We start from the raw sequence: 57671 nt of genomic DNA, 5'->3' as shown, positions 1-57671 counted from the left end.
GCTGTGGGCATCGCCATGGAGCCCGCCACAATGGATGAAAAAGAATAAGCATTATGCCGCTGCCATGATACCCACTAAAGAAATGATAAAAAAATACGAGGAACGTGGCATAAAACTTACCGGCATGGATTTTTCAAATGCCGAGAACGGCCTGAAACCCGACCAGGTGGGTAAAGAAGGTACCGACATGTTTATACAGGACGATCGATATTTTAAAACCTACGCTCAATACTTTGGCAAATTTGTTGACGCCTACAGGCAGCAGGGCATTAAAATAGGCATGGTGATGCCGCAAAATGAGTTTAACTCGGCACAGGTATTTCCCAGCTGTACCTGGACGGCTCATGGCCTGGCTAAATTTGTAAGCTATCTTGGGCCTCAAATGCAGCAGCGTGGCGTAAACATCTTTTTCGGAACGGTTGAACGTGCCAACGAGAAACTGACAGACACCCTGCTAACCAGCCCCGAAAGCGCTAAGTACATTAAAGGAGTGGGTTTCCAGTGGGCTGGTAAAGGCGCCATTGCAGGTATTCATCAACGATATCCAAACCTTGCCTTGTACCAAAGCGAGCAGGAATGCGGCGATGGCCAAAACGACTGGAAATACTGCTGTTATACATGGGATTTAATGAAACATTATTTTAACAGCGGCGCCAGCGCTTACATGTATTGGAACATAGCCTTAAAAGAGGGCGGCATTAGCCACTGGGGCTGGCGGCAAAACTCACTGGTGAGTGTAGATACTACCAATCGCACCTATAAGTTCAATTACGAATATTACCTGCTTAAGCACCTGAGCCATTACGTGAAACCCGGCGCAAAGCTATTGGCGGCAAGCGGTACATTTAACAATTTGCTGGCCTTTAAAAATCCCGATAACAGCATAGTTATAGTTATACAAAACGATGGCGAAGCCGATAAGGTGGTTAATATAAAGCTGGGTAATAAAACAATCAGCCCGTTATTAAAAGCAGATTCGTTTAATACCTTTTTATTGGCGGGCAGCAAGTAAAAATGGATATGAATACGTTGTAATAGATCTTCGCAGATAGCACAATGGCTGAAAAATGTAAAAGCCGGCTTATAATACGCCTGCATTGCTGGCTTACACTGATAAAGAGTAGGTTAAACCAGAGTACTGTCATTGGTATACATTACTTTATTTATATTTGCGCGCTAACCTGAACCTGATTACCGGCCGGGGTTTACCGCAATTAATTAAACTAATGCATCTCCTGATACCCAAATTATGATAGATATCAACGACTATATTAACCAAGGTAACCTTGAACAGCATTGCTTTGATATTTTTGACGAGGAACGCGCACGGGAAGTGGTAGCTTTAAGCCAGGAACATCCCGGGATTAGGCAGGAGCTGGAAAAAATTGAAGATACGATTGAAAAACTTGCCGAAAACGGGGCCATCACTCCTCCGGAAAGGCTTAGGAACAGCATATTGGCAGCGTTGGGTTTCCCGGGCGACGCCATCGATATAGAAAATTTGCCTGCGACCGACGAATACTCCAGTTATACTGCATGGCTCAGCGCAGTTGAACACCTTTTACCGGCCGAACCCTTTGATGATTTTTTTGCGCACCTGCTGCGCCAGGATGAGCATATTGTCCAAACCCTGGTAGTAACTAAACTAAATGTGCCCGAAGAGGTACACGAAGAAGTGGCAGAAAGCTTTTTTATATTGAAAGGGCAATGCGCCTGTACCGTTGGCGATAAAGTATTTACGCTTAATCCCGGCGATCACCTGGAAATTCCGTTACATGTTAATCATGATATAAAGATACTGTCTCCGTACGTTATTGCCATTTTGCAGCACCGCTTTGCCTGATCTTGACTATAATGGAAACAACTCTTTCAGAAAAAGAACTCATTGGTGCTATGCAGAAACGCGACCCTTCGAGCGTTGGCGCCTTATATGATAGTTATGCAGCAACCCTGTTTAAAATTATTTGCTGCCATATCAGCGACAGGCAAATAGCAGAGGAAATACTGACAGATACAATATTAGAGATCTGGGCCAACATCCAATATTATCACCAACAGGATAAACGCCTGCTAATCTGGATGGCCGGGATAGCCCGGAACCGTGCCTCAAGGTCGCAAATAGCTTAAAGTCCATTTTTAAGCCTATGAAGGCAACGGGTGTGACCAGGCAGGTGCTGTTGGTATACACATACCATGAACTGCACCTGAAAAAAATGGCCGAACCGGCGTTGTTACCAATACCATGTAATATCAAAACGTCACTTTTATGTTATCATACTAAATTATTCGGCTATTAAATTATAATGGGGTTTGACATTCGGCCAAAAACTTTAGATTTGCCGTACTAAACGAAAAAACCAATGAGTGTTCTGGTAAATAAAGATTCAAAAGTTATTGTACAAGGTTTCACCGGTAAAGAGGGCAGCTACCATGCCGAGCAAATGATTGCTTATGGTACCCAGCTTGTTGGTGGTGTTACACCTGGCAAAGGCGGTCAAAGCCACCTGGACAGGCCTGTTTTTAACACAGTTAAAGACGCGGTTGATCAAACCGGCGCCGATGTATCTATCATTTTTGTACCCCCTGCCTTTGGCGCGGATGCTATTATGGAAGCTGCCGAGGCCGGTATTAAAGTTATTGTTTGTATTACCGAAGGTATCCCTACAAAAGATATGATTGCGGTAAAAGAATATTTAACCGATAAGGACGCGCGCCTTATTGGCCCCAACTGCCCAGGCATTATAACTGCCGACGAAAGTAAAATTGGTATTATGCCTGGTTTTATCTTCAAAAAAGGTAATGTAGGCGTAGTTTCAAAATCGGGTACGTTAACCTACGAGGCGGTTGACCAGGTGGTTAAAGCTGGTTTAGGTATCACTACTGCCATAGGTATTGGTGGCGACCCTATCATAGGTACCCCAACCAAAGAAGCTGTTGAATTACTGATGAATGATCCGGATACACACGGCATTATCATGATTGGCGAAATTGGTGGTGGTATGGAAGCTGATGCAGCCCGTTGGATTAAAGAATTTGGTACTAAACCTGTTGTAGGTTTTATTGCCGGCCAAACCGCGCCTCCGGGCCGCAGGATGGGCCACGCAGGTGCAATTGTTGGCGGTGCCGACGATACAGCTGCTGCCAAAATGAAAATTATGGCCGAATGCGGTATCCGCGTAGTAGAATCGCCTGCCGAAATTGGCGCTGCTATGGCCGAAGAATTGGCAAAGTTATAGCCCCCCTAACCCCTGAAGGGGGAATTGGAAAAGCATATTTAAATCCTGGTCATTTTTGGCCGGGATTTTTTATTTTATATCGTACTCTATTCTGAAAATCATCAAATTCTGAGAATTCTGATTCGGACAGTGCTGAAAAATCGCTATTTTTAAAACATCAGCTTTAAAACATCACCCATGATCAAAAAAAATCTGTTTTGGTTACTTTTATTTTCATGCTGCACCGCAGCTTCTGCCCAAACCTATAAGCCCGCCGCCTTTACCGATCCCGACAGGCTGAAAAAGATAGAAGCCACTTACCCGGTGATAGACCAGATATATAAAAAGTATGCCGAAGACAATCATTGGCCCGGTGTTGCCTATGGTATTATTGTGGATGGTAAACTGGTGCATACCGTGGGCCTTGGCTATACCGATGTGCCAAATAAAATACCGGCCACGCCAAAATCGGCTTTCCGCATTGCCTCCATGACTAAAAGCCTTACGGCCATGGCTATTTTAAAACTTCGCGATGAGGGCAGGCTCAAGCTGGATAATCCGGCTTACCTGTATATTCCCGAAATGAAGGTTACCAAATACCTTACTAAGGATGCTACGCCCATAACCATACGCCACCTGCTTACCCATGCTGCCGGGTATCCGGAGGATAACCCCTGGGGCGACAGGCAACTGGGCGTAAGTGATGCCGAACTGGTGGCCATATACAAAAAAGGTGTTTCGTTTTCCAATAACCCCGGGCAGGGGTATGAGTATAGCAACCTTGGTTTTGCCACACTGGGTTACATCATCAAAAAAGTATCGGGCAAAACCTATGAGACTTATATTACCGACAATATCCTGAAACCACTGGGTATGACGCATACCTACTGGGAATACACTAAAGTACCTAAAGAACAGCTGGCCCTTGGCTACCGCTGGCTGGATGATAAATGGGTTGAGCAGCCCTTGCTGCACGATGGGGCTTACGGTGCCATGGGCGGCCTTATTACCACTATTGAAGATTTTAGTATTTATATGGCCCTGCACCTGGATGCCTGGCCGCCAAGAGATGATGCCGAAACCGGCCCTGTTAAACGCAGTTCTATCCGCGAGATGCAATACCCCTGGGATGTAAACTATTTAACGGCCAATGCCAAAACAACCACAGGCCGCCCTTGCCCCAATGTGAGCGCCTACGCTTACGGGTTACGCTGGGCGAAGGACTGCGACAACCGGGTTTATATTGGCCATACCGGCGGTTTGCCGGGCTTTGGCAGCCAATGGAACATTATGCCCGATTACGGTATCGGCGTGGTGTCGTTCGCTAATTTAACCTACGCCAGGGCGGGCTACCCCAATACCATGGTGTTGGATACTATAATGGCCCTAACCGGCATAAAACCCCGACAGTTGCCGGCTTCGTTAATTTTGGAGCAACGCAAAAACGACCTGCTGAAAGTTATTGCCGATTGGAGTAAAGCCAAAGAAAGCGGCATTTTTGCTGATAACTTTTTTATGGACTACTTTCCTGATAAATTAAAAGTTGCAGCCGCGGCCGCCTTTGCCAAAGCCGGGAAAACTGTGAGTATTGGCGATGTAATACCGGAAAACCAGTTGCGCGGCTATTTTATAATTAAGGGAGAGAATGCCAATATTAAAGTAAGCTTTACGCTCACGCCCGAAAATCCTCCGCTGATACAGGAGTATCATTTGGATGTGGTAATGCAGTAGTGTTAAGTCAAAAGTACTAAGTCGTAAGTCTGAATTTGTTTTTTCGCTCTTTTGACTTAGAACTTAAGACTTTGAGCTAAAGAATATCCGTCAATTTATCGTTGATACGACAGTTGTTTATCCGGGTCAGGATACTCCGTTTACTTTAAACCAGATGATGGTTTCGGTAGTTAAATTTATTTTCAGGTTAAAATAGCAGCTTCCTCCGTCCATCACCCTTACTATATTTTTTCGCCAGTAACTTTTGTCATTATCGGGGCGCCAGTCATCCAGTTTACAAAAGCAATTTACCCAAACTTCTTTTTCGCCCTTGGCATTAGTAGCCGCCACAATTTGTTTATAGTAACCGGATGGCGATTTGATCTTGGGGTCATAAGCAACCGAACCGGGGTACTTTTTTGTATTGGCCAGGTTTTGCTTGTAAATTTTTTCGCTATCGGCATTGTATTGACTAATCGCCTCGCTAATCAAAAGGTTTGCTTTTTCTATCTCATCAGGCGTGAGCACTACAGGTTTTGCATCTTCATCAAAATACCTGCCCGCCAGGTTTTTCTCCAGGTTTAAAATAGCCAGCTTTGATGTATCAACCTGCTGCGCCTGCATATGAACCGAATGTGGTAAAGCCAAATGTTGCTTTGGTTTACCAACTGTTAAAACAAATGTTAATAATAGCAGGTATGGATTCATAGCAACAAGATAACCTTAATTTTTGGTATTTATTGTGCAAGTCAACCCAGTGTAAACATCAACTTCAAAAACATTCAATCGCCCTTAATTATCGTATCTTTATATAACAGAAGGGGGTGAGCAACAATCAATAATTCACTCCATCAATAATTCAGTAATTAAGATGGAATATAACAAATTAACGCCCGAAGAAGAATATATCATACTGCATAAAGGCACCGAAAGGCCTTTTACAGGCTCGTTGTTAAACAACCATGCGCAAGGTTTATATGTTTGTAAACGCTGTGATACACCGTTATACACTTCTGAGTCAAAATTTGAATCGCATTGTGGCTGGCCAAGTTTTGATGATGAAATTCCGGGTGCCGTAAAAAGGGTGCCCGATGCAGATGGTCGCCGGGTTGAGATTGTATGCGCCAATTGTGGGGCCCACCTGGGTCACGTTTTTGAGGGCGAATACCTAACCCCGAAGAATACTCGCCATTGTGTAAATTCGGTATCAATGAAATTTGTCGCGGCTGAGTAACTTTCTTAAAACTTTTAGGAATACCCCGTTTGGTTTTTACCCTGCGGGGTATTTTGTTTTTCCACATTTGGTTTTTTGAATCGCTTTTTCAGCTCAATTTCGAGATTGTTATCGGCCCTTAGCAAAAGCGTTATTTATTTTTCAATAACTGTCTGTGTTAAGTAAAGTAATTTGTAATGTTAAATTATTGGTTTGGCCCTGTTTTTACACTATGCATTAGCTGGGTTCATTTTAATTAGCTGTAATCAAGTCTATTAATTTTCTTTCAACAACCGGGCGGTAAAAATAAATCGACAAAGTGTTAATAACTCGGGCGTTTGTTAAAAACTATCATTAACAGCATTCCACCTCAAACATTAACTTTGTTCTACAAGGTAATAAAAAGGTATTCAACAGACAGTCGGATGTATTCATCATCCAGCAATGCAAACACTTAGCTGTCAGGAATTTACATACTAAAAAATGTGATTGGCCAAGCCTGATCGCAGGAAAAAAGAGCTTTATTTTTAATAAGGCCGGGGTTGGTGTCTGATGTCACTAAAGGAAGAATAAAACGGAAAAAAACAGATACCAAATGATACAGGAAGACGAAATTTTACTGAGAGAGAACAAAGACAGGTTTGTGATACTGCCTATCAAGTATCCGGCTATTTGGGAAATGTATAAAAAAGCTGAAGCCAGTTTCTGGACGGCCGAGGAGATCGATCTTTCGGACGATATGAAGCACTGGGAGAACCTGAATCCGGGCGAGAAGCATTTCATTTCGCACATACTGGCTTTCTTTGCCGCCAGTGATGGTATTGTGAACGAAAACCTGGCCGTAAATTTCATGAGCGAAGTGCAATTGCCCGAAGCCCGTTGTTTTTATGGCTTCCAGATCATGATGGAAAATATCCACTCAGAAACGTATGCCCTGTTAATTGATACTTACATAAAAGACCCGGCCGAAAAAGACCGCCTGTTTCATGCTATTGATACCATACCATGTGTAACCAAAAAAGCCGAGTGGGCGCTGCGCTGGATAAACAACGGCAACTTTGCCGAGCGCTTGGTTGCTTTTGCGGCGGTTGAAGGTATCTTTTTTTCGGGTAGCTTTTGCTCTATCTTCTGGCTTAAAAAACGCGGCCTTATGCCGGGTTTAACTTTCAGCAATGAATTAATTTCACGTGATGAAGGCTCGCACTGCGAATTTGCCTGTTTATTATACAAAATGCTTAACAAGCGCTTAAGCGCCGAAGCCGTTACCAAGATTATTACCGATGCGGTTGAAATAGAAAAAGAATTTGTTACCGATGCACTGCCTGTTAACCTGATTGGTATGAACGCCAAAATGATGGGCCAGTACATTGAATTTGTTGCCGATAGGTGGCTTGGAGAACTGGGCTATGAAAAACATTACGGAGCCAGCAATCCTTTCGACTTTATGGAGATGATATCGCTGCAGGGCAAAACCAACTTCTTTGAAAAACGGGTTGGCGACTACCAGAAAAGCGGCGTATTAAACAACGCCGAAAGTAAAGCATTTTCGCTTGACGAAGATTTCTAATAAGATTTGAGATGTGGGATTTGAGACGTGAGAAAGGGAAATCAAATCAGGCAATAGTACTAACATCTACACTAAATAACATAATACAAAACCAACAGTTGGCGAAAGTTTCCCCCCTTCCTTACGCCGACTACTTAATAATTAAAAGAAAATGCTTGTAGTAAAAAGAGACGGTAGAAAAGAGTCGGTAAAATTCGACAAGATCACGGCACGTATTGAAAAACTGTGCTATGGGTTCAACCTGGTTGACCCAATTGATGTGGCAAAAAAGGTAATTGAAGGTTTGTTTGACGGTGTAACAACGTCAGAACTTGATAACCTTGCTGCCGAGACTGCTGCATCGTTAACAACGAAGCATCCTGATTATGCTTTGCTGGCATCGCGTATTGCAGTGTCAAATCTTCATAAGAACACTATCAAGTCGTTCTCTGAAACTATGCGCATCCTGTACAACTATGTGGATAGCAAAACCGGCAAAAACGCCTCGCTAATTGCTGACGATGTTTGGGAAGTGATTGAAAAAAATGCCGAGCTGTTAGATAGCACCATCATTTACGACCGCGACTTTGGTTTTGATTATTTTGGTTTTAAAACCCTTGAAAAATCGTACCTGTTAAAAGTAGATGGTAAAATTGTTGAACGCCCGCAACACCTGTTTATGCGTGTATCTGTTGGTATCCACAAAGAGGATATAGAGAGCGCTATCAAAACTTACCACCTGATGAGCGAGCGCTGGTTTACACACGCTACGCCTACTTTGTTTAATGCAGGTACTCCAAAACCGCAAATGTCGTCGTGCTTTTTATTAACCATGAAAGATGATAGCATTGATGGTATTTACGATACTTTAAAACAAACGGCAAAAATATCACAAAGCGCAGGTGGTATTGGTCTAAGCATTCACAATGTGCGTGCTACAGGTTCATACATCAGCGGTACAAACGGCACCAGCAATGGTATTATCCCAATGCTGCGCGTATTTAACGATACTGCCCGTTATGTTGATCAGGGCGGCGGCAAACGTAAAGGTGCTTTCGCTATTTATTTAGAGCCATGGCATGCAGATATCTTTGAATTTTTAGACCTGCGTAAAAACCACGGTAAAGAAGAAATGCGTGCCCGCGATTTGTTTTACGCCCTTTGGGTATCTGACCTGTTTATGCAACGCGTTGAGGCTAATGAAGAGTGGAGTTTATTTTGCCCGCATGAAGCACCAGGCCTGGCCGATTGCTTTGGCGATGAGTTTGTTGCCCTTTATACTAAATACGAAAAAGAAGGCCGCGCGCGCCGTACCATCAAAGCACAGGAGTTGTGGTTTGCCGTATTGGATGCCCAGGTTGAAACCGGTACACCATACCTGTTGTATAAAGATGCCGCCAACAGCAAATCAAACCAGCAAAATTTAGGTACTATCAAAAGTTCAAACCTTTGTACCGAAATTATGGAGTATACCGATGCTAACGAGATTGCCGTTTGTAACCTGGCTTCATTGGCATTGCCACGCTACATTAACAATGGCACGTTTGATCATAACAAGCTATACGATGTTACTTACCAGGCTACTTTAAACCTGAACAAGATTATCGATTATAACTACTACCCGGTTAAGGAAGCCGAATACTCAAACCTGCGTCACCGCCCTATTGGTTTAGGTGTACAGGGTTTGGCAGATACTTTCATCCAGCTGCGTATGCCGTTTGAAAGCGATGAGGCTAAACAATTGAACAAAGAGATTTTTGAAACCATTTACTTTGCTGCCATGACGGCTTCAAAAGACCTGGCTATCAAAGATGGCGCTTACGAAACCTTCCAGGGCTCGCCATTATCAAAAGGTAAATTCCAGTTTGATTTATGGAACGTATCGCCTGCCAGCAACCGTTGGGATTGGGAAAACCTGCGCCTTGATGTAATGAACCATGGTGTGCGTAACTCACTGTTAGTAGCGCCGATGCCAACAGCATCAACATCACAAATATTGGGTAACAATGAGTGCTTTGAGCCATATACCTCAAACATTTACACTCGCCGTGTATTAAGTGGTGAGTTTATTGTGGTAAACAAATACCTGCTGCGCGATTTGGTTAACCTTGGCTTGTGGACACCTGCTATGAAAGATAAGATCATCACCGCAAACGGATCTGTTCAGGATATTGCTGAAATACCATCAGCTATTAAAGAACTGTACAAAACAGTTTGGGAAATTAAGATGCGTAACATCATCGATATGGCTGCCGATAGGGGTGCTTATGTTTGCCAGTCGCAATCATTAAACCTGTTCATCAATGCGCCAAACGCTTCAAAGCTAACTTCAATGCACTTCTACGCATGGAAAAAAGGCTTAAAAACAGGTATGTATTACCTGCGTACACAAGCTGCTTCGCAAGCCGTTAAATTCACCGTTGAAAACCAGGGCGGATCAAACATGGAGCCGGTTATCCCAGACCATGTAGACCAAATGGCCGACAACGTACCAGAAGGCCCAAGCTGCTCAATGGAAGAAGGTTGCGTTACTTGTTCGGCATAATAGTCCGAAAGTAAAGAAGTCGGAAAGTCCGAAAGATAAAGAAGGTCGGTAGTTTAATAGCTACCGGCCTTTTACATTATAATGATTTGCAAAGCTTTTATTTGCCAGCAAACTTGTCGACCTTTGGCGAAATCAACTTTCGGACTTTGCGGACTTTCCCGACTTCCGGACTAATAAGCATGCACCCCAAACACGAAATCATCCGTTGCGAACGCTGTGAAGCGCCTTTTGAATGTAAAGCCAATTCATTCACCAAGTGCCAGTGCAGTACCGTGCAGCTTACTTTGAACGAGGTTCAGTATGTGAGTGAACTGTATGAGGGCTGTTTATGTGCTAACTGCCTGTTGCTTGTTCAGCAGGAGTACAGGGTAGGGATGGGTATAGAATAGTAGCCGCATTAAAAATCATCAGGCCTCTCCATAATTAAAAACAATATCTTAGCGCCAACAGCACAAATAATCCCGCTGTTAAACATGGCCGCTATCAGCATCAAACAAAAACCACATATACAGCAGGTTGATTATATCCGGGCGATAGCCGCGCTGGCGGTAACGCTGTACCACTTGGGCGGTAAAACCCTGCCTGTTTTAAATTATGGCTGGCTGGGTGTTTATATGTTTTTCCTGTTATCCGGCTTTATCATTTGCTGGGCTATTCCCGAAAATTATAGCTGGAAACTGGGAGGCCGCTTTATTCTCAAGCGGGTTATCCGTATCGAGCCGCCATACATCATCTCGATAGTGCTGGCCATCATCATGAATTTTTTTTGGGTGGCACATTACCGCCCGGATTGGGTTAACGCGGTTTGTCACCTGGCTTACCTGAATAGCTTTTTAGGCCAGCCCTACCTAAGCCCGGTTTACTGGACCCTGGGCATCGAGTTTCAGTTTTACCTCTTCGTGGCGCTGTGCTTTCCGTTGTTTACCGGCAGGTGGGGGCAATGGCTGTTATTGCTGTTAAGTATTTTACCCATATTTTTACACGTACCCGGTACTACTTTAATCAACAGCTTCCCGGTATTCGCGCTGGGTATTTTTTATTATTTATACCGGGTTAAAGGAAAAGCTTTGAGTAATGTGCTTGTTTTTGGCGGTCTGATTACTGCATGCAGCGTGTACCTGGTTGGTGTATCGCAAACCTGCGCTGCATTATTTGCTTTGGGTTTATTGTTGTTGCCTTTAAAAACTAATTCGGTTATCAGCTTTCTTTCTAAAATTTCATTTTCGCTATATCTCACCCATGATATTATAGGGAGCAACCTGGTGGTTTACCTTGGTATGCTATTGCCTAAAACGTTGTTTTTTAAAGGTGTAGAATTTTTGACAGGCATTGGCATGAGTGTTTTATTTGCCTGGTTGTTTTATTTACTGGTTGAAAAGCCTTGTTTAAAATTATCCAAACGGGTGAATTACAACCTATCATTAAAGGTTATCTCATGATAGTGTAACATGTACATGACAATTTGCATTTTATCAAAAAAATAAAGGATTAGCGTGTAACATTTGAAGTATTTTCGCCTCCAATTACGAAAATACGCACAAATGAAACGTTTTTACTTTTTTATAGCTCTAATTTGTTTTGCCATCTCGGCCAAAGCGCAGTTTGGGGTTGGTGGTGGTGGCCCCACAATTGTTGGCCGCATTTCTGGTACTGTTATCGATTCAGTTACCAAACAGCCTATGGATTATACGTCTGTCGGGCTGTATCGCAGTGGCGGTAAATCGCCTATCAATGGTGTCTTAACAGATTCAAAAGGTGGTTTTAAGATAGACAATGTAAAGCCCGGAAGCTACAAACTGGTGATTTCTTTTCTTGGCTATCCAACAAAAACAATCGACCCGGTTGTAACTACCGCTGCAAAGCCCGATGCTAAAATGAACAACATTTTCCTGTCGCCGGGTTCTAAAACGCTGGCAACTGTTAATGTTGTTGGCCAGGCGCCTATAGTGGAAAACAAGATTGACAAGATTGTTTATAATGCCGAAAAAGACCTGACATCTGCAGGCGGTAATGCTACCGATGTATTGCAAAAAGTGCCTTTGGTAAACGTTGATATTAACGGCAACGTTTCTATCCGCGGCGATCAGAATGTTAAAGTTTTGATTAACGGTAAGCCATCGGGCGCAACATCGGCCAGCTTATCGGATGTGCTGAAAACCATCCCTGCCGATCAGATCAAAAGCATCGAGGTGGTAACATCTCCGTCTGCAAAGTATGATGCAGAAGGTTCCGGTGGTATCATCAACATTATTACCAAGCAAAAAAATGTATCGGGCATCAGCGGCTCGGTAAGTGGTGGTGTGGGTACGCGTCAGAACAATGGTAACGTTAACCTTAACTACAACAAAAACAGGTTTAGCCTGGGTATCAACGCAGGTGGTAACTTAACATGGCCGCAGGTATCAACAACTACGTTTGATCAGCAGTTTAAAGGTGCCGATGGTAGCATTACCCGTCATAACTTTAATAATTCAACCAGCCGTATCAAAAGGCACGGCGCTATAGGCTCGGTAACTATGGGTTACGAAGTTAACGCGTTTAATAGCTTTAACAGTACCTTCAGGCTTAATGATGGTGGTTTTAGTACCGATGGTAGCGGCGTTAATAATATACAAGCGGGCAGCATTTTAACCCAATACACAAGTTCCACCCAATCGCATAACCACTTTGGCGGTTTTGACTGGAATTTGGATTACACCCACAAGTTTAAAAAAGAAGGCGAAGAGTTTACGCTTTCGGGCCAGTGGAGCCATAGTATTATTACTACCAACTACAACAACTTATTTACGGCGGTTAACCCAAGCCAGATTGGTGATAATAATGGTAAAAACAACGAATATACTTTCCAGGCCGATTATACATTGCCTGTAAATAAAGTAGTAAAAGTTGAGGCCGGCGGTAAAACCATACAACGCCGCATAAACAGTAACTACGATATATTTGATACCGATAACAGCGGCAACAATGCAGTGCGCGATTCATTGAACTCGAACCTGTACGATTATAACCAGAATGTATACGCCGGTTATGCGGTATTAACTTTCACTTTACCAAAAAGCTATTCGTTATTGGTAGGTGGCCGTGTTGAAAATACCAGGATAAAAGGCGATCCGCAGAACCCTTACCAGGATCCGGAAAAAGTTGGCGACCTGTACCAGAATTTAAGCCCTTTTACTACCAGCTATACAACTTATGTACCAAGCTTAACTATCCAGAAACAACTGGGCAGCCAAACGCTTAAATTGTCATACAGCAAACGTATACAAAGGCCAAGCCTGCAGTTTTTAAATCCGTTTATTAACCGCAGCTCGATACAAAGCCAATCAGTTGGTAACGTGAATCTGGCGCCGGAAGTATCACAAACAGTTGAGCTGAATATTAACAAATTTGTTAAGTCGTCGGTAATCAACTTCTCGGTTTACTATAAAAATACCAACAACATGATTGAAGGTATTGCTGATACACTAACCGAAACTATTCAGCACCAGGTAGTACACGCTACCCGTACTGCTTACCAGAATATTGGTAAAAACAATTCGTTCGGTGCAAGTTTCTTCGGATCAATAAACCCGATAAAACCTTTAACCATCCGCGCCAGCATCAACGGTTATACTTATAACCCAACCATTTTTGATGCTTATAAAGATAAAGCGTCGGCAACCGGCTTGTATTTCCAATACTCTGCTTTCGGTAGTGCATCATATCAGTTTCCGCACAACTTTTTGGCCGAACTGTTTGGCTTTACCAACTCGGCCCGCCGTACCATTCAGGGTACCAGCCCGGCATTTGGTATTTATGCTTTTGGTTTAAAGAAACAGTTTATGGATAAAAAACTGGCTATCGGCTTTAACACCGTACAGCCATTTGCCCGCGACAAACACTTCGATCAAAATATAAGCAGCGACTCGTTTTCTTTAAAGAGTTCAACCGCATTCCCTTTCCGTTCGTTCGGTATCACATTTAGCTACAGCTTTGGTAAGCTAAGCTTCAGCAACCCGCAACAACAGAAAAAAGGTGTAAACAATGATGACCTTAAACAAGGTGATCAGGGTGGCAACGGCGGTGGTACACCATCTGGAGGAAGATAAGACTTTTAGAATCAAGAGTCAAGAATCAAGACTTTTTGAAAATAGCAGGGCCGGGAGAGTTGATCTCCTGGCCCTTTTTGTTGTAACCCAATCAGTTTAATCTGCCTTTGCCAATTGCTATTATCCCTGTTTTCAGGTATTGTTTAAAGTATTTGTCGTGCTTAAATTTATAGCAAGATAAATAGATATCTTAAGCCAAATCTTATCAAATATGCCTTACGGAAATATACTTACTGTTTATGGTGCAGATGATATGGGACTTACTTTAACAAGAGTTAGGGCCATTTTGCATCCCTTTCAATTTGAAAATATTGAAACCACTTTTTTTATTGCCATCGAGTTTCAAAACCAGGCTGTTCTTATCAGGAATGAGCTTATAGCTGCTAATATTGTTTTTTCGCTATATTATATTGATGATTCAAGCGGTGATGGATTTGCCGGAAATGGAATTGACGGAAAAATTAATACGATCAGAACAATTCTTTCGGTATGAAAAAGCAACTCATTGGCACTCTTGGTTTGCTTTTTAGCATCGCCGGCGTATGTAATGCGCAAAAAAATATCCATCAAGCCTATTATCCTGTGGGCGATGATCCCAATATCGGGTGGTTCAGTACCATGGCATCGGCCAAAAAGTACGAAACAATTTTGTTTGAAGCCAACCCTATAGTAAGGTATAGCGTGTTTAATAACATATACAAACTTGGCGACAGAGCAGATAATCATTTTCAGGCCTGGTATTTATCATACCGGCCACAGTTAAGAATGTATACAGAAAATTCATTGCCGGTACGAACACCCTCATACCGGATACTGGCCGGAACACAACAAGTATGTAGAATTCATGACGCCGATTTATTAACGTTTTCGCTCGAAAGCGGTCATTACTCCAACGGGCAGGACGGTGGTGCCTTTACCGATAAATATGCCGATGGCTCGCCTGAAAGCGAGGCTGTGTACAAAACCATAACACCACAAACAAACCTATCGTCGATACTGAACCGGAAAAGCGCAAATTTTTCAACCGACCTTACCGAGTTTATTGTTAATTATCGCAGGAACATTCTTGCCGCCGGCCCTAACACTGACAACATAGCAATCAGAACTTACTCATACAAGTTTGGCGGTACCTTTTACCATGACCGTTTCTTTGGTGTTTTTGATGCCGGTGGTTATTCTGACGAGGATATTAAGATATACGGTAAAGTAAGGTTATTAGCCGGATTTCAATACGTTGAAAAAGTGAAATGGGGGAGATGGTCGTTTACCGGGAACCTCGAACGGATATTTAATGCACATCAAAGTGTTGAGCCCTGGCGTTTAGAAACAATTGCCACGGCGTACCCTATACGGGCCACGCCCGACCTTGGTTTTTTTGTTACGTTTATTGCCGGGCACGATAATTACAATTATCGATTTGTCGATTCGGGGCACCAGTTTGGTTTAGGGATTTCATGGAATCTTTTCCCGCCCATTAAACTTAAAAATGTATTTGGGCAGTGATAATTAAATACGTCGAGCTTACAGCAAAAATAGAAACCCAGAGCATAAAGTCAGGTATAACCGCTAATTAAGGGCCGATTTATTAGTGACTATGTCTTGATTCTTGACTCTTAACTCTTGATTCTACTCCGCCTCTACATTAATACCTATCTGCTTCAATAACAGCGATGCATTAAAGGTTTTGCACTCGCCGTGTTTTATCTTGTAGTCAAACAGCATTTCGCCGTCTTTTACCTGGATATCGAAGTAGAAGTTGCGTACATAATCGGGATATTTATCTTCAAGCCGGGCTATCTGCAAATCGTGGGTGGCCACCATACCCACCGCATTTTTGCGGATCAGTTGTTCGATAACCGCTTTTGAACCCAGATATTTATCAACAGAATTGGTGCCGCGCAGCATTTCATCTATCAGGAAAAATATTTTGGGCTCGTTTTCTACCGCGGCCAGCAACATTTGCAGGCGGTCAAGCTCGGCTTTGAAGGTTGATGTGCTTTCGTTTAGAGAATCTTTAATGCGCATGTAGCTAATCATGGTAATAACTGATACCCGCATACTTTTAGCGCACACAGGAGCGCCGCAAAGCGCCAGCACGGTATTGATGCCTATGGTGCGCAAAAAGGTGCTCTTGCCCGCCATATTTGAGCCAGTGATGATATCTATTTTATGAGTGTCCTCCAGTTCATAATTATTTTTTATACGTTTTGCAGCGTCAATAAGCGGGTGGGCGAGTGATTGGGCTATGAGCGTATAGCCTGGTTTGTCGTCAATTTGTGGATATGCCCAGTCGGGGTAATTGATGGCGAGGCTTGCCAGGCTGATAAGCGCTTCAAATTCAGCAATAACATCAAAAGCAGCTTCCAGGCTCTCGTTATTCTGGCGTTTCCAGTTTTCAATGGCTATTACCTGCCGTATATCCCACAAAAAAAACAGGTTAAGCACAAAGCCAACAACCATATTGAGGTGATAATTAAGCTTGTTGATCAGGTTGGCCAGCTCTTTTATTTTATTGGAGGTTTGGTTGGTTTTTAATAATGCGGCAAGCGATGCGTTATAACTGGCCTGCCAGGGCTCGTCTTCCGCGTGTTTAAATACATCAGCATATTTAGCCAGGGTATCGCCAATTTTACCAGCAATCATATCGGCTTTGCTGATGTACACTGCCTTTGAAAACACGATGCCCATGTTGGCAATACCTATTATAATTGCGGCCAGCCTGGCATAAGGGATAAACCAGGCCAGTATCAGCATACCGGTAAACAAATACGGGGCAATTTTAGTGTAGGTGGCAAGCCATTTTTCGCCGGGCATATCAAGCGGCAGATGCAGATATTTGAAAAGGTTTTTAAGTTGATTAACATCCTGCTGAATGGCAAATACCAATAGGGTTTGCACCGAAAGTTTCCAGTTGTTTTTACCGGCTATTTCTTTAACAGCTTCCTGGCGTTGCAAAATGGTGGCTTTGGTTGCCGGTTTATCAAACCATTGGGCAAGTTTATTATTGCCTGTAGATGTTGCTGTGCGGTTAACCAACTGGTACAGGGAGGCGTTGCCGAAAATATCCAGGTCGGAGGTGTAAAAATGTTTCTCGTTACCAAAGCGGGCGCCATCGTTGTACATATTGGCGTGGCTTTGGATGCTGGCTATCTCGTTCAGGTTTACTTTTTGCAGGTCATCGTAGTACTGTTTAAGTTTTTCGAACCGGCTTTGGCGGGATACCAGCCACGCGAACGCAAAAACAAGTACCACAAAAGCCATGGCTACAATTGTAAAATTATCCTGCTGCACACCAACGCTGATGGCTACAACAATAAGCGCGAAGATGCTGAGCCTTAATAATGAATACGTATTGGCAAGCTTTTTATATTTGGCGGCTTCCTGCTGTGCGGCATTGGCGCGTTGTTCATAATTGGTAATAATATCCTGTTGCATACCCGGTAAAAAAGTTGTGGCTAAATAAACACATATATTTTAAATAAACGTTTATTTGTTTGAGATATGAAAATTACGTTTTTAACCGTTGGCAAAACCGAAGATGCCTATTTAAAAGAAGGCATTGATAAATATGTAAAGCGCCTGAAGCATTACACCAAACTGGAACTGGTAGAGCTTAACGAATTGAAAAATACCAAAGCACTTACTGCCGACCAGCAAAAAGCAAAAGAGGCCGAGCTTATCCTGAAAAAAATAAGTCCGCTTGACCATGTGATTTTGATGGATGAAAAAGGCAACGAATACACATCTACCCAGTTTGCGGCCTATATCAACAAAAAAGAGATTAGTTTATCGGCCAACCTGATATTTGTTATTGGCGGCCCCTATGGGTTCGACCAATCGGTATACCAGCGTGCCAACGATAAAATTTCATTATCGCGGATGACCTTCTCGCACCAGATGGTCCGCCTGTTTTTTGTAGAGCAGCTATACCGCGCGTACACGATTTTGAAGGGCGAGCCATATCATCACGAATAGGAATTTGAAAATTGTCTGAATCAGATTTTCAGAATTAGATAATTAACAGAATAGAATTGGGCATGCCATGCGCATTTTGAAAATTCTTAAATTCTGCAAATTCTGATTCAGATAATGAATTTATGATTAAGCCGGTCATTTTCAAATCTTCAAATTAGCACATCCTCAAATTAATCCGCTACCTTTGCGCTATGGGTCACGATCATTCACATTCTCACTCGCACGGCGGACATCATCACCATGATCACGCGCCCAAGCTGGATCATTTGAACACTGCCTTTATTGTAGGCATCATCTTAAATTCGGCTTTTGTAATTATTGAAACCATCGCCGGTTTTATGACACATTCGCTGTCGTTGTTAACCGATGCGGGGCATAACCTGAGCGATGTGGCTTCATTGGCTTTGGCCCTGCTGGCCTTTAAGCTTACTAAAGTAAGTGCCAACAGTAAGTATACTTACGGCTATAAGCGATCAACCATCATCGTATCCTTTTTTAATGCCATGATCCTGTTTGTAGCGGTTGGCTTCATTGTTTACGAAGCCATTATGCGTTTCCTGAACCCCGAAACGGTATCAGGCGGAACCATGGCCTGGGTTGCTTTTATTGGTATTGGTATCAATGCTTTTACAGCCTGGTTGTTTGTAAAAGACAAAGATACCGACCTGAATGTTAAGGGTGCCTACCTGCATATGGCGGTTGATGCCATTGTATCACTTGGCGTTGTTATATCGGGTGTTATCATCTATTTTACCAAATTATACTGGATTGATAGTGTGGTTAGTATCATTATTGCCGCGGTGATATTACGCGGAACCTGGAGCCTGTTAAAAGACAGCCTGCGCCTGGAAATGGACGGCGTACCTGCAGAAATGGACCTGGATAAAATAAAAGCCGAGCTGATGAAGGGCAAAGGCGTGGTAGACGTACACCACATGCATGTATGGGCGCTTAGCACCACCGAGAATGCGCTAACCGCTCACCTGGTTATCAAACCAGAGAATATGACCGATTTTGATAGTATTAAACATGATCTCCGCCACCGTTTGCAGCACATGGAGATAAACCACAGCACTTTTGAGCCGGAGTTTGCCGATGAGAAATGCGGGCAGCCGGAGTGTGCGTAGGTAGATGGTTTTTATGTCGTTGTCACGTTACGTTTATGACGGCGTCTTTTTAAGTTTTTGATTGTTAGTTGAATAACCGTCATTGCGAGGTACGAAGCAATCCCCGACATGCTAAGCCACACATGGTTCGGGATTGCTTCGTACCTCGCAATGACGGGCGTTTAGGACATTCGTTTAGCTATATCCGTTGCACGTCATAATTTTTTCAGGTTTTACCTCGTGTACGCTCTACACAAGGATGAAATTGCGACCTGGTTTTCAAATAATTCTTCCTAATTTAACGCTCAATAATAACCCTGCTATGAGCACTAACAACAGACGAAAATTTATAACCACTACAGCCGCCCTGGCAGCAGGGACAGCTGTAGCATCAGCAATGCCAATGATAGAACAAAAAGAAGAATGGCCTGTAATACACCATGTGTTTTTCTGGCTCAAAAATCCCGGGTCGGTTGAAGACAGGGATAAACTGGTTGCAGGCGTTAAAACGCTGTCGAAAATAGAAACCGTTAAAAAACTGCGCGTAGGCGTTGTTGCCAGCACCGAAAAACGTGACGTGGTTGATAACAGTTGGGCTGTATCTGAACTGATGTTTTTTAGCGACCTTGCCGGGCAGGCAACCTATCAAACTCACCCCATACACCTGGAGTTCATTAAAAATTGCAGCCACCTTTGGGAAAAGGTTATTGTTTATGATGCTGTGGAGGCGTAAATAAAATTCTAAATAAATCAATCGTCATTGCGAGGTACGAAGCAATCCCCGACATACTAAATCCCACATAGTTCGGGATTGCTTCGTACCTCGCAATGACGGTAGTTTGCTACATTGATTTAATTGTATTTCTTTTCACACCACAACGAATTTGGGGGGGCTAACGGGGCCTTACAACGACGGAAAAAGAAGAGATTGCCTATAAAAGCAAAAAACCGATTACTCGGCTTTTTTTGTGGCTTTTTTAGCTTTTGCTTTTGGGGCTGGAGCCGGCTCCGGTTCGGTGGCAACTACTTCTGCAACCGGTTCTTCAACTTCGGCTGGTGCGGCCTCTGGAGCTGGTGCCTGGGTTGGGTCTGCCTCGTTAAATGCTGGTAAATCTTTAAGGATATGAAACCAGGTAAGGATCTTTTTCATATCAGAGGCATATACTTTCTCCTCGTCATGATCAGGCGCTACTTCGTAAAAAAAGGCACGCATTTTTTTACCATCAGCTTTAGCGTCGGGTACGTTAGCGGCAGCTTTCATCTGCTCAAATACATCGGTAAGCCTGATGTCATCCTCAATACCAAAAATAGTTATTTCGGTAAGGGCAGCCAATTTAGCTGTCGACAGGTTGGCTACCAGTTTAGTTTTTTGTGCATCCAGGCTCTCCAGTACATAGCCGGTTTTGTTTTGAGCCAATGCCCTCCATAATCCCGGTTTGCCAGATACGGCCACAATTCCTTGTAAATTCATTTGTTTGGTTGATTGGGTTGATTAGGTTGAATAAGTTGATTGAGTTGAATAAGTTGACAGGTTTAAACTCAATCAACTTATTCAACTCAATCAACCATTAACTTATTCAACTATTCACTATTCCTCTATTACTTCGATGCTTAAGATTTTATCGCCCTGGCGAATAGCGTCAACAACGTCAACGTTTTCAATCACTTTACCAAATACGGTGTGGTTACGATCTAAGTGAGCGGTATTTGTACGGTTATGGCAGATAAAGAATTGTGAGCTGCCAGTGTTACGGCCGGCATGTGCCATTGAAAGCACGCCACGGTCATGGTATTGGTTATCACCTGTCAATTCGCAATCAATTTTGTAGCCTGCACCACCAGCACCGGTACCGGTCGGGTCGCCACCCTGTACCATAAAGTTAGGAATAACACGGTGGAAGATAACACCATCGTAAAAGTTTGATTTTGCTAATTTTTTAAAGTTAGCTACAGTATTTGGGGCATCCTGATCGTAAAACTCTACGGTCATGTCGCCTTTTTCAGTTTTGATTATTGCTTTGCTCATTTCTTTGTTTTTTTGAAAACAGTTGGCAAAGGTAATAAAATTGAGGTGAAAGGGAAAAGGATTTTAGAGGCAAAAGGTTAAAGACGAAAGGCAAAGGGTTATGCAGCTCAAACGTATTTTCCAAAGGATAAAAGAACCAGGTTGCATGGTAATACATTACCCGTTTAATCGTTACATTTGATAACCGACATCGATTTAAAACACACACCGGACAGTGAATAATCAATCAAACAAAAAACACCCTTCACCTTTCACCTTTCGCCTTTCACCTATTTTTCAGTTTTTCACCTTTCGCGTTTCACCTATATTCCTGTTTTTCGCGCTTTGCCTGTTACCTGTCATCTCAAAAGCGGCCTCTATCCTCATCCCTATGGACGATGAGCAGAAAGATCACCTGAAATCGTACGGCATCGCTTTCCTGGCTTTAAAAAATGGCGAGGAGGTTGACTGGCTGCTTAACTACCGCGGCGGCAGCTTTATGATGAAATATAACCAGAAGATGGAGGAGGAGTGCAAAATACGCGGGGTGAGCTACCAGGTGCTGGCCGATGCTAAGGTAAATGAGATAATTACCCAAGTAAGCGATCCGTCGGTAAATATGGATGTGGTTAAGCTGGAGAAGGCACCCAAAATGGCTGTTTACTCGCCGAAAAATAAACTGCCCTGGGACGATGCCGTAACCCTGGTTTTAAAATATGCCGAGATCCCTTACGATGTGGTGTACGACGAAGAAGTTATAAAAGGCGAACTGCCCAAATACGATTGGCTACACCTGCACCACGAGGATTTTACCGGGCAGTACAGCAAGTTTTACGGTGCTTTTAGGTTTGCACAATGGTACAACGACGACGTAAAAGGGCAGGAAGCGCTGGCGCATAAGCTTGGGTTTAAAAAGGTATCGCAAATGAAGCTGGCGGTGGCCAAAAACATCCGTGATTTTTGCGTGGGCGGCGGTTTTTTGTTTGCCATGTGCTCGGGTACCGATACGTTTGATATTGCCCTGGCCTCATCCAATACTGATATTTGCGAACGGATGTTTGATGGCGATGCGGCCGACCCGGATGCGCAATCGAAACTGGATTTTACACAAACCTTCGCCTTTCAGAATTTTACGCTGGATATGAACCCGATGTCGCACCAGTTTAGCAACATTGATGTAACTACTACCCGGCAGGTGGAGCGTCAGCGCGATTTTTTTACGCTGTTTGATTTTTCGGCCAAATGGGATGTGGTGCCCAGCATGCTTACCCAGGATCATGACAAGGTGATAAAGGGCTTTATGGGCCTCACCACAGCTTATAATAAAAGCATGTTAAAGCCAGGCGTAACCATCATGGGCGAAATGAAAACCGCCAACGAAGCCCGCTACATCCACGGCGAATATGGCAAAGGCCAATGGACATTTTACGGCGGCCACGATCCGGAAGACTATCAACACGCCGTAGGCGACCCGCCAACAGACTTAAAGCTGCACCCCAACTCGGCCGGATATAGGCTGATATTAAATAATGTGCTTTTCCCGGCAGCTAAGAAAAAGAAACAGAAAACTTGATTTGTTTGATGTGCGGGTGTGCAGATTACAGATATGCAGATGGTTTTGTCTGAACCAGAATTTGCAGAATTTAAAAATTTACAGAATTTAAAAAATCAATTCGAGAAATTCTAAAAATTCGTTTAATTCGAGTTCAGACAAACGCGTAAGGGATAAAAGCGGATACCGCCTGAGCCTAAGGCCCGTGTGCGTATGAGCGGTTAGCCCGGCCCGCAGGGATACGCCCACAATTGGTGTAGATGTATAGAGGTGCGAAGGCAGAAGAGCCACCCCGGCGTCTTAATTCTTGATTCTTGCCTCTTGATTCTTTTTAATTACTAATTATAAAACGTCCAGCTAACACCAAACTTCAATAAGTGATCTTGCATGGGGTAGCGGTTTACGGTGTAAAACCCTTTGCTTTGCAGGCCCTGGTTGGCATAATCGTACATCAGGAACAGGTTGGTGCGTTGCAGGGTGGCCTTAAAGTATACCGATGCTACGGGGTACGATGTAAAAGTAACATCGGGGCCGTTATAAAACTGGCCAATACCTACCGCGTACGACGGTGCTACATACGGTGTATTATACCTTACGCTTACGCCAAAGTTTGATTTAAGTACGTTAAAAAGTGTTTTGCTGAAATACAGGTTGCTATACGTATAAACCTCGGGCGTGCGCAGGGTTGATTGATAATCTGTTTTCTGGTAAACGATGTAGTTATCAAAGTGCAGGCTGTGGTAGCTTAAATTTTTCCCCACGCTTACTTTTAGCAGGTTGATATCATTACTCAGCTGGGCAGGGTGGGCGTCGATACCGCCATCCTGCGCGGTAAAATACATGTAACCGGCAATTAAAAAGTATTCGGCCTTAATATCCAGCTGCAAGGGGTTGTTGATATAGCTGAACGACGCACTGGTTGTTTTTTGGTTTTGAAAACTATTATGGAAAATATAATGGTTACTTATCCAGTTGGTATAAATGAGCGGCGGTGAGCTGTTTTGTGAATAGGCTTCTAAAATAATTTTGCCTGCTTTATCATTACCTGCAACATTAAGCTTTGCGCCATAAAAATAATCGCCAAAATCGCGGCCCTGCACTATCTGCCTAAAATCGCCTTCAAGACCAAGCCTGTCGCTAAAGCGGTAGCTGAATTTGGCCTTCAGGGTGATGTCCTGGAAGGTATTATTCTGCATTTTATTTTGATGGATGTACTTGTATCCATACTGGTTTAGCACGGTGTCGCTTACGTATTGCGCGTAGTTATAAAGGTCATGTACCAAGCCCAGATCGAGCTTTACTTCGTTTTTTACAAACTTTACCGATTTACTCCGGAGATAGAAACTGTACGAAAATTCATTTTGAACATGGGTTACTACCAGCGAGTCTCGCGACCGGTTATAGCTGTAATAATAATCGGGGAATACATTATAGGTATCGGGCTGGTTTGTTTGCAGGTAATTATAACTGCTGTTTTGAACAAGTAAGGTGTGTGCTACGCGTTGGGTAGGCAAAATTTTGGAGTTAGCCTTGCCTTTGTTCAAACTATCAATACGGCCCAGGTAATAAAACTGCTTTATGTACAGGCTTTTATCTGTCCACTGCTGATAACTGTTTGCCAGCCGCACCGGAGCCGAGTTTTTAAAGAACAGGGAGTTGCTTTTCCCCGTGAAAACGGTATCGTTAAGGATAGAGCCCGTTTCGGGCGCTTTTAGATTATTATAAATGATGTTGGCCAGCAAATTGTAACGCTTGCCTGGCGATTGGTACCAGGTAAAAAACGCAGCGTTTACATCGCTCACATTTTGCTGTAACACGCTGCTGGTGCTATAAAACCCGCGCGATCCGTTGAAATTGAGGTTAAAACCCACATTCCAGTTTGGTTTTACATTTTGGGTATGGATGATTTTGAAAACCTGCTCGGCCGAGCTGCCAAAGCCGTTAAACAACGTGAGGTTGGAGTACGCCACTCTTGCGTTGTAATACTTAATATCCTGCGGTCTTAAGGCATATACATCCAGCGAGTGCAGGCCGGTGTTAAAACCTATGGTTTGGTCGGGCTCAAACAGCATGCTCCTTTGCGATACGCCATTGTAGCCCAGGCTAATGCGCGGATGGCGGGGATCGGTAAGGGGGCTATAATTTTCAAAGTTATAGATGCCGGTATCCAGCGCGAAAGTTTGTGTGCTGTCGCTCAGGAAACGTTCCATCGTTACACGGATAAACTTAGCGCTGAAAATTACCGAGTCTTTTTTATTGTCTTCTTTTTTGCGCAGGCTATCCAGCAGTTCGTCGTCGCTAACTTTCCGTTGGGTTTTTAAGGTATCGCGCGTTGATAGCGGCTTTGCCCGGTTTACCTGGCCGTATTGTGCAAAAGCCGACTGTATGCCAAAGCACAACAGGAGCAATAAAATATATTTGAGCTTATGATGCATTAATTACCGGCTATCAGATTTTTGAGGATCAGGGTCAGTTTTGGCTCGGCTTCTTCGGCTACTCTTATAATTTCTTCTAATGATACCGGCTCCAGCACATCAGTAAAGCCTTCGTCTGTTAATACCGATATGGCAAATACGGGTATGCCCATGTGGTTTGCTACAATAACTTCGGGTACGGTGCTCATGCCTACAGCGTCGCCGCCAATTATCCTTAAATAAGTGTACTCGGCCTTGGTTTCTAAATTAGGGCCGGTTACTGCAACATAAACTCCTTTATGGCAGGTAATATTGTTTGCCGCAGCAATACTTAAAGCTTTATCAATTAAGGTGCGCTGGTAGGGCTGGCTCATATCCGGAAAACGGGGGCCAAGCTCCTCATAATTTCTGCCAATGAGCGGGTTTTGCGGTTGCAGGTTAATATGATCGGCAATAACCATCAGGTCGCCTTTTTTAAAATCCGGGTTAAGTGAGCCACTGGCGTTTGATACGTAAAGGGTTTTAATGCCCAGGTATTTCATCACCCTAACCGGAAAGGTGATTTGCTGCATGTTATAACCTTCATAATAGTGCAATCGCCCTTGCATGGCTACCACTTTTACACCGCCAAGTGTGCCAAATATCAACTTACCCGAATGAAACTCCAATGTAGAAATTGGGAAATCGGGGATGTTGGAGTACATCAATTGTTTTTCAACAACGATGTCTTTAACCAGGCCACCCAGGCCTGTGCCTAAAATTATACCTACCTCGGGTTCAAAATCGCCTATACGGTTTTTAATGTACCGGGCGGTGCTTTCAATATTGTCTAACATATTTGGTTACTAAATTATCAAACTGCTGTTTGCCGTTATTTAAAAAACTAATACCTATTGGCAATACCAAAACAGGTAGTTTTTTGATGGCCGGCTGCAATTCCTGTTCCCCTAAACGCTGCGCATCCTTTTCTGTTGTGATGATTAACTTTTTTTGTGATGTACAGGCAAAAAAATCATCGGCAAGTTTACTGATATTTTTTAAGGTAAATTGGTGATGATCGGGATATTTATGGTGATTGATGATAGATGTATGGTTTTTTAAATGCGATAACAAAGGCGCCGGATTGGCAATACCCGTAAGCACAAACACGGCGGTTTGCTCATCAATGTTTTGATAAACAGTAGCCCCGTTCATGTTTTGCAGGGCCAGGTAGTTTATGGAGGTGAAAAATAGTTGCTGGTGGGGCAGGGGCTTAATGTGTTTTTTGATGAGGGCCATTTCTGCATCTGCCAACGTTAGCGGGCATTTGCTGATGATAATCACATCGGCCCTTCCGCGGCCGCTAAAAGGCTCGCGCAGGTTGCCCGTGGGTAGTACCAACCGTGGTTGGTTAAGTTGGTTATAATCAAATAATAAAATGCTAAAGCCCGGTTTAAGCGCCCGGTGCTGGTAGGCATCATCCAAAATTACCAGGCTGTATTTATCTTTTAACTGCTGTATTCCTGCTACCCGTTTTTCGCAAACGGCAACGGTAACGTTTGGGAATTTACGTTTAAACTGGGCCGGCTCATCGCCTATGACAGATGCCTGTGGCTTATCGCCTGCCAACAAAAAGCCCTTGGTTTTGCGGCCGTAACCGCGGCTAAGTATGGTCGGTTTTTCATCCTGAAATAACCGGATCAGGTACTCGGTCATGGGGCTTTTACCCGCGCCGCCTACATCAAGGTTACCTACCACAATAACCGGACGGTTAAAACCGGTACTTTTAAATACCCCGGTATCATAACACCAGTTACGAATGGTAACAACCAGGCCGTAAATGAGCGAAAAGGGGAGCAGCAGCCAGCGGAGGAGTTTCATATGGGGTAAATAGTATTGGCACCCAGGTTGTTGCGGGTATTAGCATTTCGCGACGATTTGAAATAGGGATGACGTAAGTTGCATCGAGGCGAAGACTCACCCGGCGAGGCTGCGCCCGCCACCCTCTCTTCACCTGCGGTGGAAAGAGGGGCTTGAACTGTAGATAACGCGGTATTAAAAAAACTAAAATAATTAAATTTCAAACCCCTTTTTACGGCGAAGCCGGAGAGAGGGTGGCGGGCGTAGCCTTGCCTGGTGAGTATTAGCCTGCGTTCAAAGCCGGTGTTTGTATCGCTATCCAACATATCATGAGTAGCGTACTGTGGCAATCGCACACTGTGCAGGCTTGTAGTATGTTGCCCACAAATGCTTTGTTCTTCGCAATAACATGGAATCAATGGCTTATTCATTTATTCTTTAAAGAAGGAACAAATCTAAAAATTTAAAGGCTATTTGTTGCAGCGTTGCATTTAGATGTTGGGTGAAACCGCTTACAGGAAATTTAATTGCTGTTGTTTATTAACCAAAAACCTTGCCTGCTGTTTTTTAACCGAAGGGAATTCATCTAAAAACTCATCAAGAGAAACTCCAGCTTTTAAATAATCAAGCGATTCGACTGATACGCGTGTACCTGCAAAAACTATTCCATGTCAATCAGCGCCAAATCATCTACCCGTTCAAAATGTTTTTTGTTTAGAGTTGCGATAGGTAAATTGTTACTTATTGCGATGGCAGCGATGAATAAATCGGCCATGGCAATCTGCCTACTTTTTATTTTGAGTGCTTTATTTATAGCTACAGCTTTAACAACGGCAGCGCTGTCGAAATTTAATACTTCAATGTTTTTTAGGAATTTTTTCCAGTAATCCATCTGCGCAGTAGTAGCGCCGGTATAAATCTCATACTCTGTAATAGCAGATATGCAAAACTTATACCCATTGTCTATTAATAAAATCAGTTTTGAGTTTGATTTGTCGGACTTTCTGAAAAAATCAATAAGTAATGAAGTGTCAACTACTGCTATTTTAGCCGCCATTTATTGATTTCTTTCCGGGTTTGTTCAATAGTTGCTATTTGTTCATCGGTAAAAACCGGAGCATCTAACAGAAATGATTTAAGATCTTTTAATTCATTATCTTCTACTATTTCCTTATCAAGTTCTTTTTTAAATTTCAATAGTTGATCTTTAGGTAATTGCTTAACAATCCTTATTAAATTTTCAAAGCCGATATCAACCTGAACTTGCATACCCAAATTTACAAAATTTATTTAAATTAGTTTTTATACAATTCACCCATGAAACTCAAACTACTCACCCTTTTCTTATTTCTCGCCACCGCCACTTTTGCCCAAACCGATAAAAAACTAACCGCGCAATTACAGGATGCCGTTAAAGGTTTTCACGGCCAAGCTGGCATCTACATACAAAACCTTAAAACGGGTAAAACTGTTGCCATTAATGCCGATACGCTGTTCCCTACAGCCAGTATGATTAAGGTGAGCATTCAATGCGGGTTGATGGATAAGATAGAGAAGGGCGAACTGCGTTATAACCAAAAGCTGGTTTACCGCGACTCGCTTTTATATGCCGGGGAAGATATTTTAGGCTCGTTTAAAGATAAGGACACCGTGCAGCTGAGTAAAGTGGCCATGCTGATGATAACCATGAGTGATAATACAGCAAGCTTGTGGCTGCAAAAACTGGTTGGTGGCGATTATATTAACAACTGGCTGCAGCAAAATGGTTTTAAAGTAATGCGCGTAAACTCGCGTGTGGCCGGCCGCGAAGCTATCCGCAAAATTTATGGCTGGGGCGTAAGTACACCTTATGAAATGTGCCGCCTGTTTACCATGATCAGAAAAGGCGAAGCCGTAAGCCCCGCCGCCAGCGAAAGAATGTACCGTAACATGGGAAGGATTTACTGGGACGAGCACGCCCTGTCGCAAATTCCGCCATATGTGCATACCATATCCAAGCAGGGCGCGGTTGACGAGTCGCGGTCAGAAACTGTGCTGGTAAACGCGCCCCATGGCGATTACGTATTTTCTGTCATCACCAATCACAATACCGATCAAAGCTGGGGAGCAAGTAACGAGGCCGGCCTGCTCATCAAAAAAATATCGGCCCTGCTATGGCATTATTTCGAACCCGCCAGCGACTGGAAACCCGCCGAAGGTGTAGATAAATTTATGCTGAATGAATAGGTGGTTCATTGGTTCACTTGTTCATTAGTTCATTGGTCTTGTCTGTTTGTTCATTGGTTCACTCGTTCATTAGTTCATTGGTCCTGTCTGATGGCGTGCAGGTGATTTCGGGAAGTCAGGCTTAAAACGTTTCGTCCGCTATGCCCGCGTTCCAATGAGCCAATGAGCCAATGAACCAATGAACCAATGAACCAATAATAATTAAGTAAAATTTCTGTTTGCTTTGCAGTTAAATGGATGCCGTTTGTTATAATTGGCAATTATATCAATGTGTTAAAAATACACATACCAGCTACAACCAATTAAATGAAAAAAACACTTACTTTATTTGTATTGCTTATACTATGTATTACAGTAAAAGCACAAACTATTGCCAATTTATCGGGTACCATAACCGACGAGAAAAGCCAGGGCATTGCCGGTGCAACCGTTTACCTGCTGAATACCAACTACCGTACTGTTGCCGATAAGGATGGGAAATTCTCATTGAAAGATATTGCATCCGGAAGCTATATTTTGCACATCAGCGCCGTTGGTTATGCTGCTAAAAGCCAATCGATTGTTTTAAGCGGTACTATGCGCCCCATCAGTTTTCAGTTGAAAGATGCCAGTAACCAACTGGATGAAGTTACCGTAACTGCTCAAAAATACGAGGAGGATGCCCAAAAAGTGCCTTTTAGTGTTACAATCTTATCGGCCAGGCAAATAAAAGATTACAGGCTTTGGGATTTGAAAGATTTGACTGCTATTGCCCCCAACTTAAACTCTGCCGGCTCGGGCGATGGCCGTACCGTTAGCGGTATCAGGGGTATAGTTACCACCTCTTACGATCCTGCTGTGGCTACTTATGTTGACGGTGTAAACCAATACGGCCTGGATACTTACATCCCACAGTTGCTTGATGTAGATAGGATAGAGGTACTGCGTGGCCCGCAGGGCACGCTGTATGGGCGCAATGCTACAGGTGGTGTTATCAATATTATTACCAAACAGCCATCAAACACTGTAAGTGGCTTTGCCGGGCTGGATTTTGGTAACTACGGGCAGCAGCGTTTTACCCTGGGTATAAAAGCCCCCTTGATAAAAGATAAATTGTTTTTAGGTGTAGCTGGTGTGTACTCGGGTTTTAATGGTTTTTATACCAATACATTTGATAATAGCCATTTTGATAAGCAACACTTCTTTTTAGGTAATTACTACCTTAAATTCCTGGCTACATCCAAACTGGCTTTTACGCTGAATGTTAAAAATTACAACAACCGTAACAACGGCGCGTTCACATTGGCCGGTTCGCCGGATGACGCTTTGAGCAAACCTTACCAGGTAGATCAAAACGCCACCACTAAAATGATTGATAATACCTTCAATACTTCGCTGGCTATCAATTATTCGGGCAGCGATTTTAACTTTACCTCGCAGTCATCATACCAGGTAAATAACCGTTACTACACCAAACCCATTGATGGCGATTTTTCGCCTATTGACGCGGTATCGGTAGTAAACAACTATGGCGGCGACTGGAATAAAGTACGTACAGGTATCCAGGAGTTTAGGTTTACTTCGCCTGCATCGTCAACCTCTAAATTAAAGTGGACCGCCGGCGCTTATGGTTTTTACCATTACGCTCCAAACAAGCAGGGAACCTATTTTGGCGCCGATGCTGCCGCCGTTGGCTCGCCAATAACCAACTTTACCAGCATCAATACCAATATCGACAGGAATTTTGGCGTGGCTGTTTATGGCCAGGTAACCTACGTTGTTAGTCCGCAATTTGATATTACCGCCGGTTTGCGTTATGATCATGAGCACAAAAAAGAGAGTGTGAAAGGCGAGTTTCAGCCTGATGGCGGCGATGCTATGGTTACCCGGTCGGATACCTCTTCATCGGCAAATTTTAAGGCCTTTTCGCCAAAACTTAACCTGGCTTACCATCTATCGGCTACCAATAATTTATATGCTACTTACAGCCGCGGTTTCAGGGCTGGTGGTATTACCGAGTTAGGGTCAGATCCGTCGTCGCCACCGTTGTACACTTTTAAACCAGAGTACAGCAATAACTTCGAGGTTGGATCAAAAAACAACTTTTTTGATAATAAATTACGCGCAAACCTCGCTTTGTTTTACACCCGCGTTACCGACGCACAGGTGCCAACTTTAATACTGCCCGATGCTATTACCGTAACCAAAAATGCAGGCAAACTGAGCAGTAAAGGTGTTGAAGTGGAGTTAAGTACTACACCTATAAAAGGCCTGGAAATAGAAAATAACTTTGGCTACACCAATGCCCATTACACCGACCTGGCTGTAGGTAACAATGGCGTTATAGTTGATTTAAAGGGTAATAAACAAATTTACACACCTAAGTTTACCAACATACTGGCACTGCAATATGGCTACGCGCTTGGCGGCCGGCAAAAAACAAGGTTGGTAGCCCGTGGCGAATGGCGCTACCTTGGCGACCAGTATTTTGATCTTGCTAACACCATCGAGCAAAAAGGCTACAGTAAATTCAATGCCCGGATAGGCATCGATACCAAAAACTATAGCCTGTTTTTATGGGAGAGCAACATAGGCAACAAAAAAGCTATTGATTACGCATACGATTTTGGCGCTACCCACTTAGGTAACCCAAGGGTTTACGGGGTATCGGTAGCGGCTAATTTTTAGTATACACCTCGCCTTTATAAGGATGAATGGTTGAATAAAAGGCATAACCTGCTACATGCATCAGGTAGTAGGTCATGATATCGCACCAGCAAATTTCATCATGAAACATCGGGACCGCCGGGAACTTACCTTCCTGGCGGCTCTCGTTTTTATTGTAATCGTACTCGCCGCCGTGTTGCTTTATCCACTCTTTAAACAGGTCCATTTCGGCCGGCTCTGAAAAAACTATCTTGAAAAAAGTTTCCTCTTTAACCGATTTAAGATCGTCGTTAATATAATGGTGGAATTTATGCCGGTGTCGGATTATTTTAGCAGTTATCATACTGTATATGCTTGTGGTGCAGTAGGGTAACACTAAATGGCGGCTAACGTTTTAATTATTATTTTACGGTAGTTAAATAAATGTTAGCTATGTATCTTTAGCCGGCTATAACATCGTATTTTTTACCTATGAAAAAACTTATCGCAAGTACAACAGCATTTGTGCTATTTGTAACTATTACCTTCAATGCCGGGGCACAGGCAAATAACGCTTCAAAGTCACTTAAAGTATGGTTGCTGGCCGGGGTGAACCTGAAAAATGGCCCTGCCGACAACAGTAAAACCATTGCAACTATTCCGTATGGAACTATTGTAAAGCCTGTTAAACCAGAGGCAGGGGCTAAAACGTTAACGGTAGATTTTAATACAGCCGCTTTAAAAGAGCCGTACAAACTGAGCGGCAAATGGATAAAGGTAGAGTTTAAGGGTAAAGGAGGGTATCTGTTTGATGGCTACCTGTCTGCCATGCCTGCATTGGAAATGGATGATCATGGCTTTGTCGAAACGGAAGATGCTTACCTTAAGCGTAATTACGGGGTTTTAAAAATAGCGAAAAGGATACCCAAAAAAGGAGCCAAGGAAACAAGTATTTATTACAAAAACGGGGCTGTAACTACCGAGACGTATTTTGACGGCTGTGCCGATCACAAACTGCTTTTAAAGAACATTAGCCTAAATGAGGCGATGCTTTTTGAAAACGTATTACATAAAAATGCAGATGCCGCGCAAAATATTAAGGTGGAAAAGCAACAAGCCGGAGGCGTAAAAATATCATCGTATGATTGTGACTGATATTGTTTAAATTCGATTTTATTTAAACCGGTATAACCATATTTCCTTTTCATGAAAAAATTAGCTGCTCTGACCCTGTTTTTTACCATTGGTTTATTGCAATTTGCCGCCGCACAGGTTTTAACCCAATATGGCGATAACGTGAGTACCCTTGATGGTATTATGAAAGCCTATTACGACGTAGTAACTGTGAAAAAAGGAGAGAAGGTAAGCTACGAGCGTGATAGCCTGCTGCATATTGCGGACGCGCATGTAGGTTCGGCAGGATTGAATAAAGAAGGCAAGATAAAGTTTCATTACATGACGCTGAAAGAATATCATCGCCTGTCCGACGCGTCATTGTCCCGCGATGGCTTTGACGAAAAGGAGATCTCGAGGAAAGTAGAAAAGTTTGGCAGCATTTATCATGTTTTCAGCACCTACGAATCGCGTAATGTTGCCGGTGGTCCAATTATCGAACGCGGAATCAACAGTATCGAATTATTTAACGATGGTACCCGTTTCTGGATCCTGGCCTGGTTTTTTGACGGCGAACGGAAGGATAATCCGATACCGAAGGAGTATCTGGAGAAGTTGTGAGTTGTGAGTTGTGAGTTCTGAGTTCTGAGTTCTGAGTTCTGAGTTCTGAGTTCTGAGTTCTGAGTTCTGAGTTCTGAGTTCTGAGTAAAAATAGCAATCAAGTTAATCAAAATCCTGGAAATCTGATTAATCTGTTTAATCCGGGTTCAGAAAAAAAATCCTGTCAATCCTGCCAAATCCTTAAAATCTTGTTAGCTTTTCATCTTCTTTAGTAACGCCTCTACCACTTTTGGGAAATGTAGGTGTTCCAGTTGCTGGCCTTTGAATTTGATCATCTCGATGTTATCGCCGGGTTCAATTTTGAACTTCGATTGGTGGATAACTTCGCCTTCATCAAAGTGTTCGTTTACAAAATGGATGGTGATACCGCTTTCTTCTTCTTTGTTATCCAAAATAGCTTTATGCACATGATCGCCGTACATGCCCTTGCCGCCGTATTTGGGTAGCAGGGAAGGGTGAAGGTTGATGATTTTATTGGGGAACGCTTTTAATAATGAGCCGGGGATAAGCCACAGAAAACCTGCCAGTACAATCAAATCAACCTGCAGGTTTTTGAGTAGACGGATTACATCATCAGTTTCAAAAAATTCGTGGCGGGTAAAAATGTGCGATGGCACTTCAAAATTGTCGGCACGCTGTAATACGAAGGCTTGTGGGTTGTTGGTGAGTATCAGTACAACTTCGGCCTCGGCATTGCGTTTAAAATGCTCCATTAATTTTTGGGCGTTTGAACCCGAACCTGAAGCAAAAATGGCAATTCGTTTCTTCATTAAAGTTTTTCAAAGGTGTTGAAGTTACCGCGAACAACAGTTAAACATATCCGTGGTAGTTTTATAAACCGTTCAATAATATCCAAATATAATTTTTTACGTGGTTTAATTGGTATTTGTTGTGGCTTTTTGCCGTATAAATCCATAACGCCTAACGGTGCGGGCTTTGGTAGCCGAATAATTGGGCTCAACATCACCGGTTTGCAACACCAGGGAATAAGTGCCAAGGGTTTCAATCTGCGTATAATTAAATGGCTTTTCGGTGCTCATGCTGCCGCCGGCCACGGTGTCTTTAGCTACGATATCTGACGAAAAGTATAACTTGTTTTCAGTCAAATTCCAGGTGCCGGTTGATGTTTGTTTAATACAATCAAAATTGGTGTAGCTGCAGGTATTATCGCTTTTAAAGGTGAAATACTGGTTTTTATCACAATCGGTATTTAACGTATCCGGATTGCCTACCTGTGTATTCCCTGTGTAATGGTAAACCTGTATCGAGGCCAGTTCCCAAACACCGCTGGCTAAAAGGGCTGGGATATTGCTATTTTTATCTTTTTTGCAGGAGTTTACCAGTGCGCCGGCAACAACTAAAGCAATTATAAAGAATAATGGAAATTTATTTTTCATGAAATAATGTACGCGCAAAAATATGAAATCCTGTAGTTATTAATCTACCCACAGGGGTTATATTTAACTAACTGTTTTAAACCTGTTTTATTTTAACAACGCTATTAACATCTTATACCTGGCGTAATGGTTTTTACTTTTGAATTTTTACTTTTAACTTTTGAATTTAAACATGCGCATCCCACTCCCTCAACTTAAAGCCGAATTTAAACGCGTTTTGCTAAAGCTCAATTTTACTGACGATAAGGCCAGTGAATGTGCCGGTATTTTTGCAGAAAACAGCAGGGATGGCATATATACCCACGGCTTAAATCGTTTTCCTGTTTTTGTGCAGCACGTAAAGGATGGCTTGGTTAAACCCGGCAATCATCCCAACCGGGAAGGCGGTTTTGGCGCTATGGAACAATGGAACGGTAACCTGGGGCCAGGGATGCTGAATGCCAGGTTTTGCATGGATAGGGCCATCCAACTGGCAAACGACAACGGCATAGGTTGCGTGGCGCTAAAAAATACCAACCACTGGATGCGGGGTGGCACTTATGGCTGGCAGGCAGCAGACGCCGGTTATATAGGCATATGCTTTACCAATACCATTGCCAACCTGCCACCCTGGGGTGGGCTCGATCCGCGGCTGGGTAATAACCCGTTGGTAATAGCCGTGCCACGTAAAGGGGGGCCTGTGGTGCTGGATATGGCCATATCGCAATACTCGGTAGGTAAATTGAATCAGTATAAAAGCAATAATGAAACTTTGCCGTTGCCAGGGGGATACGATGAAGCCGGTAATTTAAGTACCAACCCGGCAGCCATACTTCAATCCACAAGGCTGCTTCCTGTCGGTTTCTGGAAAGGATCGGGGCTTTCCCTGGTGCTTGATTTATTAGCTACAATTTTAAGTGGAGGCAATTCCACTGCAAAAATTACGCAAAGCGGAGCCGAATCGGGTGTATCACAGGTGTTTATCTGTATAAGGCCTTCAAACGATCGACAAACAGCCTCGCTAATTGAAGAGATCATCGCCTACACCAAAACCAGTACCCCTGAGCAAGAGGGCGGCACTATAAACTATCCCGGCGAAAATACCCTAAAAACGCGTGAACGAAACCTATCCGAAGGAGTTTTGGTTGATGAACGGATTTGGGAGGTGGTGAAGGCCCTATAAAGCCGCTCTTCTATTTTTGAATTTTGAATTTTTACTTTTGAATTACCCAACCATCATCCCTTCAAACTTTTCCCAAAAGCCATCGCGCGGAACGGGGGCTATAATCTCGACAGGCTCATTTTTTACAGGATGAATAAAGGTAAGCTTACGGGCATGTAAACAGATGCTTTTACGCAGGCTGCCGCGCGGATAACCATATTTATTATCACCTACTATAGGCGAGCCCAGGGTTGATAACTGCACGCGGATTTGGTGCGGCCTGCCAGTTATCGGGTCAACTTCTATCAGGTAGTAACCATTAAGCTCGGCAACCAGTTTGTAGCTTAGTTCCGATCGTAAACTACCCTGTACCTCTTTATCGTGGGCCTTGGTTACGTTTTTTTGCGGATTTTTTACCAGCCAATGCACCAATGTGCCCGATTCGGGATAAGGTTTTTTGCGCACCACGGCATAGTATGTTTTATGCATTTCGCGGCCTTTAAACATTTTATTGATCCGCTCAAGCGCTTTGCTGGTTTTTGCAAACAGTATAACGCCGCTCACGGGCCTGTCTAACCTATGCACCACGCCTAAAAAGGCGCCATTGGGTTTGTTGTATTTCTGAGCTATGTACTTTTTAACCTTATCGTCTAATGATTCGTCGCCGGTATCATCAACCTGTACAATATCCCCGGCACGTTTGTTCACCGCAATAAGGTGGTTATCCTCATAAAGGATATCCTTATCAGTAACATCAAAACTGGTATAATTAAACTCGGGGCGGGCCATTTTTATTTCGGATTTGGGATGTTCGATTTCGGATTTGCTGATTTAATAGCGGAGATAGTTCTTCCTTCTCATTTTCAAATTTTCAAACCCTCAAATTTTCAAATCATTTGCATATCTGCACATCTGAAATCTGCACATCTACTTAATATTGTTCCTTATCGTTCGGGAAGCTTTTTGATTTTACATCGCTGATGTAGTTTTTAAAAGCCCCGTTCATTTGCTCATATAAGTTGGAATACTGGCGTAAAAAACGCGGCTTAAAGCCGTTGTTGATGCCCAGCATATCGTGTATTACCAAAACCTGGCCGTCGCACTGGCCGGCACCTATACCGATGATTGGGATTTGTACACTTTGGCTAACTTCTGTTGCCAGTTTGGCCGGTATTTTTTCAAGTACAATAGCAAAACAACCAAGCTCCTGTAACTTAAGCGCGTCTTCACGTAATTTCTGGGCTTCAACTTCTTCCTTGGCGCGTACGGTATAGGTGCCAAATTTATAAATAGATTGCGGCGTTAAACCTAAATGCCCCATTACCGGAATGCCCGCCGTTAGTATACGGCTGATAGACTCGGCAATTTCAACGCCACCTTCCATTTTAACGGCATGCGCGCCAGATTCTTTCATGATCCGGATAGACGAGTTAAGCGCCTCTTTAGAATTACCCTGGTACGATCCAAAGGGCAAATCCACAACAACCAACGCCCGTTTGGCGGCGCGAACAACTGATGATGCATGATAGATCATCTGATCGAGCGTAATCGGAAGCGTGGTTTCGTGCCCGGCCATCACGTTTGAGGCCGAATCGCCTACCAGGATGATGTCCATACCGGCTTCATCTACAATGGTAGCCATGGAGTAATCGTACGCGGTAAGCATGGCAATTTTTTCGCCACGGTTTTTCATCTCCTGCAGAATATGCGTGGTGATCCTTTTTACTTCTTTGTTTACAGACATAGTTAAATGTGTTAAAGAAAGCACAAAGGTAATTTTTTTTATTTCGGATTTCGGATGTTCAATTTCGGATTTAGTAAGGCTAAATGAAGGTTAATTCAAAATAAAAATTCTAAAATAAAAAAATCCGAAATCCCAATTCCGAAATCCGAAATATTCTCGTACTTTTGCACCGTGAATCCGGAAGTTCCTTACTTCAATATTTCTATCAGTTTTCACGGGGCTTTGAACCAGGCGATCCGATTTAATAATCCATTCAATTTTTTTGCTAAATGACGCACTTCACCAAATTACCGGCAGTACTTTTATTGGCTGATGGCACCGTTTTTTACGGTAAAGCCGCCGGAAAGATAGGTACTACCACCGGCGAGATCTGTTTTAACACAGGGATGACCGGCTACCAGGAAATTTTTACCGACCCATCGTACTTTGGGCAAATAATGGTTGCAACCAATGCGCACATTGGTAATTACGGTATAGCCGATATCGAAGTTGAATCGGGTAATATCCAGATTGCAGGTTTGGTTTGTAAAAACTATAACATTGCTTACAGCCGTAAACAAGCTAACGGATCTATCCAGGATTATTTCCAGGCGCAAAATATAGTAGGCATCAGCGATGTGGATACCCGCCAGATAGTACGCCATATCCGCGATAAGGGCGCTATGAACGCTATCATTTCGTCAGAGATATTGGATATCGAAGAGTTGAAAGCCAAACTGGCCGAAGTACCTTCGATGGATGGGCTGGAGTTATCATCACAGGTATCAACCACCGAAACTTATACTTTTGGTAAAGAGGATGCCACCTACCGGGTTGCAGTACTTGATTTGGGTGTAAAGAAAAACATCCTGCGTAATTTTGATGATCGTGATGTTTATGCCAAAGTTTTCCCGGCAAAAACTACATACGCCGAAATGGAAAAAGATTTTGCGCCAAACGGCTATTTTATATCAAACGGCCCCGGCGATCCATCGGCTATGCCTTATGCAATTGATACCGTAAAAGAAATTTTAGCTGCAGATAAACCGATGTTTGGCATTTGCTTAGGTCACCAGTTACTGGCTTTGGCTAACGATATCCCAACCAAAAAAATGTTTAATGGTCACCGCGGCTTAAACCACCCGGTAAAAAACATCATCATTAATCATTGCGAGGTAACATCGCAAAATCACGGTTTTGGTGTGATACCAGAAGCTGTGCGCGCATCCGATAAAGTAGAAATTACCCACGTAAATCTTAACGATCAATCGATAGAAGGTATCCGTGTTAAAGATAAAAAAGCATTCTCGGTACAATACCACCCGGAGTCATCACCTGGTCCGCACGATTCAAGGTATTTGTTTGATGATTTTATCAACCTGATGAAATAACTTTTTGATTTGAAAATTTGAGGATTTGAAAATTTGAAAATTTTTTTGAAAGCCTTTTGAGTGAAAAACTTGAGAGGCTTTTTTATTTGCTCGTTTATATTTCTGCCGACGCTGCAACGGCTACCGCGGGCAGTGTAAACATAAATTCGGTACCTACCCCCGGCTCGCTGGTTACCCATATTTTACCGTGGCATTTTTCAACAAGATCTTTACAAAACAGCATGCCCATGCCGGTGCCCGATTCATTTTTGGTGCCCATCTTACTGTTTACCTTGCCTTTAAACAGTTTATCGCGCTGATCGGCAGACATGCCTACACCGGTATCTTTCACCTTTACAATAATTCTTTTGTTATCTTCCATCGTGGCCGAAATCTCGATGGTATCACCTTCGCGGCAAAATTTCAGTGCATTAGTAATCAGGTTACGGATAACAATGCGGACAGAGTTGGGATCGGCCCAGGCAGATAAATTGCCGGGAATGCTATCCAACAGGTTGATGCCTTTTAACTCGGCTTGTTCGTGGTAGGTTTCAATCTCTAAACTCACCAGCCCTTTTATCGAAAAGTTTTTTACCGATGCCTCAAAGTTTTCCATCTGGCTGTTTATCCAAAAAAGGAGGGTGTCGAGAAAATCAGAGGTGTATTCCAGTTTTTTTAATACGCCCGGTATCATTTCCAGCAACTCCTCGTGGCTGATGCTATCATCCTGTAGCAAGCTGAACAGGCCGCGTAATGTGCTTAACGGTGCCCGCAGGTCATGTGCCAAAATAGATATCAGCCGGTCTTTTAAAACATTTAAATCGTTTAGTTTTTCGGCCTGGTCGTCAATATTGGTTTTTTGTTTCAGTATCTCGCTGTTACGGTCCTCAAGCAGGGCGTTAATTTTTTGCTGCTTTCGTTTTTGACGGTAATAAATACCTACGGTGACTATCATGGCCGCAATTATGATAGAAAATATGGCGTTAACCAGCCGTTGGCTTTTTATTTTCTGTTGATATATCAGGTCGCGTTCACGCTGTTGCTGGGCAAGCTGGCGTTTCTTTTCGGCAAAGCCCAGTTCATAGTTATATGAGGTGAGCTTTTGAATACTTTCATTATCATTAATTTGATTTTTAAGGTTGATGTATTCATTTAACATCCGGTTGGCTTCTTCATATTTGCCAAGGCCGGCCATGGCCTTGTTAAGCTGTAACGCCGAGTTGGAGCGTACCGATATATTGCCCAGCTTAATGGCCTGCGCCTGGCCACCCACAGCGTATTTATAGGCATTTTTATAATCGCTTAACAAGTTATACATGGTGGCATAACCATTTAAAGCGTAGGCTTGGTTATACACAATCTGGTATTTTGTGGCTATCTGTAACGATGTATCAAGGTATGATTTGGCAAGCAAAATTTGACTTTTATGCGCGTAACACATGCCAAGATCTGTATAAACCGAACTTAAGCCGTCTTTATCATCCTGTTGTTTGGCGGTTTTCAGCGATTTTGTTAAATATAAAATAGCTTCATCGTATTTATGTTGGGCAAGCAGCACTTCGCCAATGTTTTCATTAATAGTGCCAACGGCTTGCTTGTTGTTGGTAGCCTCAAATACCTGTATGGCCTTTTTAAAATATTCAAGCGCGTTGGGGAACACCTCCATATTTTGCAATACAACCCCAATATCATTATAAATTTCGGCTGATGTTGTTACATAATTGTTTTTTAAAGCGATAAAAAGGCCCTTATAGTAAAAGTCGAGCGCATTTGAAAGCTGGCCTTTACTAAAGTAAGTTATCCCTATGTTTTTATAACAATCTGTTAAAACAGGCTCGTCCTGGTTGCGCAGGCAAATCAGGCGGGCTTTATCTAAATAGTCTAAGGCAAGTTTATATTCGGCCAATTGGTTATACATCCGCCCGTAGGATATGTATGCCTTGCTAAGGCCCCTATCATTATGTAAGCTTTTGAATATGGCTATAGCTTCGTCAAAATTCTGTTTGGCTTGTTTGGTGTTGCCTTTAAAATAACTTACGTGCCCGGTTTCCAGTAAGCCATCTGCTATCCCCTCCGGATATTTAATTTTGCGCGATAGCTCAACGCTTTTTTTGCCATAATAATAAGCGCTATCGGGGTTCGATTTAAAATAGCCCGATGCTATTTTGTTGAGCTTATTAATGGTAGCGGTATCCGGATTTTTTTGATATTCAGACGCCGGCAATAACAGGTTTTTAATACTATCAACTTCGGGATGCGACTTAGCAAATGCCTGAAGGCTTGAGAATAAAAGAAAGAACGCAGATATTAACCCCCGTGTACCATGATTACCTGCAATATGTTTTTTAAATCTCAAGATCGGTGAATAGTTAATGCTTATACGAAACAAACGGCGAAATTGGTTTGATTTATTTTAATTAATAAATATAGGGTATTTTAGTAGTGGCCTTAATTAATTCCCTTTAATTAATTTTAACGCTTTAACAGGTGCAATGAAAAAGAATATCGACCTCAAATTAAATGCTGACGAAAAGGCAGTACTTAAAAGCCAGAAAATAAAGATAAATACATTGGCTGGCTACGCGCCTGATGAAATAGCGGCTATACTGAAGGCATCGCCCCAAAGGGCTAAAGAAATTGCCGCCCTGATGGAATTTCAAAGCATCCCTTCGTTGGGCATTAACTTTGCATCCGAGCTTATTGAACAAGGGTATTATTCGTTAAAACAGCTTGAAGGTAAAGATCCCGTTGAGTTGTACAACGCATTTGAAAAGCATTGGGGGGCCTGGGCCGACCCTTGTGTTGAGGATTCGTACCGTTTACTGGCCCATTATATTGTACACCGCGACGAGACCAAACGCTGGTGGAATTTTACTGCCGAACGCAAAGCCTACCGCGCCCAACACGGCTTCCCTGCCGACAGGCCAGCCCGCCCCTGGTATGATTTGCCGCAATACCCCAAAATGAAGCAGTATGCCGATGGCCTTAATAAAGATACAGGTACTGTTAAGTTGTAAGTGTTTAGTTGCAAGCCGGAAAATCGCGTTTAAGATTTCATGATCGGCTATATTGGGCTAAACCGGTATCAAGTTATTAGATTTTTAGCGCAAAGTTGCTAAGCTACAAAGAAAAATAGGCAAATCAGTTTGCCTCTCTCCGTGTTAGCGCGAGCTAAATTTTATAAACTCTAAACGTGATTTTCCTGTAGTTGCAATCCCTGGGCTTGATTGTTCGTTTTTGACTTATAACTTGGTACTTTCGGCTAAAGGTTATTTAACATAGAAAGTGGAGTTAAAAACTTGACTTAGAGAGGTAGCTCCTACGGAGCAAAGGAAATATTTGAGCATTTGTTCTACAAACGGGTAGCCTCTACGAGGCGGACTATCACCTTAGTGAGTGGATGTCTGATCTCTCGTAGAGGCTATCTATTTGTAGCAATATCTATTTAAAATTCTTTTATGCCCCGTATGGGGCTACCTATTTCAGTTTATATGGGATTTCCTGACTGTTGACACTACACCGTAGCGTCTTAATTCTTGACTCTTATCTCTTGATTCTTCTCTATTTTGTTATTTTTATTTGGATTTATTCTAAATAAGGATTTACTTTGCTCTTGTCGGATAAAAGCAAAAAAACCGCCCGCAAAATAATTGACGTTTACGTTGAAAAACAGTTTAAAATATAAAGTCCTGCTCTGTAGTAATAAACGCCTTGATAGCTTTTTTACAGGGCAGGCACAAATTAAATCATCTACCTATGTGCGATGCAAAAGTATTGAGCCAGGTTGGGGCATCGGTTATTAGCCGCTGCCACGAGTGCCGTTGTATTTTTATCTGGAATAATAACCTTATCCTGAGTTTTACGCCCGAGCAGTTTATACAATTCCGGGATTTTACGCTCGAACTTAATTTTGAGAATTATACTTTCCCCTTTCCCGACGGGCAGGAACGTATGGTAATGCGCACCCCGGTAAATGATGTGCAGTTCACCTTCAGCAGCGATGAATGGGAAGATTTTCATGCCGCCATGGATGAAGCCGTTTACATGCAGGAAGTATACAGCCTGATGGATGGACGGGAGTAGATGTGCAGATTATGGATGTGCAGATTTCAGATGATTTGAAAATTTGATGATTTGAAAATTTGAAGATGCGGGAATTAAACGAATTGGGGAATTTTTTGAATCCTGTTAATTCATTAATTCAATAAATTTCGGTTCAGAAAACATATCCGAAATCAAAATTAACAAATCCGAAATCGAAATTCCGAAATCCGAAATCAAAATCAAAGATTACACCAGTAAGTCCACTTAACTACCAGCTGGCGGTTTTTAACGGTATAGGGCGATGGTATGGAGTTATCCCCATAAACAATAAAAAAATCTGATGCCGGTTTGTAGCGCCATTGCAGGCGTACGTTGGTATTGATGTTTTTTACCTGGCCGTTGTATTGTACATAAGTGGTAAAATATAACGTGTTAGTTAAGGTGATATCTGCCTTTGGCCCAATCAGCCAAAATTGGGTATCGCCGTAAGGCTGGGGCAGGCGCAGATCATTAAATGAGGAGTTTACAAACAGGTTAACATAAGGCTGAAAGCGATAACCCAGTTGCGCAATCAGGCTGGTGCGGTATCCATCGTAATAACCACCGTGAAGGCCCTCCAGCAAATAGGTAAATAAGGCCTGCGGTTTTGATGCAAATTGCACATCAACCGTGTTCCAATGATGTTGCGAGCCTATAGGCAACGGTGTTTTGCCTGTATTGGTTGGATCAAAAGGCACCAGTAATTTGATATAAGTATCAATGCCCGATACCGTAAATGTGCTTTTGTTGCGTAGCGTCATAATGTAAGCTAAGGTGCTTTCGTTATCGGTACGCTTAAAGTTTTCGTCAAAATAATAGTTGCTGGTTAGCTGGATGCCATGGATAAGTACATCGCCGCCCTTGGGGAAAAAGTTATGTAATATCAGCGGGCTAATTTTATTATAGCCAACCCTGGGCACATAGCCAACCCCGGCAGTATAATTTTTGCCAACATACTCATCCTGTAAATAGGCCGTCCAGTATTTGCTTAGGTATTGCACGTGGGCGGCTGCCACCAGGTCGTGCCCCTTAAGGCCGGGTGTAAATGATTTTAGGCCTAAAAGTTTGCCGGTCCATAAATTGCTTGGTGAGGCCAGGTTGTACTCCACCCCAAAGTTACGGTTATAGGCATTACCGGGGGGTGATGTCCCTGTTGCATCCTTATTAATAAACATAAAGCCGATGTTTGAACGGCCAAAAACACGGCGCTGAAGCGTGAGCACGCCATAGTTTTGGGCAGGGGTAAGGGCATCGTTTGATGTTCCGGTTTGTATATCCATCAACCCAACACGCCAGTCTTTATCCAGCTTGCCGGTAAGCCTGGTGCCAAATCTGATAGGGGCATTAAGCCCTATTCTGCGCGAAAAAAATGGCCTGATATCGGCGTAGCCAAAATTGGCAAACAAGTCGCCGTTCTCTAAAAAAAACTGCCTCTTCTCGGGAAAAAATAGTTCATACCGGTTCAAATTAACCACTTGCTGGTCTACATCAACCTGCGAAAAGTCGGGGTTAACGGTAAGGTCGAGGTTGAGGGACGAGGTAAGGCCAATTTTGGCATCGCCGCCTATTTCCTTTTTCCAGTCGGTTTTGGTTCCGGCGCTGTAGTCTTTTGAAATACCGGTAAGCGCATAAGGAATAATAGAAATGTTGGTGCCTGCATCCGGAGGTAAATCGTCCCACACCAGCAATCCGGTATAAGCCAGTGATGCGGTAGGGAACTGCCTTGGTACCGGCGCCCAGCTCGATTTTTCGGTCGTTATCAGGTCGTTGCGGCTAAAGTTGATACCCCATTGGCCAACACCTTTTTTATAACGGATACTCTTAAAGGGAATGGCTGCCTCAAATACCCACTTATCGGGATAGTTTTTTACTACCGATATCCATTTGTTATCCCAGCTCAGGTCTACCTTACCCCCCTCGTACATGGTGCCATCCCATTGAGCGCCGGCGGCGTTGGCACCAAAGCTGAAGCCATCTGTACGGGTGTCAAAAGGGTCGAGAAAAAATATAAAGTTATCGTTCTTCAGAAAAGCAAAATCGCGCTTCAGCGATTCAACCATATATTCGCCAGGTCCGGCAGTGTAACAAACGGCAATAATGTAAAGGTTGTTGTTATCAAAGGTCATCCGCACTTCGGTATGTACTTTGGCCCTGCTGGTATCCATAGGCATTACCATGAAAAAGTTGGCTGCCGAATCGGCTTTATGCCAGGCCTCGTCCATAACGCCGTCAATAGTAATGGGAGCCGTTGTTTTACGAATATGGTATTGAAAAGCCGAGTTCTTTTTTTGCGCCGATGCAGGTAAACTGAACAAACAAATAGCCAGTAGCAGTAACTCTATTTTAAAAAATATGTACGGGTTTACTTTGTTCAAGTTTAATGAAGATGAAAGGTTTAAACACAACTCAGCCCGCTGTTGTAGCGGGCCGGGTTATATTATTGAGCAAGATAATAATTAGGTGTTAGAATCAAAAATTCGGACAAGATTGTTACCGTTATAAAAGGAGTTGTCATTTCGAACGAACCCCCGGTGGGCTGCGCACATGAGGTGAGGAGAAATCTTTTACGCCCTGCATGCTGATAAGCTTTTTGGGATGCAGGGCGTACAAGATTTCTCCTCGTTCCTCGTTCGAAATGACAATAATTTTGTCAATTACATATTAACAATCATTGCCTTGCCGCTGTATTTAACCACTTTATCGGCTTTGGCTGTAACCTCTACATCCGAGCCATGCGCGCCTTTAACCAACACAATATTAAACGTGCGGTTTTTTAGCATACCCGGGAAATGGCCTTTGGTATCTGATATAGTTAGCTTACGGGTTTTATCATTCCAGTTAAAGTTGATGGTGGCAAAAGCGCCTTTTTCGTAATTGTAATTTTCGTTTTCATCTTCGTACAACTTAAAGGTACCATCTGCGCCGGGGTATATCCTTAATTCGATGTTACTGGCTGGTTTTTCGGTAGCATACTCCATGTGCGGACCCATTGGGATAATAGAACCAGCTTTTACATAAAGCGGCAATATCTCGATAGGAGCGGCAGCGCTGATGGTTTGGCCGCCATCTAAAACCTCTCCATTCCAGAAGTTGTACCATTTGGTTGCTGCGGGCAGGTAAACCTGGCGCGCTTTAGCTTTTTTATCAGCATCGGCCGATGTATACAGTTGCTCGGTAACCGGGTTAACCATAAAGGCAGGGCCAAACATGTATTGGTCTGGTATGCCATAAGCTTTTTCGTCGTTCCTGAAATCAAACGTCAGGGCACGCATCATGGTATAGTTTTCTGTAGTTACCTTGCCGGCCAGCGAGTAGATGTACGGCAGCAGGCGGTAACGCAGTTTATCAAAGTTCAACAGGATGGCTTTGGTATTGGCATCCCAGTTGTCGCTAAATAATGCACGCTCGCCTTTACCATGGATACGGAAGATGGGGCAAAATGCGCCAAACTGAAACCAGCGCGTAAACAGTTCGCGCTTATCCGGCTGCGACCAGTCGGCAGCTTTCCAATGGAAGTGGTAGCCACCTATGTCCGATGTCCAGTAGGGGATACCCGATGCACAAGCGTTAATACCCTGCGGCACCTGGTTTTTATAATTCCAGAAGGTACACTCAATATCGCTTGACCATAAGGTGGCGGCATTACGCTGTTCGCCGGCAAATGATTGCCTTACCAAAAAGAAAGCGCGTTTGCCCGGAATATCCCTGCGCCAGCCATCGTATACACCTTTAGTATGCTGTAATGAGTAGGTGTTAAAATAATCAATCCCTTTACCTATGCTAAAGTTGCTTTGGCGGCGGGCATCAAGCAAAGCGCCGTTATCCGGCTCGCACTGGTCAATCCACCAGGCATCAAAACCGTAGCGTTTCACCAGGCTATCACGTGCCTGATCCCAATACAATTCGCGGGCCTTGGGGTTATGGGCATCATAGTAGGTATCAAAAGTATGGGTAACTACGTTATCCCAGGTAATATCCGTTAAGCCGCCCATTTTTTCCAACGCATCGTAGTTGGGGGTACCTTTGCCAAATACAGGCCATATCGAGATCATGGCATGGATGTTTGCTTTGTGCAATTCATCAACCATTTGTTTTGGGTGAGGATAACGCTCGGGCTTCATCACGTGCGAGCCAATTGGCAATGGATCCCAGTAGTACCAGTCCTGTACAATTACGTCAACCGGGATGTGGTTATCACGGTATTTATCTTTAACAGTCAATATTTCTTTTTCGCTCATGTACCTGTCTTGTGATTGGAAAAGCCCGAAAGCCCATTTGCCAAACATTGGTGCGCGACCGGTTGCCGTACGATATGAATCGATAATATGATCAAAAGAAGGGCCGTAGAAGAAGTAGTAATCAACCTGTTTACCACTTTCAGATACGTATTTAAATTTGGTGTTATCAGCCTCGGCGCCATAAAAGTTTGACGCCGAATAGTTATCCCAAAGTAAACCATAGCCCTTGGTTGATAATAATACCGGGATAGCGCCGGTAAGGTATTTGATTAGCAATTCCTGGTTGCGGCCTTTATAGTTGATGGATAAAGAATCTAAGGGGTGGCAGCCCAAGCCGTAAAGCGCCTCGTTTACCGGCGAGGTAAACTGTGTGCTTACATTATAGGTACTGATGCCGGCAATAGTTGCGGGTGTTATTGTTTTGTTTTCACTGTCTTCGGCAGTAATTACATTGCCTTTTAAATCGGTATAAGTAATGGCATTGGTGGCCTTGTTCACTATTACCTTCATTTTTGCCGTGGTAATTATTACTTCGGTTTTGGTTGCTGTTACCTGGTAGGCAGCAGGTGTTTTCCAGCTGTTAACCACCACCAGCGATGGCTTGGTTTCAAAGGCATCAAAAATGGTATATTTTACTTCGATGATGTCGGCACTGCGCACAAGTACCTTCATCAGGCCTTTATCTAAAGAAAAGGTAACACCATCCGCCCCTTTTTTAAAGGATTTAACGGTAGCGTTTACAGTAAGAGTGGCCATGGCGCCTGCCAGCAAAATAAACAACGCAATCGATTGTTTTATTTTTGCATTTAAGGTGGGTAACATTTTAAACATATTGAACAGCAGTAAATTAGTTTATAATAAGTGTAGGAATAACACCAAATTTGAAAACGTGAATATAGGTACTTTTTTTAATTGGAGAAAAAATATTTGCAGTGAGGCGAAGACTCACCCGCTGGTCCGCCGTTGGCGAACGGCACCCTCTCTCCGGCTTTCGCCGCATAGAGGGGCTTGAACGGTGTTTAATTTACTGTGTTGTTCGAAGTTGGAGACTTCGAACCATTATGCCTGTAGTCTCCAGACTACAGGATTGTGAGAGAAAATATTAAAGTTATATTGCTCTTCATCGCGTTGGGCTGAACCACCGTAGTTTTAAACTACAGGCATAATCGTTCGAAGTCAGAGACTTCGAACAGCGGAGGAGCCATCAATGCCGATGTTTGTTGATAGCTAAAACATTTCAGCATTCGTTACGTCGATGGATTTGCCCGACATAATATTCCACTATTCAAGCCCCTCTTTACGCGCAGCGAAGAGAGGGTGACGAGCGCAGCGATGTCGGGTGAGTATTTGCCTGCGTTCAAAGCCGATGTTTGCTGGTAGCTAAACCATTTTAGCATTTGTGATAGCGATGGTGTGTTTTTAACCACATCACAAAGCATGCTCAACGTTTCTGCAAACACCATGTAGTCATACACCGAAGGTTTTGTACGTTGGTTGTTTTTATAGGTTCGTAAAGCGTACCGTTTAGCGCAAAGCCATAGCGCAGCAGGATTTGTTCATCTACCAGGAAACGCTCAGAACCATCGGGTAGCAGGAAACGGTTATTGTTATCAACAGGTTTTACCAGGTTTTCGATGCCGATATCGGATGCCAGCCTGGCAAAAAAGTAGCCGCCGGGTTTAAGCACCCGCCAAAGCGAGTGTACCATGTTGTCGAAATGTTCGATGCTTTTTGCAAAATGTAAAACCGCGCTGCAAATAACCAGGTCGAAAGTGTTATCAGGATAAGGCAGATCTTCAACCCCCGATACCGCAAAGTTTGAGAGGGGATTAGCCGGCGCTAACGTGGCAGATAATTGCTTAACCGCATCAACAGCCGCCTCGCTTTGATCAACCCCGTAAACTTCGAACTCGTTTTGTAAAAAATAAACCAGGTTTCGGCCGCCGCCGCAGCCGGCATCCAATACAGTTTTGCAGTCATCAAACCGGCCTTTCAATAATTGATCGAACAGGTAAATATCAATATTGCCAAATGTTTGCCTGAGCTGATTTTGCATGGCGAAAATTAAGAATAATATGAAAATTACTTAACTTTAATTATGGCTACAGATATGTCAATCTTCATGCAGTTTATGCGTGGTTTTTTACTGCCATTGCCCGGTGTTACCGAGAAAATGTGCTTTGAAGATCCGGCCTTTTATGTAAATGGCAAAATTTTCACCAGTGTGAAATTAGGAAAAGAGCTTTTGGGTATCCACACCACCGAACGTGAAAAGTGGATGGAGCGCGATCCTCACACATTCTTTATTACTCCGCATTATCTCAATTACAAATACATGCTGATATGCCTTGAAACGGTATCTCCGGATGACGTGAAAAACCTGTTGATAACCGCCTATCTTGCCCGGGCAACAAAAAAACTGGTAAAGGAATATGAAGCAATGATATCAGCCGGGTAAATACTGCTTTTCGCTTAACTTGTTACCAAAACACAACGCCGATTTAGCGTTAAAACAATTACTTTTGCCTACCTATTTGACTATATGATAAAATTGTACCTGAGCTGCTTTCTTGTCCTCGCTATAACTATAAATGCCACCGCCCAAATCCAAAAAACGGAATTCAAAGATACAACTCACCTTAAAACCGCAATTGTGCGTGGGTACCTGAGCGAACAGCCAGTGTTAAGTGTACCTGCCTCGGTAAGTGTATTGGGGGGTGCACAACTTAAACTACAACCCGATAATTCATTTGTTACGGCTTTAAATACTGTTCCGGGTATCCGGGCCGAGGAGCGTTCGCCGGGGAGTTACCGTTTATCCATCCGCGGCAGCTTGTTACGGTCGCCATTTGGGGTAAGGGATGTGAAAATTTATTTTGATGAGATCCCCTTAACTGATGCAGGGGGCAATACTTACCTGAATGCTATAGATATAGGCAGCATAGGCAGTATCGAAATTTTAAAAGGCCCCGATGGCAGTTTGTTCGGCGCCAACTCCGGCGGGGTAGTTTTGCTAAGTTCTATTAACCGCTATAATGATAGTAGTTACTTAACGGCGGGCGTTAATACTGGCAGCTATGGTTTGTTCCACGAAAAGCTTACCCTTCAGCAGCATTCCGGGGCAAATTTGTTTAATATCAGCCAAAGTTTTCAAACCTATCATGGTTACAGGCAACATAGCGATACGCACCGAAATTACATACAACTGTCCGATAAATGGAACTATAGTGGTAAAAACGAGTTAAAAGTGCTGGGTTTATACTCCAACCTGGCCTACCAAACGCCGGGTGGTTTAAACCTGGCACAGTTTACCGCCAACCCAACATTGGCACGCCAGCCAACACCTACTTTGCCAGGCGCAATACAACAGCAAATTGGCATTACCACCAAAGTGTATTTAGGCGGATTGACTAACGAATACCATTTAAGCGACAGGATCAGGAACGTGCTATCTGTTTTTGGCAACCATGTTGATTTTGCCAACCCATTTATTACCAATTATGAGCAGCGCAGCGAGAATACGTACGGATTACGTACCTATTTTGAACTGGCCGGCAATCACCAGGAAAACCTGGACTGGAAAGCCGATCTGGGAATTGAGTGGCAGCAAACCAATTCGCTGATCAGCAATTATGGCAATAAAAAGGGCGTAAAAGATACCACCCAAACCAGCGATAATATTCATACCAATCAGCATTTTATTTTTGGCCGGTACTCGGCAGACCTTTTTAAACGTATGCATGCCGAGGCCGCTTTGAGCCTGAACTGGTACGACTATGATTTTAAAAACATTTACCCGCTTAACCAAAGCAGTTTTACCAACCGTAATTTTACACCGCAATTAATGCCAAGGCTTGCCTTAAGCTACCAGCTTACCAATAACTTCATTTGGCGGGCATCAGTAAGCCGTGGCTACTCTACACCAACCACTGCCGAGGTGCGGCCTACTGATAATATTGTAAATACCAGCCTGCAGGCCCAAACCGGCTGGAACTATGAAACCGGTTTCCGTCTGCGCAACCAGGACGAAACTTTATTGCTTGACGCATCGGTGTTTTATTACCGCATCAGCAACGCCATTGTACGCCGTTTAAATGCCGACGAAACAGAGCACTACATCAATGCCGGCGGCACCAATCAGCCTGGTTTTGAGCTATCGTTTACAGATTGGATTATCCGCCAGAACAGCACCCATTTTATCCGGGGCCTTCAGTTTAATGAATCATATACTTACAGCGGGTTTACTTTTCGCGATTACACGGTTACCAGCACCAGCTACTCGGGCAACAGGTTAACGGGTGTGCCAAGGCATGTGTTTGTATCCAGCCTGCAGCTGAAATTCCCGGCAGATCTTTCTTTGTTTGCGCAGCATAACTACACCTCAAAAATCCCGCTGAATGATGCCAGTACAGTATACGCCGGGCATTATAACCTGTTACAGGCCAGGGTTAGCTGGCAACCAACCATAGGCCGTAAAACAAGGTTGGAAATTTTTGCTGCCGCGGATAACATCCTGAACCAAAAATACAGCCTCGGGAATGATTTAAACGCAGTAGGGAACAGGTATTATAACGCTTCGCCTTTAAGGAATTATAATGTGGGGATGAATGTGAGGTTGTAGAGGATTTTGGATTTCGGATGTTCGATTTCGGATTTATTTTATTTGCAGCTCGCCTCCAAAAGCGGCTATTTATTTTGATGTTCGATTTCGGATTTATTTTATTTGCAGCTCGCCTCCAAAAGCGGCTATTTATTTTGTTTAAACCTGGATTACTAAGCAGATTTGTATAATTTGACTGCATGTCGGCTTTTAAATCCCAAATCGAACATCCGAGATCCAAAATCAAATGATCCCCATCCTGTTGGAATCGAACTTGATGAGCACGAAAAGCAGGATGGTAAAACTTAATAATGATGAGCCGCCGTAGCTTATAAATGGTAACGGAATACCAATAACGGGTACTATCCCAATCGTCATACCAATATTGATTACTACGTGAAAAAAGAGCACCGATGCCACGCCATAGCCATAGATGCGCGAAAATGGCGATCGCTGTCGCTCGGCGATAAAGATAACCCGGAGAATGAGGAAAATATAAAGGCCTAATAACGCAAGTGAGCCCGCAAAGCCCCATTCCTCGCCTATGGTGCAAAAAATAAAATCGGTACTTTGTTCGGGCACAAACGAGTATTTAGTTTGGGTGCCATGTAAATAACCCTTACCCCACATTTTACCCGACCCTATGGCAATTTTAGATTGATTTACATTATATCCTTTACCCCTTAAATCCGTAGTGATGCCCAAAATGATGTTGATACGGTCGGTTTGGTGCGGTTTTAATACACTGGTGTAAATGAATTTAACACTAAATACAAAGGTGATGGAGATAGCAAGCCCTATCAGCATGGTACTGATGAGTTTACGGTTACGCCTGAATAAAAAGATAACCAGGGCAGTAAATGCCACCAGTGCAATGATGATATGCAAGGGATTAAACAGCAGGGCCACCACAAAAAGCGTAATCAGCAAACCGGTTACGATGAGGAAGTAAGGTGATAAACCTTCCCGGTAGAGTACGAAGATAAGCGAACAAAATACAAGTGTTGAACCTGTATCCGGCTGCAGCATAATCAATATCATGGGCAAGCCGATGATAGCCCCAGCTGCCATAAATGATTTTGGATCGGTGACGCGGATATTCGGCCCGCTCAGGTACCGGGCCAATAACAGGCAGGTAGCAAACTTGGCAAACTCCGATGGCTGTAGCCTGAAACCACCGCCAAGGTTTATCCAGGCCTGGTTACCGCCAACATTGCGGCCAATAACCAGTACAACCATTAACAAAAGCACGGTTACAACGTAGAAAGCCGGAGACAGGGCGCTGAAAAAACGACTCTCTAACAGCAGGATAATCATGCCAATTACCACAGCCACAATGATGAATATAAATTGCTTGCCATAATTGGTGGCCCCATCTATGATGCTTGGATGCCTTTCGTCAAAAACGGCGGCATGAATGTTGAACCAGCCTATAGTGCACAGGATAAGGTATAGGAATACCGTAACCCAATCAACATTAAAAAAGAAGCTGCGCTGGTTATTATTATTGTTATTCATGCTATTTGCCAGCCCCCCTGCCTGCTAATAAATTGCCCCAGTTATTCGGTTTGTTATTGTTTGCCGTTTTTAAACGTGCCGCCTTTTTTATGGAGTCGGCCTTGAATTTTTTTATGGAGTCGGCTTTTACCGCGCGGATACTATCGCGCATGCGTTCCTTTTTCAAATCCAGGGCGTAAAGCGTTAAATCGGGCATGCGGTTGGCATTGGCAAAATAATCAACCGTAATGCCCGATTCGCGTGGCGTTATCTTACCCCTTAAATATTTTTCGACAATAAAGCTGGCAATAGGAGCAGCCCAATGCGCACCCTCGCCCGAGTTTTCTACAACAACGGCAATGGCTATTTTAGGGTTCTCGCGCGGTGCGAAGGCTACAAATACTGAGTTAGCTTCGCCACGCGGGTTTTGCGCTGTACCTGTTTTGCCGCACATGATAATGCCCGGAATTTTTGACCGGCGGGCGGTACCATCTTCCACCACAGCCTGCATCCCATTTATTACCGGTTCAAAGTATTGCGAATCTATACCCACATAATTTCTTTTGGTATACTCGGCCTTAATAACATTTTCGGTACCAATGGCTTTAATGAGGTGTGGTTTGTAAAAAAAACCATGGTTGGCAATAGTGCATTCCAGGTTGGCCATTTGTAATGGGGTTGCCAACAACTCGCCCTGGCCTATGGCTAAAGAAATGATGGTACTGGCACGCCAGCCGCCTTTTTTATAAACGTTGTCGTAATGTAGTGGCGTTGGTACGTTTCCGCGGCTTTCAGCAGGCATATCCAGGTCCAGCCGGGCGCCTAAACCAAATTTCATTACGTTGGCCCTCCACTTTGTAAATTCTGCTTCGGTATATTTGGCTCCGCTGCGTTCCAATATCCGTTGAAACACCATCGAAAAATAACCGTTACATGATTCGGCTACCGCCCTGCCCATGTTAACTGTACCGTGAGCTTCGCCATTGTTACATGGTACCAGCCGGTTGCCGGCCCTGTAATGCCCGGTGCAATAGTATGTTTCTGAAGGGGAGATAATGTTTTCCTGCAAAGCTATCAACGCACTTAATGGTTTAAATGATGAGCCCGGCGGATACTGCGCCTGTATAGGCCTGATGAAAAACGGCTTATACGGGTTGTTATACATTTTGGCAGCGTTGTTACCCCGCTCGCGGCCAACCATCAGATTAGGGTCATAAGTAGGGCTGCTTACATAAGCCAGTATCTCGCCGCTCGATGGTTCAATGGCCACAATACTGCCCAGCTTATTTTGCATCAGCTGTTCGCCTAGTTTTTGTAGTTCGATGTCTAACGAGGAAGTAAGTCGCTCGCCGGTACGTGCCACCGTATCAAAAGCGCCATTGGCGAATGAGCCTTTTTGTGCCCCGCGCGAATCAACCATCATGTTTTTAACACCACGCTGTCCGCGCAAAACATTTTCGTAAGCTTTCTCCACGCCGGTTATTCCAATATAATCGCCCAGCCGGTAATAACCGTTGGAGCGTTTGATATCGCGGTCCTGCGCCTCACCAATGTAACCTAAAAACTGCGCTGCAACCGAATCGGGATAAGTACGTACAGTACGGGGCAATGCATAAAAGCCGGTAAAGTCGTTTATTTTTTCCTGTATCGAAGCAAAGCGTTCGGCCGATATTTGTTTTTCAAAAGGGGAGTCTTTATTAGGCGAATATTTGATGGCTTTTATCCAGCGCTTGTTAAAGCCATCCTTATCAATGCCCAACAGGTTACAAAATGCAACGGTATCAAAGGGTTTTACATCTTTGGGCGTTACCATGATATCGTAAATAGGTACGTTTTGTACCAGTATTTTACCATTCCTATCTAAAATGGGACCGCGGGCAGGGTATTGGATAAAACTGCGGATAACGTTTTTGGTAGCGTAAATGGCGTAGCGGTCGTCAACTATCTGGATATAGTAAAGCCTGGCCAGCAGCGTTAAAATTATAGCTACAAAAATACCGGTGATGACGTAGCGACGCTCAAAAAAATTATTCATTTACGTTCTTTCCTTTTGAAAAATAGCAGGCCCGAAACAAGTATCAAAAATACCGTAAATATTGAACTTAAAACAACGCGGCTTAGTGTGTATTGTATTTCAGAAAACCGGAATACTTCAAGGGTTAGTAGGAAAAAATGATGGGCAAAAGTAAGTATCACCGCATACGTGAAAAACCACCTGAACCCCATAATGCTCAGGGTTGGTTCCGGCTCGTTGTCAAACCCTTCTTTTTGCACGGTTATATTGATGAAAAGAATACGAACAAGCGCCAGCACAACGCAGGCCGAAGCATGCAGGCCGGGTGTATCATAAAAGGCATCTACCGTAAGGCCTAACAGGAATGATAATACAAACAGCAACACATTCGGTATTTCGAAAGGCAGTAGCAGTATAAAAAGGATATAAAAGTAAGGGGTAGACAGGTTGTAAAAAGTGATGTTTTTGAGCAAAAATGCCTGCATAAACACCAATAACAAAAAGCGGATTACATTGATGATGATAGTACGGCCCATTATTTAATTGCTGCGGCCTCCAGTCCGGCTTGTTCCTGTGCGTATTTATTAACTACCACGTATATGTATTGCAGTTTGGTAAAATCAACCGCAAGGCCAACCTCTACATTAAGCAGCAAGCCGCCCTCTTTGGCATGCAGATTGGTTACCTTACCAAAAGGGATCCCGGTTGGGAAAAGCGAATAACCTGATGTTACCACCATTTCGCCCATGGTGGGTTTGGCATCGTTTTGCAGGCTTAGCAAACCCTTACGCGGATTAAGATCGTTTCCCCATATAAATGAGCCAACAGATTTATCTTTTACCAGCATTGCGCTAAACTGGCTTTTTGAATGCAGTAGTGATTTTACAATGGCGTAGTGGTCTGTTACATCGGCTATCATACCCACCACACCCGCACCGCAAATTACACCCATATCTTTAGTTATGCCATCCCTGCTGCCCTTGTTTATGGTGATGTAATTATTAGATTGGTTGGTTGAATTATTGATAACACGGGCTACCAGGTAAGTGTACTGCTGTTTGTAAACAGTATCAACAACTTTATGCTTTTCGGTAGTATCAACATAAAATGATGTTTTAAGCATTCCCCGTAACCTTGCGTTTTCGCGTGCAAGACTGTCATTTACATCCTTTAAAGATAAATATCCCTTAAACTGGCTTACCTGCCCATATAAACTGCCGGTAACCTGGTTTTGCGAACTGATAAACGTAGCCTTTTGAAAAGAGTTATATTTGATGTAGATAAGCAGCGCGCTCACCTCAAAAATCAGGAATAAAAAAAACGCGTTATACTTAGTGATAAATATCAAGAGGTTACGCATCGGGAGATAGATTTGAGATGTGAGATTTGAGATATGAGATAAAAGAACACTGAAGTCAATGTCTCATATCTCACATCTAATATCTCATATCTAATTTACTGCATTAAAAATTTAAAATTACCTATGTTTTTAAGGGCGGTTCCTGTGCCACGTACTACGGCGCGCAATGGGTCTTCGGCTACGTGAACGGGCAGTTTGGTTTTGGCTGCCACACGTTTATCAAGGCCACGCAATAAGGCGCCACCACCGGTTAGGTAAATGCCAGTCTGGTAAATATCTGCCGAAAGCTCGGGCGGGGTAATTTCCAGCGCTTTTAATATCGCTTCTTCTATTTTGGAGATAGATTTATCTAAACAATGCGCAATTTCGGTATACGATACCATGATCTGTTTTGGCACGCCGGTCATCAAATCACGGCCTTGTACTGCAAAATCAGCCGGTGGATCTGCCAGTTC

General features: G+C 43.4%; 52 protein-coding genes (2 of these 52 only partly in view). 27 read left to right on the top strand and 25 right to left on the bottom strand.

From position 1 onward, the window contains the following. The 5 genes from FSB76_RS05825 to FSB76_RS05805 form a co-directional block, all read left to right on the top strand. Nucleotides 1-1012 carry the 3' portion of a glycoside hydrolase family 30 protein gene (locus FSB76_RS05825; protein ID WP_147052631.1) on the top strand. Its footprint begins 464 nt before the window's first position, so only the last 1012 of its 1476 coding nucleotides appear in the window; its start codon lies beyond the left edge, outside the window; its stop codon occupies nucleotides 1010-1012. Nucleotides 1013-1249: 237 nt separating this feature from the next. After that, the gene (locus FSB76_RS05820; RefSeq protein ID WP_147052630.1) at nucleotides 1250-1843 is read left to right on the top strand and encodes a cupin domain-containing protein; all 594 of its coding nucleotides are present in this window, start codon (nucleotides 1250-1252) and stop codon (nucleotides 1841-1843) included. An 11-nt stretch (nucleotides 1844-1854) separates the two neighbouring features. Further along, entirely contained in the window at nucleotides 1855-2127 is a 273-nt protein-coding gene (locus FSB76_RS05815; protein ID WP_147052629.1) for an RNA polymerase sigma factor, read from the top strand. A gap of 233 nt (nucleotides 2128-2360) precedes the next feature. Then, nucleotides 2361-3236: a succinate--CoA ligase subunit alpha gene (sucD, locus tag FSB76_RS05810; RefSeq protein ID WP_147052628.1), complete on the top strand. Its 876-nt coding sequence runs from the start codon at nucleotides 2361-2363 to the stop codon at nucleotides 3234-3236. Between the two features lie 177 nt (nucleotides 3237-3413). Further along, nucleotides 3414-4946, top strand: a complete 1533-nt coding sequence (locus tag FSB76_RS05805; RefSeq protein WP_147052627.1) for a serine hydrolase domain-containing protein — start codon at nucleotides 3414-3416, stop codon at nucleotides 4944-4946. 126 nt (nucleotides 4947-5072) lie between these two features. On the opposite strand, the gene FSB76_RS05800 is transcribed toward FSB76_RS05805, so the two are convergent. Continuing rightward, nucleotides 5073-5633, bottom strand: coding sequence for a hypothetical protein (locus tag FSB76_RS05800; RefSeq protein WP_147052626.1), 561 nt, complete (start codon nucleotides 5631-5633; stop codon nucleotides 5073-5075). A 163-nt stretch (nucleotides 5634-5796) separates the two neighbouring features. Here FSB76_RS05800 and FSB76_RS05795 point away from each other — a divergent pair, with 163 nt between their 5' ends. The 8 genes from FSB76_RS05795 (at nucleotide 5797) to FSB76_RS05760 (ending at nucleotide 15820) form a co-directional block, all read left to right on the top strand. Next, nucleotides 5797-6159: a methionine-R-sulfoxide reductase gene (locus FSB76_RS05795; RefSeq protein WP_147052625.1), complete on the top strand. Its 363-nt coding sequence runs from the start codon at nucleotides 5797-5799 to the stop codon at nucleotides 6157-6159. 574 nt (nucleotides 6160-6733) lie between these two features. Next, nucleotides 6734-7705, top strand: a complete 972-nt coding sequence (locus tag FSB76_RS05790) for a ribonucleoside-diphosphate reductase small subunit (RefSeq protein ID WP_192910129.1) — start codon at nucleotides 6734-6736, stop codon at nucleotides 7703-7705. Between the two features lie 151 nt (nucleotides 7706-7856). Continuing rightward, nucleotides 7857-10229, top strand: a complete 2373-nt coding sequence (locus FSB76_RS05785) for a ribonucleoside-diphosphate reductase subunit alpha (RefSeq protein WP_147052624.1) — start codon at nucleotides 7857-7859, stop codon at nucleotides 10227-10229. Between the two features lie 179 nt (nucleotides 10230-10408). Beyond that, nucleotides 10409-10618: a cysteine-rich CWC family protein gene (locus FSB76_RS05780; protein WP_147052623.1), complete on the top strand. Its 210-nt coding sequence runs from the start codon at nucleotides 10409-10411 to the stop codon at nucleotides 10616-10618. An 84-nt stretch (nucleotides 10619-10702) separates the two neighbouring features. Beyond that, complete coding sequence (locus tag FSB76_RS05775) at nucleotides 10703-11668, top strand: acyltransferase family protein (protein WP_147052622.1); 966 nt, start codon at nucleotides 10703-10705, stop codon at nucleotides 11666-11668. 102 nt (nucleotides 11669-11770) lie between these two features. Next, nucleotides 11771-14317 (top strand): outer membrane beta-barrel family protein, encoded by a 2547-nt coding sequence (locus tag FSB76_RS05770; protein WP_147052621.1) that lies wholly within the window; start codon nucleotides 11771-11773, stop codon nucleotides 14315-14317. A 211-nt stretch (nucleotides 14318-14528) separates the two neighbouring features. Beyond that, nucleotides 14529-14810 carry a hypothetical protein gene (locus FSB76_RS05765; RefSeq protein ID WP_147052620.1) on the top strand — a complete coding sequence of 94 codons (282 nt, stop codon included), beginning with the start codon at nucleotides 14529-14531 and terminating at the stop codon, nucleotides 14808-14810. Next, complete coding sequence (locus tag FSB76_RS05760) at nucleotides 14807-15820, top strand: hypothetical protein (RefSeq protein ID WP_147052619.1); 1014 nt, start codon at nucleotides 14807-14809, stop codon at nucleotides 15818-15820. The genes FSB76_RS05765 and FSB76_RS05760 overlap by 4 nt, the downstream gene beginning before the upstream one ends. Nucleotides 15821-15943: 123 nt before the next feature. On the opposite strand, the gene FSB76_RS05755 is transcribed toward FSB76_RS05760, so the two are convergent. After that, complete coding sequence (locus FSB76_RS05755) at nucleotides 15944-17752, bottom strand: MutS-related protein (RefSeq protein WP_147052618.1); 1809 nt, start codon at nucleotides 17750-17752, stop codon at nucleotides 15944-15946. Between the two features lie 66 nt (nucleotides 17753-17818). Here FSB76_RS05755 and rlmH point away from each other — a divergent pair, with 66 nt between their 5' ends. The 3 genes from rlmH to FSB76_RS05740 all read left to right on the top strand — a co-directional run bounded on the left by rlmH (nucleotide 17819) and on the right by FSB76_RS05740 (nucleotide 20131). Then, nucleotides 17819-18292 (top strand): 23S rRNA (pseudouridine(1915)-N(3))-methyltransferase RlmH, encoded by a 474-nt coding sequence (gene rlmH, locus FSB76_RS05750; protein ID WP_147052617.1) that lies wholly within the window; start codon nucleotides 17819-17821, stop codon nucleotides 18290-18292. 191 nt (nucleotides 18293-18483) lie between these two features. Then, nucleotides 18484-19419, top strand: a complete 936-nt coding sequence (locus tag FSB76_RS05745) for a cation diffusion facilitator family transporter (RefSeq protein WP_147052616.1) — start codon at nucleotides 18484-18486, stop codon at nucleotides 19417-19419. 301 nt (nucleotides 19420-19720) lie between these two features. Next, on the top strand, nucleotides 19721-20131 hold the full coding sequence (locus tag FSB76_RS05740; protein ID WP_147052615.1) for a Dabb family protein: 411 nt from the start codon (nucleotides 19721-19723) through the stop codon (nucleotides 20129-20131). A 219-nt stretch (nucleotides 20132-20350) separates the two neighbouring features. Here FSB76_RS05740 and FSB76_RS05735 read toward each other — a convergent pair whose 3' ends face one another. Continuing rightward, nucleotides 20351-20869 carry a DUF5606 family protein gene (locus FSB76_RS05735; protein ID WP_147052614.1) on the bottom strand — a complete coding sequence of 173 codons (519 nt, stop codon included), beginning with the start codon at nucleotides 20867-20869 and terminating at the stop codon, nucleotides 20351-20353. 117 nt (nucleotides 20870-20986) lie between these two features. After that, the gene (locus FSB76_RS05730) at nucleotides 20987-21424 is read right to left on the bottom strand and encodes a peptidylprolyl isomerase (RefSeq protein ID WP_090645164.1); all 438 of its coding nucleotides are present in this window, start codon (nucleotides 21422-21424) and stop codon (nucleotides 20987-20989) included. Nucleotides 21425-21794: 370 nt separating this feature from the next. On the opposite strand from FSB76_RS05730, the gene FSB76_RS05725 reads away from it, so the two are divergent. Next, nucleotides 21795-22976, top strand: a complete 1182-nt coding sequence (locus tag FSB76_RS05725) for an asparagine synthetase B (RefSeq protein ID WP_147060896.1) — start codon at nucleotides 21795-21797, stop codon at nucleotides 22974-22976. Between the two features lie 317 nt (nucleotides 22977-23293). On the opposite strand, the gene FSB76_RS05720 is transcribed toward FSB76_RS05725, so the two are convergent. From FSB76_RS05720 to FSB76_RS05690, 7 genes are all read right to left on the bottom strand, one after another. Further along, a complete protein-coding gene (locus FSB76_RS05720) occupies nucleotides 23294-25390 on the bottom strand; it encodes a putative porin (RefSeq protein ID WP_147052613.1) in 2097 nt (698 codons plus the stop codon). Further along, entirely contained in the window at nucleotides 25390-26205 is an 816-nt protein-coding gene (locus FSB76_RS05715; protein ID WP_147052612.1) for a purine-nucleoside phosphorylase, read from the bottom strand. Before FSB76_RS05715 ends, FSB76_RS05720 begins: the two co-directional genes overlap by 1 nt. Further along, complete coding sequence (lpxK, locus tag FSB76_RS05710) at nucleotides 26189-27229, bottom strand: tetraacyldisaccharide 4'-kinase (RefSeq protein ID WP_147052611.1); 1041 nt, start codon at nucleotides 27227-27229, stop codon at nucleotides 26189-26191. Before lpxK ends, FSB76_RS05715 begins: the two co-directional genes overlap by 17 nt. Beyond that, the gene (locus tag FSB76_RS05705) at nucleotides 27226-27639 is read right to left on the bottom strand and encodes a hypothetical protein (RefSeq protein WP_147052610.1); all 414 of its coding nucleotides are present in this window, start codon (nucleotides 27637-27639) and stop codon (nucleotides 27226-27228) included. The genes lpxK and FSB76_RS05705 overlap by 4 nt, the downstream gene beginning before the upstream one ends. Nucleotides 27640-27720: 81 nt before the next feature. Then, a complete protein-coding gene (locus FSB76_RS05700) occupies nucleotides 27721-27873 on the bottom strand; it encodes a DUF433 domain-containing protein (RefSeq protein ID WP_147060895.1) in 153 nt (50 codons plus the stop codon). Then, nucleotides 27870-28265, bottom strand: coding sequence for a type II toxin-antitoxin system VapC family toxin (locus FSB76_RS05695; protein WP_147052609.1), 396 nt, complete (start codon nucleotides 28263-28265; stop codon nucleotides 27870-27872). Before FSB76_RS05695 ends, FSB76_RS05700 begins: the two co-directional genes overlap by 4 nt. Further along, entirely contained in the window at nucleotides 28250-28477 is a 228-nt protein-coding gene (locus FSB76_RS05690; RefSeq protein WP_147052608.1) for a hypothetical protein, read from the bottom strand. The genes FSB76_RS05695 and FSB76_RS05690 overlap by 16 nt, the downstream gene beginning before the upstream one ends. A gap of 48 nt (nucleotides 28478-28525) precedes the next feature. Between FSB76_RS05690 and FSB76_RS05685 the strand changes: the two genes are divergently transcribed. Together FSB76_RS05685 and FSB76_RS05680 are read left to right on the top strand one after the other, a co-directional pair. Further along, on the top strand, nucleotides 28526-29434 hold the full coding sequence (locus tag FSB76_RS05685; protein ID WP_147052607.1) for a serine hydrolase: 909 nt from the start codon (nucleotides 28526-28528) through the stop codon (nucleotides 29432-29434). 306 nt (nucleotides 29435-29740) lie between these two features. Next, the gene (locus FSB76_RS05680) at nucleotides 29741-32101 is read left to right on the top strand and encodes a TonB-dependent receptor (protein ID WP_147052606.1); all 2361 of its coding nucleotides are present in this window, start codon (nucleotides 29741-29743) and stop codon (nucleotides 32099-32101) included. Here the strand turns inward: FSB76_RS05680 and FSB76_RS05675 are convergent. Beyond that, nucleotides 32091-32423: a hypothetical protein gene (locus FSB76_RS05675; RefSeq protein WP_147052605.1), complete on the bottom strand. Its 333-nt coding sequence runs from the start codon at nucleotides 32421-32423 to the stop codon at nucleotides 32091-32093. The two genes, FSB76_RS05680 and FSB76_RS05675, sit on opposite strands and share 11 nt — an antisense overlap. Before the next feature lie 128 nt (nucleotides 32424-32551). Here FSB76_RS05675 and FSB76_RS05670 point away from each other — a divergent pair, with 128 nt between their 5' ends. Both FSB76_RS05670 and FSB76_RS05665 read left to right on the top strand, forming a co-directional pair. After that, complete coding sequence (locus FSB76_RS05670; protein ID WP_147052604.1) at nucleotides 32552-33214, top strand: SH3 domain-containing protein; 663 nt, start codon at nucleotides 32552-32554, stop codon at nucleotides 33212-33214. Between the two features lie 51 nt (nucleotides 33215-33265). Next, entirely contained in the window at nucleotides 33266-33793 is a 528-nt protein-coding gene (locus tag FSB76_RS05665) for a hypothetical protein (protein ID WP_147052603.1), read from the top strand. Between the two features lie 191 nt (nucleotides 33794-33984). On the opposite strand, the gene purN is transcribed toward FSB76_RS05665, so the two are convergent. Next, nucleotides 33985-34563, bottom strand: coding sequence for a phosphoribosylglycinamide formyltransferase (purN, locus tag FSB76_RS05655; protein ID WP_147052601.1), 579 nt, complete (start codon nucleotides 34561-34563; stop codon nucleotides 33985-33987). A 105-nt stretch (nucleotides 34564-34668) separates the two neighbouring features. Next, the gene (locus FSB76_RS05650) at nucleotides 34669-35190 is read right to left on the bottom strand and encodes a lipocalin family protein (RefSeq protein WP_147052600.1); all 522 of its coding nucleotides are present in this window, start codon (nucleotides 35188-35190) and stop codon (nucleotides 34669-34671) included. Nucleotides 35191-35362: 172 nt separating this feature from the next. On the opposite strand from FSB76_RS05650, the gene yiaK reads away from it, so the two are divergent. Further along, the gene (gene yiaK / locus FSB76_RS05645; RefSeq protein ID WP_147052599.1) at nucleotides 35363-36352 is read left to right on the top strand and encodes a 3-dehydro-L-gulonate 2-dehydrogenase; all 990 of its coding nucleotides are present in this window, start codon (nucleotides 35363-35365) and stop codon (nucleotides 36350-36352) included. Between the two features lie 42 nt (nucleotides 36353-36394). Here the strand turns inward: yiaK and FSB76_RS05640 are convergent, their stop codons facing one another. After that, entirely contained in the window at nucleotides 36395-37120 is a 726-nt protein-coding gene (locus FSB76_RS05640; protein ID WP_147052598.1) for an RluA family pseudouridine synthase, read from the bottom strand. 142 nt (nucleotides 37121-37262) lie between these two features. Beyond that, entirely contained in the window at nucleotides 37263-38075 is an 813-nt protein-coding gene (panB, locus tag FSB76_RS05635) for a 3-methyl-2-oxobutanoate hydroxymethyltransferase (protein ID WP_147052597.1), read from the bottom strand. Between the two features lie 269 nt (nucleotides 38076-38344). Here panB and carA point away from each other — a divergent pair, with 269 nt between their 5' ends. After that, entirely contained in the window at nucleotides 38345-39445 is a 1101-nt protein-coding gene (gene carA, locus FSB76_RS05630) for a glutamine-hydrolyzing carbamoyl-phosphate synthase small subunit (RefSeq protein WP_147052596.1), read from the top strand. A 94-nt stretch (nucleotides 39446-39539) separates the two neighbouring features. Here carA and FSB76_RS05625 read toward each other — a convergent pair whose 3' ends face one another. Then, nucleotides 39540-41780: a tetratricopeptide repeat-containing sensor histidine kinase gene (locus tag FSB76_RS05625; protein ID WP_147052595.1), complete on the bottom strand. Its 2241-nt coding sequence runs from the start codon at nucleotides 41778-41780 to the stop codon at nucleotides 39540-39542. Nucleotides 41781-41916: 136 nt separating this feature from the next. Here FSB76_RS05625 and FSB76_RS05620 point away from each other — a divergent pair, with 136 nt between their 5' ends. Beyond that, on the top strand, nucleotides 41917-42441 hold the full coding sequence (locus FSB76_RS05620; protein ID WP_147052594.1) for a helix-hairpin-helix domain-containing protein: 525 nt from the start codon (nucleotides 41917-41919) through the stop codon (nucleotides 42439-42441). Nucleotides 42442-43180: 739 nt separating this feature from the next. After that, the gene (locus tag FSB76_RS05615; protein ID WP_147052593.1) at nucleotides 43181-43507 is read left to right on the top strand and encodes a DUF6686 family protein; all 327 of its coding nucleotides are present in this window, start codon (nucleotides 43181-43183) and stop codon (nucleotides 43505-43507) included. A 200-nt stretch (nucleotides 43508-43707) separates the two neighbouring features. On the opposite strand, the gene FSB76_RS05610 is transcribed toward FSB76_RS05615, so the two are convergent. The 3 genes from FSB76_RS05610 to FSB76_RS05600 all read right to left on the bottom strand — a co-directional run bounded on the left by FSB76_RS05610 (nucleotide 43708) and on the right by FSB76_RS05600 (nucleotide 49801). Further along, nucleotides 43708-45882 carry a DUF5916 domain-containing protein gene (locus tag FSB76_RS05610; RefSeq protein ID WP_225976431.1) on the bottom strand — a complete coding sequence of 725 codons (2175 nt, stop codon included), beginning with the start codon at nucleotides 45880-45882 and terminating at the stop codon, nucleotides 43708-43710. A gap of 279 nt (nucleotides 45883-46161) precedes the next feature. Further along, complete coding sequence (locus FSB76_RS05605; RefSeq protein ID WP_158642846.1) at nucleotides 46162-48567, bottom strand: glycoside hydrolase family 31 protein; 2406 nt, start codon at nucleotides 48565-48567, stop codon at nucleotides 46162-46164. A 619-nt stretch (nucleotides 48568-49186) separates the two neighbouring features. Continuing rightward, the gene (locus FSB76_RS05600; protein WP_147052591.1) at nucleotides 49187-49801 is read right to left on the bottom strand and encodes a class I SAM-dependent methyltransferase; all 615 of its coding nucleotides are present in this window, start codon (nucleotides 49799-49801) and stop codon (nucleotides 49187-49189) included. A gap of 42 nt (nucleotides 49802-49843) precedes the next feature. Here FSB76_RS05600 and FSB76_RS05595 point away from each other — a divergent pair, with 42 nt between their 5' ends. Together FSB76_RS05595 and FSB76_RS05590 are read left to right on the top strand one after the other, a co-directional pair. Then, nucleotides 49844-50203: an MmcQ/YjbR family DNA-binding protein gene (locus FSB76_RS05595; protein ID WP_147052590.1), complete on the top strand. Its 360-nt coding sequence runs from the start codon at nucleotides 49844-49846 to the stop codon at nucleotides 50201-50203. Between the two features lie 84 nt (nucleotides 50204-50287). After that, a complete protein-coding gene (locus FSB76_RS05590) occupies nucleotides 50288-52366 on the top strand; it encodes a TonB-dependent receptor (RefSeq protein WP_147052589.1) in 2079 nt (692 codons plus the stop codon). A gap of 222 nt (nucleotides 52367-52588) precedes the next feature. Here the strand turns inward: FSB76_RS05590 and rodA are convergent, their stop codons facing one another. The 5 genes from rodA to FSB76_RS05565 all read right to left on the bottom strand — a co-directional run. Then, nucleotides 52589-53863: a rod shape-determining protein RodA gene (gene rodA / locus FSB76_RS05585; protein WP_147052588.1), complete on the bottom strand. Its 1275-nt coding sequence runs from the start codon at nucleotides 53861-53863 to the stop codon at nucleotides 52589-52591. 1 nt (nucleotide 53864) lies between these two features. Beyond that, entirely contained in the window at nucleotides 53865-55877 is a 2013-nt protein-coding gene (mrdA, locus tag FSB76_RS05580; RefSeq protein WP_147052587.1) for a penicillin-binding protein 2, read from the bottom strand. Beyond that, nucleotides 55874-56392, bottom strand: coding sequence for a rod shape-determining protein MreD (locus FSB76_RS05575; RefSeq protein ID WP_147052586.1), 519 nt, complete (start codon nucleotides 56390-56392; stop codon nucleotides 55874-55876). Before FSB76_RS05575 ends, mrdA begins: the two co-directional genes overlap by 4 nt. After that, complete coding sequence (mreC, locus tag FSB76_RS05570) at nucleotides 56392-57216, bottom strand: rod shape-determining protein MreC (protein WP_147052585.1); 825 nt, start codon at nucleotides 57214-57216, stop codon at nucleotides 56392-56394. Before mreC ends, FSB76_RS05575 begins: the two co-directional genes overlap by 1 nt. A gap of 95 nt (nucleotides 57217-57311) precedes the next feature. Beyond that, nucleotides 57312-57671: the end of a rod shape-determining protein gene (locus tag FSB76_RS05565; protein WP_090651245.1), read on the bottom strand. It continues 663 nt past the right edge of the window; only the last 360 of its 1023 coding nucleotides appear in the window; the start codon falls outside the window, past its right edge — the gene reads right to left on this strand; it ends in the stop codon at nucleotides 57312-57314.

It is taken from the genome of Mucilaginibacter ginsenosidivorax (genome assembly GCF_007971525.1).
In the GTDB taxonomy this organism is placed as follows: domain Bacteria; phylum Bacteroidota; class Bacteroidia; order Sphingobacteriales; family Sphingobacteriaceae; genus Mucilaginibacter; species Mucilaginibacter ginsenosidivorax.
The sequence above is the reverse complement of the archived record's forward strand: the minus strand, read 5'-3'. Positions and strand labels throughout refer to the sequence as shown.

Bases quoted from the DNA above. Each gene is read 5' to 3' on its own strand.
- FSB76_RS05755 (WP_147052618.1), bottom strand. From the start codon at position 17,752: ATGCAACAGGATATTATTACCAATTATGAACAACGCGCCAATGCCGCA.
- FSB76_RS05665 (WP_147052603.1), top strand. From the start codon at position 33,266: ATGAAAAAATTAGCTGCTCTGACCCTGTTTTTTACCATTGGTTTATTG.
- FSB76_RS05815 (WP_147052629.1), top strand. From the start codon at position 1,855: ATGGAAACAACTCTTTCAGAAAAAGAACTCATTGGTGCTATGCAGAAA.
- lpxK (WP_147052611.1), bottom strand. From the start codon at position 27,229: ATGAAACTCCTCCGCTGGCTGCTGCTCCCCTTTTCGCTCATTTACGGC.
- FSB76_RS05595 (WP_147052590.1), top strand. From the start codon at position 49,844: ATGGCTACAGATATGTCAATCTTCATGCAGTTTATGCGTGGTTTTTTA.
- FSB76_RS05745 (WP_147052616.1), top strand. From the start codon at position 18,484: ATGGGTCACGATCATTCACATTCTCACTCGCACGGCGGACATCATCAC.
- rlmH (WP_147052617.1), top strand. From the start codon at position 17,819: ATGAAAATTACGTTTTTAACCGTTGGCAAAACCGAAGATGCCTATTTA.
- FSB76_RS05770 (WP_147052621.1), top strand. From the start codon at position 11,771: ATGAAACGTTTTTACTTTTTTATAGCTCTAATTTGTTTTGCCATCTCG.
- FSB76_RS05795 (WP_147052625.1), top strand. From the start codon at position 5,797: ATGGAATATAACAAATTAACGCCCGAAGAAGAATATATCATACTGCAT.
- rodA (WP_147052588.1), bottom strand. From the start codon at position 53,863: ATGAATAACAATAATAATAACCAGCGCAGCTTCTTTTTTAATGTTGAT.
- FSB76_RS05675 (WP_147052605.1), bottom strand. From the start codon at position 32,423: ATGATAACTGCTAAAATAATCCGACACCGGCATAAATTCCACCATTAT.
- FSB76_RS05760 (WP_147052619.1), top strand. From the start codon at position 14,807: ATGAAAAAGCAACTCATTGGCACTCTTGGTTTGCTTTTTAGCATCGCC.
- FSB76_RS05670 (WP_147052604.1), top strand. From the start codon at position 32,552: ATGAAAAAACTTATCGCAAGTACAACAGCATTTGTGCTATTTGTAACT.
- FSB76_RS05600 (WP_147052591.1), bottom strand. From the start codon at position 49,801: ATGCAAAATCAGCTCAGGCAAACATTTGGCAATATTGATATTTACCTG.
- FSB76_RS05720 (WP_147052613.1), bottom strand. From the start codon at position 25,390: ATGCATCATAAGCTCAAATATATTTTATTGCTCCTGTTGTGCTTTGGC.
- FSB76_RS05765 (WP_147052620.1), top strand. From the start codon at position 14,529: ATGCCTTACGGAAATATACTTACTGTTTATGGTGCAGATGATATGGGA.
- carA (WP_147052596.1), top strand. From the start codon at position 38,345: ATGACGCACTTCACCAAATTACCGGCAGTACTTTTATTGGCTGATGGC.
- FSB76_RS05650 (WP_147052600.1), bottom strand. From the start codon at position 35,190: ATGAAAAATAAATTTCCATTATTCTTTATAATTGCTTTAGTTGTTGCC.
- FSB76_RS05575 (WP_147052586.1), bottom strand. From the start codon at position 56,392: ATGGGCCGTACTATCATCATCAATGTAATCCGCTTTTTGTTATTGGTG.
- purN (WP_147052601.1), bottom strand. From the start codon at position 34,563: ATGAAGAAACGAATTGCCATTTTTGCTTCAGGTTCGGGTTCAAACGCC.
- FSB76_RS05590 (WP_147052589.1), top strand. From the start codon at position 50,288: ATGATAAAATTGTACCTGAGCTGCTTTCTTGTCCTCGCTATAACTATA.
- FSB76_RS05780 (WP_147052623.1), top strand. From the start codon at position 10,409: ATGCACCCCAAACACGAAATCATCCGTTGCGAACGCTGTGAAGCGCCT.
- FSB76_RS05775 (WP_147052622.1), top strand. From the start codon at position 10,703: ATGGCCGCTATCAGCATCAAACAAAAACCACATATACAGCAGGTTGAT.
- FSB76_RS05695 (WP_147052609.1), bottom strand. From the start codon at position 28,265: ATGGCGGCTAAAATAGCAGTAGTTGACACTTCATTACTTATTGATTTT.
- FSB76_RS05735 (WP_147052614.1), bottom strand. From the start codon at position 20,869: ATGAATTTACAAGGAATTGTGGCCGTATCTGGCAAACCGGGATTATGG.
- FSB76_RS05680 (WP_147052606.1), top strand. From the start codon at position 29,741: ATGAAAAAAACACTTACTTTATTTGTATTGCTTATACTATGTATTACA.
- FSB76_RS05805 (WP_147052627.1), top strand. From the start codon at position 3,414: ATGATCAAAAAAAATCTGTTTTGGTTACTTTTATTTTCATGCTGCACC.
- FSB76_RS05785 (WP_147052624.1), top strand. From the start codon at position 7,857: ATGCTTGTAGTAAAAAGAGACGGTAGAAAAGAGTCGGTAAAATTCGAC.
- FSB76_RS05620 (WP_147052594.1), top strand. From the start codon at position 41,917: ATGAAAAAGAATATCGACCTCAAATTAAATGCTGACGAAAAGGCAGTA.
- mrdA (WP_147052587.1), bottom strand. From the start codon at position 55,877: ATGAATAATTTTTTTGAGCGTCGCTACGTCATCACCGGTATTTTTGTA.
- FSB76_RS05615 (WP_147052593.1), top strand. From the start codon at position 43,181: ATGTGCGATGCAAAAGTATTGAGCCAGGTTGGGGCATCGGTTATTAGC.
- FSB76_RS05790 (WP_192910129.1), top strand. From the start codon at position 6,734: ATGATACAGGAAGACGAAATTTTACTGAGAGAGAACAAAGACAGGTTT.
- panB (WP_147052597.1), bottom strand. From the start codon at position 38,075: ATGTCTGTAAACAAAGAAGTAAAAAGGATCACCACGCATATTCTGCAG.
- FSB76_RS05725 (WP_147060896.1), top strand. From the start codon at position 21,795: ATGGACGATGAGCAGAAAGATCACCTGAAATCGTACGGCATCGCTTTC.
- FSB76_RS05685 (WP_147052607.1), top strand. From the start codon at position 28,526: ATGAAACTCAAACTACTCACCCTTTTCTTATTTCTCGCCACCGCCACT.
- FSB76_RS05715 (WP_147052612.1), bottom strand. From the start codon at position 26,205: ATGTTAGACAATATTGAAAGCACCGCCCGGTACATTAAAAACCGTATA.
- FSB76_RS05740 (WP_147052615.1), top strand. From the start codon at position 19,721: ATGAGCACTAACAACAGACGAAAATTTATAACCACTACAGCCGCCCTG.
- FSB76_RS05605 (WP_158642846.1), bottom strand. From the start codon at position 48,567: ATGTTACCCACCTTAAATGCAAAAATAAAACAATCGATTGCGTTGTTT.
- sucD (WP_147052628.1), top strand. From the start codon at position 2,361: ATGAGTGTTCTGGTAAATAAAGATTCAAAAGTTATTGTACAAGGTTTC.
- FSB76_RS05640 (WP_147052598.1), bottom strand. From the start codon at position 37,120: ATGGCCCGCCCCGAGTTTAATTATACCAGTTTTGATGTTACTGATAAG.
- FSB76_RS05800 (WP_147052626.1), bottom strand. From the start codon at position 5,633: ATGAATCCATACCTGCTATTATTAACATTTGTTTTAACAGTTGGTAAA.
- FSB76_RS05705 (WP_147052610.1), bottom strand. From the start codon at position 27,639: ATGAATAAGCCATTGATTCCATGTTATTGCGAAGAACAAAGCATTTGT.
- mreC (WP_147052585.1), bottom strand. From the start codon at position 57,216: ATGCGTAACCTCTTGATATTTATCACTAAGTATAACGCGTTTTTTTTA.
- FSB76_RS05690 (WP_147052608.1), bottom strand. From the start codon at position 28,477: ATGCAAGTTCAGGTTGATATCGGCTTTGAAAATTTAATAAGGATTGTT.
- FSB76_RS05730 (WP_090645164.1), bottom strand. From the start codon at position 21,424: ATGAGCAAAGCAATAATCAAAACTGAAAAAGGCGACATGACCGTAGAG.
- yiaK (WP_147052599.1), top strand. From the start codon at position 35,363: ATGCGCATCCCACTCCCTCAACTTAAAGCCGAATTTAAACGCGTTTTG.
- FSB76_RS05820 (WP_147052630.1), top strand. From the start codon at position 1,250: ATGATAGATATCAACGACTATATTAACCAAGGTAACCTTGAACAGCAT.